Annotated in this window: 49 protein-coding genes; 23 read left to right on the plus strand and 26 right to left on the minus strand. The window is 74.0% G+C overall.

Annotated features, from left to right (window positions below):
* Positions 1 to 107 precede the first annotated feature (107 nt).
* Positions 108 to 2,168 (minus strand): phosphocholine-specific phospholipase C, encoded by a 2,061-nt coding sequence (locus ACZ60W_RS21705; protein WP_469756977.1) that lies wholly within the window; start codon positions 2,166 to 2,168, stop codon positions 108 to 110.
* 232 nt (positions 2,169 to 2,400) lie between these two features.
* Positions 2,401 to 2,817 (minus strand): organic hydroperoxide resistance protein, encoded by a 417-nt coding sequence (locus ACZ60W_RS21710; protein ID WP_469756978.1) that lies wholly within the window; start codon positions 2,815 to 2,817, stop codon positions 2,401 to 2,403.
* Between the two features lie 117 nt (positions 2,818 to 2,934).
* On the opposite strand from ACZ60W_RS21710, the gene ACZ60W_RS21715 reads away from it, so the two are divergent.
* The 4 genes from ACZ60W_RS21715 (at position 2,935) to ACZ60W_RS21730 (ending at position 9,028) form a co-directional block, all read left to right on the plus strand.
* On the plus strand, positions 2,935 to 3,417 hold the full coding sequence (locus ACZ60W_RS21715) for a MarR family winged helix-turn-helix transcriptional regulator (RefSeq protein ID WP_469756979.1): 483 nt from the start codon (positions 2,935 to 2,937) through the stop codon (positions 3,415 to 3,417).
* Between the two features lie 63 nt (positions 3,418 to 3,480).
* Complete coding sequence (locus ACZ60W_RS21720) at positions 3,481 to 3,927, plus strand: GNAT family N-acetyltransferase (protein WP_469756980.1); 447 nt, start codon at positions 3,481 to 3,483, stop codon at positions 3,925 to 3,927.
* Positions 3,924 to 5,186 carry an MFS transporter gene (locus ACZ60W_RS21725; protein ID WP_469756981.1) on the plus strand — a complete coding sequence of 421 codons (1,263 nt, stop codon included), beginning with the start codon at positions 3,924 to 3,926 and terminating at the stop codon, positions 5,184 to 5,186. Before ACZ60W_RS21720 ends, ACZ60W_RS21725 begins: the two co-directional genes overlap by 4 nt.
* A 155-nt stretch (positions 5,187 to 5,341) precedes the next feature.
* Positions 5,342 to 9,028: a S8 family serine peptidase gene (locus ACZ60W_RS21730; protein ID WP_469756982.1), complete on the plus strand. Its 3,687-nt coding sequence runs from the start codon at positions 5,342 to 5,344 to the stop codon at positions 9,026 to 9,028.
* A gap of 55 nt (positions 9,029 to 9,083) precedes the next feature.
* On the opposite strand, the gene ACZ60W_RS21735 is transcribed toward ACZ60W_RS21730, so the two are convergent.
* The 4 genes from ACZ60W_RS21735 to mreB all read right to left on the minus strand — a co-directional run bounded on the left by ACZ60W_RS21735 (position 9,084) and on the right by mreB (position 14,540).
* Positions 9,084 to 10,538 carry an acyl-CoA synthetase gene (locus ACZ60W_RS21735; protein WP_469756983.1) on the minus strand — a complete coding sequence of 485 codons (1,455 nt, stop codon included), beginning with the start codon at positions 10,536 to 10,538 and terminating at the stop codon, positions 9,084 to 9,086.
* Between the two features lie 59 nt (positions 10,539 to 10,597).
* Positions 10,598 to 11,782, minus strand: a complete 1,185-nt coding sequence (locus ACZ60W_RS21740) for a nitrate/nitrite transporter (RefSeq protein ID WP_469757051.1) — start codon at positions 11,780 to 11,782, stop codon at positions 10,598 to 10,600.
* A gap of 112 nt (positions 11,783 to 11,894) precedes the next feature.
* Positions 11,895 to 13,424, minus strand: a complete 1,530-nt coding sequence (locus ACZ60W_RS21745) for a GAF domain-containing protein (RefSeq protein WP_469756984.1) — start codon at positions 13,422 to 13,424, stop codon at positions 11,895 to 11,897.
* 54 nt (positions 13,425 to 13,478) lie between these two features.
* Positions 13,479 to 14,540 (minus strand): rod shape-determining protein MreB, encoded by a 1,062-nt coding sequence (gene mreB / locus ACZ60W_RS21750; RefSeq protein WP_469756985.1) that lies wholly within the window; start codon positions 14,538 to 14,540, stop codon positions 13,479 to 13,481.
* A gap of 298 nt (positions 14,541 to 14,838) precedes the next feature.
* On the opposite strand from mreB, the gene ACZ60W_RS21755 reads away from it, so the two are divergent.
* Positions 14,839 to 15,678, plus strand: coding sequence for an SCO2400 family protein (locus tag ACZ60W_RS21755; protein WP_469756986.1), 840 nt, complete (start codon positions 14,839 to 14,841; stop codon positions 15,676 to 15,678).
* A 15-nt stretch (positions 15,679 to 15,693) separates the two neighbouring features.
* On the opposite strand, the gene ACZ60W_RS21760 is transcribed toward ACZ60W_RS21755, so the two are convergent.
* Positions 15,694 to 16,128 (minus strand): MarR family winged helix-turn-helix transcriptional regulator, encoded by a 435-nt coding sequence (locus ACZ60W_RS21760; protein WP_469756987.1) that lies wholly within the window; start codon positions 16,126 to 16,128, stop codon positions 15,694 to 15,696.
* A gap of 118 nt (positions 16,129 to 16,246) precedes the next feature.
* On the opposite strand from ACZ60W_RS21760, the gene ACZ60W_RS21765 reads away from it, so the two are divergent.
* From ACZ60W_RS21765 to ACZ60W_RS21785, 5 genes are all read left to right on the plus strand, one after another.
* Complete coding sequence (locus ACZ60W_RS21765) at positions 16,247 to 17,266, plus strand: NADP-dependent oxidoreductase (protein WP_469756988.1); 1,020 nt, start codon at positions 16,247 to 16,249, stop codon at positions 17,264 to 17,266.
* Between the two features lie 65 nt (positions 17,267 to 17,331).
* Positions 17,332 to 17,754: an organic hydroperoxide resistance protein gene (locus ACZ60W_RS21770; RefSeq protein ID WP_469756989.1), complete on the plus strand. Its 423-nt coding sequence runs from the start codon at positions 17,332 to 17,334 to the stop codon at positions 17,752 to 17,754.
* A gap of 115 nt (positions 17,755 to 17,869) precedes the next feature.
* Positions 17,870 to 19,498, plus strand: a complete 1,629-nt coding sequence (locus tag ACZ60W_RS21775) for a serine/threonine-protein kinase (RefSeq protein WP_469756990.1) — start codon at positions 17,870 to 17,872, stop codon at positions 19,496 to 19,498.
* Between the two features lie 27 nt (positions 19,499 to 19,525).
* Positions 19,526 to 20,377 (plus strand): EI24 domain-containing protein, encoded by an 852-nt coding sequence (locus tag ACZ60W_RS21780; RefSeq protein WP_469756991.1) that lies wholly within the window; start codon positions 19,526 to 19,528, stop codon positions 20,375 to 20,377.
* Positions 20,378 to 20,388: 11 nt separating this feature from the next.
* Entirely contained in the window at positions 20,389 to 21,207 is an 819-nt protein-coding gene (locus ACZ60W_RS21785) for a pectate lyase (RefSeq protein WP_469756992.1), read from the plus strand.
* Positions 21,208 to 21,237: 30 nt separating this feature from the next.
* On the opposite strand, the gene ACZ60W_RS21790 is transcribed toward ACZ60W_RS21785, so the two are convergent.
* Positions 21,238 to 22,200 carry a LysR family transcriptional regulator gene (locus ACZ60W_RS21790; protein WP_469756993.1) on the minus strand — a complete coding sequence of 321 codons (963 nt, stop codon included), beginning with the start codon at positions 22,198 to 22,200 and terminating at the stop codon, positions 21,238 to 21,240.
* A 147-nt stretch (positions 22,201 to 22,347) separates the two neighbouring features.
* Here ACZ60W_RS21790 and ACZ60W_RS21795 point away from each other — a divergent pair, with 147 nt between their 5' ends.
* Positions 22,348 to 24,534, plus strand: a complete 2,187-nt coding sequence (locus tag ACZ60W_RS21795) for a M4 family metallopeptidase (RefSeq protein WP_469756994.1) — start codon at positions 22,348 to 22,350, stop codon at positions 24,532 to 24,534.
* Between the two features lie 117 nt (positions 24,535 to 24,651).
* Here ACZ60W_RS21795 and ACZ60W_RS21800 read toward each other — a convergent pair whose 3' ends face one another.
* Both ACZ60W_RS21800 and ACZ60W_RS21805 read right to left on the minus strand, forming a co-directional pair.
* Complete coding sequence (locus ACZ60W_RS21800) at positions 24,652 to 25,365, minus strand: carbon-nitrogen hydrolase family protein (protein ID WP_469756995.1); 714 nt, start codon at positions 25,363 to 25,365, stop codon at positions 24,652 to 24,654.
* A 32-nt stretch (positions 25,366 to 25,397) separates the two neighbouring features.
* A complete protein-coding gene (locus ACZ60W_RS21805) occupies positions 25,398 to 26,303 on the minus strand; it encodes a LysR family transcriptional regulator (protein ID WP_469756996.1) in 906 nt (301 codons plus the stop codon).
* A gap of 58 nt (positions 26,304 to 26,361) precedes the next feature.
* Here ACZ60W_RS21805 and ACZ60W_RS21810 point away from each other — a divergent pair, with 58 nt between their 5' ends.
* On the plus strand, positions 26,362 to 27,177 hold the full coding sequence (locus ACZ60W_RS21810) for an NAD(P)-dependent oxidoreductase (protein WP_469756997.1): 816 nt from the start codon (positions 26,362 to 26,364) through the stop codon (positions 27,175 to 27,177).
* Here ACZ60W_RS21810 and ACZ60W_RS21815 read toward each other — a convergent pair.
* Positions 27,174 to 27,761, minus strand: coding sequence for a TetR/AcrR family transcriptional regulator (locus ACZ60W_RS21815; RefSeq protein WP_469756998.1), 588 nt, complete (start codon positions 27,759 to 27,761; stop codon positions 27,174 to 27,176). The genes ACZ60W_RS21810 and ACZ60W_RS21815 overlap by 4 nt on opposite strands.
* A gap of 148 nt (positions 27,762 to 27,909) precedes the next feature.
* On the opposite strand from ACZ60W_RS21815, the gene ACZ60W_RS21820 reads away from it, so the two are divergent.
* Entirely contained in the window at positions 27,910 to 30,378 is a 2,469-nt protein-coding gene (locus ACZ60W_RS21820; protein WP_469756999.1) for a beta-glucosidase, read from the plus strand.
* 57 nt (positions 30,379 to 30,435) lie between these two features.
* Here ACZ60W_RS21820 and ACZ60W_RS21825 read toward each other — a convergent pair whose 3' ends face one another.
* The gene (locus ACZ60W_RS21825) at positions 30,436 to 31,323 is read right to left on the minus strand and encodes an SGNH/GDSL hydrolase family protein (protein WP_469757000.1); all 888 of its coding nucleotides are present in this window, start codon (positions 31,321 to 31,323) and stop codon (positions 30,436 to 30,438) included.
* Between the two features lie 260 nt (positions 31,324 to 31,583).
* Here ACZ60W_RS21825 and ACZ60W_RS21830 point away from each other — a divergent pair, with 260 nt between their 5' ends.
* Entirely contained in the window at positions 31,584 to 32,078 is a 495-nt protein-coding gene (locus ACZ60W_RS21830; protein WP_469757001.1) for a DUF3145 domain-containing protein, read from the plus strand.
* Positions 32,079 to 32,207: 129 nt separating this feature from the next.
* On the opposite strand, the gene fabF is transcribed toward ACZ60W_RS21830, so the two are convergent.
* From fabF to fasR, 5 genes are all read right to left on the minus strand, one after another.
* Positions 32,208 to 33,470 carry a beta-ketoacyl-ACP synthase II gene (gene fabF / locus ACZ60W_RS21835; RefSeq protein ID WP_469757002.1) on the minus strand — a complete coding sequence of 421 codons (1,263 nt, stop codon included), beginning with the start codon at positions 33,468 to 33,470 and terminating at the stop codon, positions 32,208 to 32,210.
* A gap of 79 nt (positions 33,471 to 33,549) precedes the next feature.
* Positions 33,550 to 33,798, minus strand: a complete 249-nt coding sequence (locus ACZ60W_RS21840; RefSeq protein ID WP_366302642.1) for an acyl carrier protein — start codon at positions 33,796 to 33,798, stop codon at positions 33,550 to 33,552.
* 57 nt (positions 33,799 to 33,855) lie between these two features.
* The gene (locus ACZ60W_RS21845; protein WP_469757003.1) at positions 33,856 to 34,887 is read right to left on the minus strand and encodes a beta-ketoacyl-ACP synthase 3; all 1,032 of its coding nucleotides are present in this window, start codon (positions 34,885 to 34,887) and stop codon (positions 33,856 to 33,858) included.
* Positions 34,888 to 34,905: 18 nt separating this feature from the next.
* Complete coding sequence (locus ACZ60W_RS21850; protein WP_469757004.1) at positions 34,906 to 35,823, minus strand: ACP S-malonyltransferase; 918 nt, start codon at positions 35,821 to 35,823, stop codon at positions 34,906 to 34,908.
* An 89-nt stretch (positions 35,824 to 35,912) separates the two neighbouring features.
* Entirely contained in the window at positions 35,913 to 37,094 is a 1,182-nt protein-coding gene (gene fasR / locus ACZ60W_RS21855; protein ID WP_469757005.1) for a fatty acid biosynthesis transcriptional regulator FasR, read from the minus strand.
* 94 nt (positions 37,095 to 37,188) lie between these two features.
* Here fasR and ACZ60W_RS21860 point away from each other — a divergent pair, with 94 nt between their 5' ends.
* Entirely contained in the window at positions 37,189 to 37,908 is a 720-nt protein-coding gene (locus ACZ60W_RS21860) for a pirin family protein (protein WP_469757006.1), read from the plus strand.
* A 4-nt stretch (positions 37,909 to 37,912) separates the two neighbouring features.
* Here the strand turns inward: ACZ60W_RS21860 and ACZ60W_RS21865 are convergent, their stop codons facing one another.
* On the minus strand, positions 37,913 to 39,097 hold the full coding sequence (locus tag ACZ60W_RS21865) for a L,D-transpeptidase (RefSeq protein ID WP_469757007.1): 1,185 nt from the start codon (positions 39,095 to 39,097) through the stop codon (positions 37,913 to 37,915).
* A 207-nt stretch (positions 39,098 to 39,304) separates the two neighbouring features.
* On the opposite strand from ACZ60W_RS21865, the gene ACZ60W_RS21870 reads away from it, so the two are divergent.
* From ACZ60W_RS21870 to ACZ60W_RS21890, 5 genes are all read left to right on the plus strand, one after another.
* On the plus strand, positions 39,305 to 40,495 hold the full coding sequence (locus tag ACZ60W_RS21870) for a lipid II:glycine glycyltransferase FemX (RefSeq protein WP_469757008.1): 1,191 nt from the start codon (positions 39,305 to 39,307) through the stop codon (positions 40,493 to 40,495).
* Positions 40,492 to 42,102, plus strand: coding sequence for a murein biosynthesis integral membrane protein MurJ (gene murJ, locus ACZ60W_RS21875; protein WP_469757009.1), 1,611 nt, complete (start codon positions 40,492 to 40,494; stop codon positions 42,100 to 42,102). The genes ACZ60W_RS21870 and murJ overlap by 4 nt, the downstream gene beginning before the upstream one ends.
* A 76-nt stretch (positions 42,103 to 42,178) precedes the next feature.
* Positions 42,179 to 42,862 (plus strand): response regulator, encoded by a 684-nt coding sequence (locus tag ACZ60W_RS21880; RefSeq protein ID WP_469757010.1) that lies wholly within the window; start codon positions 42,179 to 42,181, stop codon positions 42,860 to 42,862.
* A gap of 8 nt (positions 42,863 to 42,870) precedes the next feature.
* Complete coding sequence (locus ACZ60W_RS21885) at positions 42,871 to 44,409, plus strand: ATP-binding protein (protein ID WP_469757011.1); 1,539 nt, start codon at positions 42,871 to 42,873, stop codon at positions 44,407 to 44,409.
* On the plus strand, positions 44,406 to 44,990 hold the full coding sequence (locus tag ACZ60W_RS21890; RefSeq protein WP_469757012.1) for a hypothetical protein: 585 nt from the start codon (positions 44,406 to 44,408) through the stop codon (positions 44,988 to 44,990). The genes ACZ60W_RS21885 and ACZ60W_RS21890 overlap by 4 nt, the downstream gene beginning before the upstream one ends.
* Positions 44,991 to 45,025: 35 nt before the next feature.
* On the opposite strand, the gene ACZ60W_RS21895 is transcribed toward ACZ60W_RS21890, so the two are convergent.
* Positions 45,026 to 45,856, minus strand: a complete 831-nt coding sequence (locus ACZ60W_RS21895) for a serine hydrolase domain-containing protein (RefSeq protein ID WP_469757013.1) — start codon at positions 45,854 to 45,856, stop codon at positions 45,026 to 45,028.
* Between the two features lie 51 nt (positions 45,857 to 45,907).
* Here ACZ60W_RS21895 and ACZ60W_RS21900 point away from each other — a divergent pair, with 51 nt between their 5' ends.
* Positions 45,908 to 46,327 (plus strand): MerR family transcriptional regulator, encoded by a 420-nt coding sequence (locus ACZ60W_RS21900; protein ID WP_469757014.1) that lies wholly within the window; start codon positions 45,908 to 45,910, stop codon positions 46,325 to 46,327.
* Positions 46,324 to 47,346: an aldo/keto reductase gene (locus ACZ60W_RS21905; RefSeq protein WP_469757015.1), complete on the plus strand. Its 1,023-nt coding sequence runs from the start codon at positions 46,324 to 46,326 to the stop codon at positions 47,344 to 47,346. The genes ACZ60W_RS21900 and ACZ60W_RS21905 overlap by 4 nt, the downstream gene beginning before the upstream one ends.
* A gap of 58 nt (positions 47,347 to 47,404) precedes the next feature.
* On the opposite strand, the gene ACZ60W_RS21910 is transcribed toward ACZ60W_RS21905, so the two are convergent.
* The 7 genes from ACZ60W_RS21910 to ACZ60W_RS21940 form a co-directional block, all read right to left on the minus strand.
* Positions 47,405 to 48,622: an acyltransferase family protein gene (locus ACZ60W_RS21910; RefSeq protein WP_469757016.1), complete on the minus strand. Its 1,218-nt coding sequence runs from the start codon at positions 48,620 to 48,622 to the stop codon at positions 47,405 to 47,407.
* Positions 48,619 to 49,599 carry an alpha/beta hydrolase gene (locus tag ACZ60W_RS21915; protein WP_469757017.1) on the minus strand — a complete coding sequence of 327 codons (981 nt, stop codon included), beginning with the start codon at positions 49,597 to 49,599 and terminating at the stop codon, positions 48,619 to 48,621. The genes ACZ60W_RS21910 and ACZ60W_RS21915 overlap by 4 nt, the downstream gene beginning before the upstream one ends.
* A 209-nt stretch (positions 49,600 to 49,808) precedes the next feature.
* Positions 49,809 to 50,495: a response regulator gene (locus ACZ60W_RS21920; protein WP_469757018.1), complete on the minus strand. Its 687-nt coding sequence runs from the start codon at positions 50,493 to 50,495 to the stop codon at positions 49,809 to 49,811.
* On the minus strand, positions 50,492 to 51,913 hold the full coding sequence (locus ACZ60W_RS21925) for a sensor histidine kinase (protein WP_469757019.1): 1,422 nt from the start codon (positions 51,911 to 51,913) through the stop codon (positions 50,492 to 50,494). Before ACZ60W_RS21925 ends, ACZ60W_RS21920 begins: the two co-directional genes overlap by 4 nt.
* A gap of 97 nt (positions 51,914 to 52,010) precedes the next feature.
* The gene (locus tag ACZ60W_RS21930) at positions 52,011 to 53,009 is read right to left on the minus strand and encodes a DUF4429 domain-containing protein (RefSeq protein WP_469757020.1); all 999 of its coding nucleotides are present in this window, start codon (positions 53,007 to 53,009) and stop codon (positions 52,011 to 52,013) included.
* A gap of 74 nt (positions 53,010 to 53,083) precedes the next feature.
* Positions 53,084 to 54,295: an alpha/beta hydrolase gene (locus ACZ60W_RS21935; protein ID WP_469757021.1), complete on the minus strand. Its 1,212-nt coding sequence runs from the start codon at positions 54,293 to 54,295 to the stop codon at positions 53,084 to 53,086.
* 25 nt (positions 54,296 to 54,320) lie between these two features.
* Positions 54,321 to 54,980 carry a TetR/AcrR family transcriptional regulator gene (locus ACZ60W_RS21940; protein WP_469757022.1) on the minus strand — a complete coding sequence of 220 codons (660 nt, stop codon included), beginning with the start codon at positions 54,978 to 54,980 and terminating at the stop codon, positions 54,321 to 54,323.
* A gap of 116 nt (positions 54,981 to 55,096) precedes the next feature.
* Between ACZ60W_RS21940 and ACZ60W_RS21945 the strand changes: the two genes are divergently transcribed.
* The gene (locus tag ACZ60W_RS21945; protein WP_469757023.1) at positions 55,097 to 56,722 is read left to right on the plus strand and encodes an MFS transporter; all 1,626 of its coding nucleotides are present in this window, start codon (positions 55,097 to 55,099) and stop codon (positions 56,720 to 56,722) included.
* The last annotated feature ends 88 nt before the right edge of the window (positions 56,723 to 56,810 follow it).

Here is a 56,810-nt window from a genome sequence, read left to right on the forward strand (position 1 = left end):
GCACCCCCCCCCCCCCCCGCCCCTCCTCTCCCCCCCCCCTCCCCCCCCTCCCCCCTCCCCCCCCCCCCCCCCCCCCCCCCCCCCCCCCACGGCCGGCGGTGACGGGGTCAGTACGTGAGGATGCCCGGGTCGGTGACGCCCGCGGCGCCCGTCTCCACGTGTCCGGCGAGGCGCCGGAGGTAGTCGGCGGACGTGGTGGAGGTGATCGTCACGTCGTACCAGGCGCTGCTGGCGGCCAGGTCGACGGTGTGGGTGACGGTGGCGCCCCGGGGGACCGGGACGGTGACGGAGGCGCCGCCCGCGTAGGCGTGGGTGACGGTGAGGCGGGCGTCGGCCGTCCCCGCGTTGGTGAACGTGAGGTCCAGGTCGCCCGTGGTCGCGTTGTGGCGGGCGGTGACCTCGGGGACGGCGGTCTTGCCGGGGGAGCGGAAGCGGCGCAGGAAGCCGTTGGGGCCGTGCACGGTGAGGTCGGTGACCCCCTTGGAGTACTTGGTGTTCCAGGTGTCCGCGATCGACTTGCCCGCCTCGGTCGTGTACGTCCAGGGCGCGTCGGTGCGGTTGGCCGAGGTGACGTGGAACTGGGCGCCGGCCGCCGGGCCGCCGCTGAAGGCGAGCCGGAAGGTGCCGGCGACGGCGTCCGCGGTGCCGTCGACCCAGGGCGCGTACCGCAGGGGGCGGGTCGGCTTGGAGCCGCGCTCCTGGCGGGGCATGGTGCCGACGGCCGGGGCGGTGGCCAGGAAGTCGGGGTGGCGGTTGCGGTCCGGGGGGTAGTAGCCGGCGGTGGGCGGGAGCGCGGCCGGCGCGGTCTTGGTGCGGGTGAAGTCGAAGGCGGCGGTCAGGTCGCCGCAGACGGCCCGGCGCCAGGGCGAGATCTGGGGCTCGCGCACCCCGAAGCGGCTCTCGATGAAGCGGATGACCGAGGTGTGGTCGAAGGTCTCGGAGCAGGTGTATCCGCCGGTGGACCAGGGCGAGACGACGATCATCGGGACGCGGGGGCCGAGGCCGTACGGGCCCGCGACGTATCCCGTCCTGCCGGGGAAGTGGTCGAGCGCGGTGGCGACGGTGGAGAGGCCCTGGGCCGCCGAGCCGGGGACGTACGGCGGGACGACGTGGTCGAAGAAGCCGTCGTTCTCGTCGTAGGTGATGAACAGGGCGGTGCGGGCCCACACGTCCGGGTTCGAGGTGAGCGCGTCGAGGACCTGCGCGATGTACCAGGCGCCGTAGTTGGAGGGCCAGTTGGCGTGCTCGGAGAAGGCTTCGGGGGCGGCGATCCAGGAGACCGCGGGCAGCCGGCCGGCCTGGACGTCGGCGCGCAGGACGTCGAAGTACCCGTCGCCGTTCTTGGCGTTCGTGCCGGTGCGGGCCTTGTCGTACAGCGGGTTGCCGGGCTGGGCGTTGCGGTAGCTGTTGAAGTAGAGGAGCGAGTTGTCGCCGTAGTTGCCGCGGAAGGCGTCGTTGATCCAGCCCCAGGAGCCCGCGGCGTTCAGGCCGTCGCCGATGTCCTGGTAGACCTTCCAGGAGACCCCGGCCGCCTCCAGGCGCTCGGGGTAGGTGGTCCAGCCGTAGCCCGCCTCGGCGTTGTTGAGGACGGGCCCGCCGCCCGTGCCGTCGTTGCCGGTGTGCCCGCTCCACAGGTAGTAGCGGTTGGGGTCGGTGGAGCCGATGAACGAGCAGTGGTACGCGTCGCAGATGGTGAAGGCGTCGGCGAGCGCGTAGTGGAAGGGGATGTCGTCCCGGGTGAGGTACGCCATCGTGGCCTTGGTCTTGGCCGGGATCCAGTTGTCGTACCTGCCCTTGTTGAAGGCGCTCTGACCGCCCGCCCAGTCGTGGTTGAGGCCCTGGAGGTACTCCATGCCCAGCTTGTCGCTGGTGGGCCGGAAGGGGAGCGTGACCTTGCTGCCGTCCGACTGGTTCCAGACCGACTTCCCGCTGGGCAGGGTCACGGGGCGCGGGTCGCCGAAGCCCCGGACGCCCTTGAGCGCGCCGAAGTAGTGATCGAAGGAACGATTCTCCTGCATCAGGACGACGATGTGCTCGACGTCCTGGAGGGTGCCGGTGGAGCCCTGCGCCGGTATGGACGCGGCGCGGGCGATGCTCTCCGAGAGCATGCTGAACGCGGCGGCGCCGCCGGTCAGCTGGAGGAACCGGCGGCGATTGAGGTCGGCCATGGGGGAGTTGCCCTCCGGGTGTCGTGCGTACGGTGGGGGTGCGGGTACGCCGGCCGGACGGGCCGGCCGACGGGCGCCCCAAGGAGAGCGCCCACGGGCCACCGCCCGGCGGCCGTCCCATGACTTCCCGCCGTACGCCCGGCGAATCCCCCGTGCCCGGACGTGAAAACTCACAAACGAACGCCCCCGACGGGTCATTGACACGCGGGGGCGCTCAGGAACCGACAGGAACCTACTCGACGACCAGCTCGACCTCGATGTTGCCGCGGGTGGCCTTGGAGTAGGGGCAGAAGGCGTGCGTCTTCTTCAGGAGGGTGAGGCCCGCCTCGCCCTGGAGGTGGTCGGGGAACTCGGCGCGCATGACGACGGCGAGGCCGAAGCCGCCGTCGGCGGGGTCCTTGCCGATGGAGACCTCGGCGGTGACGGAGGCGTCGGAGATGTCGATCTTCTCCTGCCGGGCGACGACGCCCATGGCGCTGGCGAAGCAGGCCGCGTACCCGGCGGCGAAGAGCTGCTCGGGGTTGGTGCCGAGGCCGTTGCCGCCGAGGGCCTGGGGGTGGGCGAGGGGGAGGTCGATGTGGCCGTCGGAGCTGACGGCGCGGCCCTCGCGGCCGTTGGCGGTGGCGACTGCGGTGTAGATCGCGTCCATGGGGTTCTTCCGTCCTGTCCTGTCCGGTCCTGCGGTGGGGTGGCCCTCTATTAATAGCGCACGATTCAGTTGTGCACAACTCAATCGTGCATGAGGGGCCTCGCGTATCCTGGAGGCATGGAGACGCTCGACTCGGTCCCGGACGAGGACTTCCTCCGGCTCGACCACCAGATCTGCTTCTCGCTGCACGCGGCGACCCGCGCCTTCAACGGCGTGTACCGCGAGGCGCTCAAGGAGCTCGGGCTCACCTATCCCCAGTACCTGGCCATGCTCGTGCTCTGGGAGCACGGCGAGCTGCCCGTGAAGGGGATCGGCGAGCGGCTGCGGCTCGACTCCGGGACCCTGTCCCCCCTGCTCAAGCGGCTGGAGGCGGCGGGGTACGTCGAGCGCCGCCGCAGCCCCGAGGACGAGCGGTCCGTCACCGTGCGCCTCACCGGCGAGGGGGCCGCCCTGCGGGAGAAGGCCCTCGGCGTGCCCCGGCGCATCGCCGCCGCGACCGGCCTCGGGCTCGACGAGATCAGCGGGCTGCGGGGGCGGCTGGAGGCCCTGGCCGCCCGGCTCGACTCCGTCGACCCCGACGATCTGAGCGGTTGCGGGTAGCGCCCGATCCGCGTTCACCCAATTGTAAGGATCGACGATCAGGTTCGGTCCTATACTCCCCCCATGCCCGACATCACCATCCGGCGCGCCGACGCCGACGACTCCAAGCGGCTCACCCGGCTCGTCCGGGGCTCCCGCGCCTACCGCGGGGACTACGCCGCGATGGTCGACGGGTACCAGGTGGGCGGTGCGTACATCGAGCACCACCCCGTCCACGTCGCCGTCGACGGCGACGGCCGCGTCCTCGGGTTCTACGCCCTGCTGGTCGGCGAGGCCGAGCTCGACCTGGCCTTCGTCGCGGACGCGGCCCAGGGACTCGGGATCGGACGGCTGCTGATGGAGCACATGGCGGGGGAGGCCAGGGCCGCCGGGCTGACCGCCGTGCGGGTCGTCGCGCACCCGCCCGCGGAGGAGTTCTACCTGCGGACGGGCGCCGTCCGCACCGGGACCGTCCCGCCCGCCGGACGGATCCACTGGGAGCGCCCCGTGCTGCGGTACGACGTCGCGTGACCGCCACCGGGGAACTCAAGGACCGCGAGGACCGCCGCAGGGTCTTCGCCGACCTCACGCCGCTGCGGACCTCCGCGCACTACCGCCGCCTCTGGTTCGGCAGCACCGTCTCCTGGGTCGGGCAGGGCATGACGGCCCTCGCCGTCTCCCTCCAGGTGTACGACATCACCGGCTCGCCGTTCTCCGTCGGCCTCGTCGGGCTGTTCTCCCTCGTCCCGCTCGTCGTCTTCGGCCTGTACGGCGGCGCGATCGCGGACACCGTCGACCGTCGCAAGCTCGGCCTCGCCAGCGCCTGCGGGTCCGCCGCGCTCTCCATAGCCCTCGCCGCGGCCGCCTTCGCCGGCTTCCACCGGGTCTGGTTCCTCTACGGGATCGTCGCCCTCCAGGCCGTGTGCGCCGCGCTCAACTCGCCCGCCCGCTCGTCGATGATCCCCCGGCTCCTGCCGCCCGAGCAGCTGCGCGCCGCCAACGCGCTCAACTCGATGGTCATGACCTTCGGGACGCTCGTCGGGCCCAGCCTCGGCGGCCTGATCGTGGGCCTCGCCGGCTACCAGGCCGCGTACCTCGTGGACGCCGTCGCCTTCTCCGCCGGCCTGTACGCGATGTGGCGGCTGCCGTCGATGCTCCCGGACCGGACGGGGAGCAAGCGCGCCTCGGTCCTCGACGGGCTGCGCTTCCTCGCCACCCGCCCCAACCTGCGGATGACGTTCTTCTCCGACTTCTGCGCGATGATCCTCGCCCACCCCCGCGCCCTGTTCCCCGCCGTCGCCGTCCTTTGGTACGGCGGGGACGCGAAGACCACCGGGCTCCTCGTCGCCGCACCGGCGTTCGGCGCGCTCCTCGGCGGCGTCCTCTCCGGCTGGCAGGGCCGGATCCGCCACCACGGGCAGGCGATCCTCCTCGCGGTCGCCTGCTGGGGCACCGCGATCGCCGCCTTCGGACTGACCCGGAACCTCTGGCTCGGCCTGCTGCTGCTCGCCGTCGCGGGCTACTCCGACACCGTGTCGATGATCTTCCGCAACACGATGATGCAGGTCGCCGCACCGGACGAGATGCGCGGCCGGCTCCAGGGCGTCTTCATCGTGGTGGTCGCCGGCGGGCCCCGGCTCGGGGACTTCCTCGCGGGCTCGGTCGCGGACCTGACCTCCCCCGCGGTGGCCCTCACCGGCGGCGGAATCGCCTGCGTCCTCGCCATCGGAATCCTCGCGCTGTACGGGCGCGGATTCCGCCGCTATGACGCCCTCGACCCCACTCCGTGAGCCTTCTCCCCGAACGCCCCATCCCTTCCTGGCGGTTGGCCGCCACGGCACATAACCGCCAGGAGTGACGGGGGTCAACCCCCGCCCCAAGGGCCAAGACTCCTCGCGGCACCCGGAAAACACCCCCGACCCCGGGTCCGCGAGGAGTTCGAACGATGACGTCGAGGAACACACCCTTCGACAGAGGAAGGGCAGCGCTGATCGCCGCGGGCCTCACCCTCGCGATGCTCTCGGCCGGGCAGACCGCCGCCGCCGGGAACACCGCCTCCGCCGTGCCGGACACCTTCAGGGCGCCCGCGCAGAGCAGCACCGTCACCCTGGTGACCGGCGACCGCGTCACCGTCACCGAACTCGGCGGCGGCCGGAAGGCCGTCACCGTCGACCGGGCGAAGGGTGCCACCGGCGCCGTCCGCAGCCGGATCTCCGACGGCCGCGTCACCGTCGTCCCCGACGAGGCCCGCCCCTACCTGGCCTCCGGCGCGCTCGACCCGCGGCTCTTCGACGTGACCGGCCTCGTCGAGCAGGGCGTCTCCGGCGCACTGCCGCTGATCGTCACCTACCCGGGGGCCGCCCGGGCGCGGGCCGCCGCCCCGCGCGGCGCCGAGACCGTCCGCGCCCTGCCGAGCATCGGCGGCGCCGCCGTCACCGCCACCGACCCCGCCGTCTTCTGGCGCGGCTTCACCGCCCCGGCCGCCGCCCGGTCCGCCGCCGCCCCCGCCAAGGTCTGGCTCGACGGCCGCGTCACGGCCGCGATGGCCGAGTCCAACGCGCAGATCGGCACCCCGAAGGCATGGGAGGCCGGACTCACCGGCAAGGGCGTCAAGGTCGCCGTCCTCGACACCGGCGCCGACCTCGGCCACCCCGACCTCGAGGGCCGCATAGCCGAGTCGAAGTCCTTCATCGAGGGCCAGGAGGTCGCCGACCGCGACGGCCACGGCACCCACGTCACCTCCACCGTCGGCGGCAGCGGCGCCGGCTCCGGCGGCGCGGAGAAGGGCGTCGCCCCCGGCGCCACCCTCGCCGTCGGCAAGGTCCTCAGCGACGAGGGCTCCGGCAGCGAGTCGCAGATCATCGCCGGCATGGAGTGGGCGGCCAAGGACATCGACGCGAAGATCGTGTCGATGAGCCTCGGCTCCCGCGAGCCCAGCGACGGCACCGACCCGATGGCCCAGGCCGTGAACACCCTCTCCGCCGAGACGGGCGCCCTCTTCGTCATCGCCGCCGGCAACTCCGGCGCCCCCGGCTCCATCGGCTCGCCCGGCGCCGCCGACTCCGCACTCACCGTCGGCGCCGTCGACTCCGACGACCGGGCCGCCTACTTCACGAGCCAGGGGCCCCGCTACGGCGACCAGGCCCTCAAGCCCGACCTGTCGGCGCCCGGTGTGGACATCCTCGCCGCCCGCTCCCAGCTCGTCCCCGGCAGCGGCCTCTACACCTCGATGAGCGGTACGTCGATGGCGACCCCGCACATCGCCGGCGTCGCCGCCCTGCTCGCCGAGAAGCACCCCGACTGGACCGGCGCCCAGCTGAAGAACGCGCTGATGTCCTCGTCGAAGACGCTCGACGCCTCCGCGTACGCGCTCGGCTCCGGTCGGGTCGACGTGGCCGCCGCGATCGCCGCGAACGTCACCGCCACCGGCTCCGCCGACCTCGGCTTCACCTCTTGGCCCTACGAGGAGAGCAAGCCGGTCACCAGGACCGTCACGTACACCAACTCCTCCGACGCCCCGGTCGAACTGGGCCTCGCCGTCGAGGGCATGCCGGCCGGTGTCGCCACCCTCGCCGACACCACCCTGACCGTCCCGGCCCGCGGCACCGCGAGCACCACGGTCACCGGCGACGGCTCCAAGGCCCCCGTCGGGCAGTCCTCCGGCCGGATCACCGCCACCGCCGGCGGCGCGCCCGTCGCGCACACCGCGCTCGGCCTGGTGAAGGAGGAGGAGCGCTACACCCTCACCGTCCACGTCAAGGACCGTGACGGCGCCCCCGCCCCCGCCTCGCTCGGCGTGCAGCAGCTCACCGAGGGAGTGGACCCCTTCCCGGCCACGGTCGGCGAGTCCGGCACGCTCGCACTGCGCCTCAAGCCCGGCACGTACACCGTCGACACCTTCCTCGACGTGCGCGGCTCCCACGGCGAGGACTCCCTCGGCCTCGGCTTCCTCACCGAGCCGGAGATCACCCTCGACCGCGACCGCGAGATCACCCTCGACGGACGGCAGCTGCGCGAGATCCGCGCCGAGGTCGACAAGCGCACCGAGACCCGGCAGCTCCTGATGGAGTTCGACCGCAGGGCGAACGGCGCCTCCTACGGCGGAGCCGTCCAGGTCCCGCCGATGTACGACTCGGTCTTCGCGGCGCCCACCCGCAAGCCCGCCACGGGCACCTTCGAGTACCGGACCGTCTGGCGCCTCGGCAAGCTGATGCTGGAGGCGGGCGTCGACGGCACCCGGCTCTCCGACGCCACCCCGCAGGCCGGCGCCGGCCTCCTGGAGGGCGGCCACCGCCTCGGCCTCGTCGACGCGGGCACCGGAACCCCCGCCGAGTACGCGGGCCGGAACGTCACCGGCAAGGCCGTCCTCGTCCGGCTCGCCGACGGCGCCGACCCGGTGGCCGTCGCCCAGACCGCCCAGGACGCGGGCGCCAAGGCGCTGTTCGTCACGGACGACCGTCCGGGCCGGCTGATGAAGTGGTTCGGCACCGCCGACTACCAGGACCGGCCCCTCGCCGTCGCCACCGTCAACGCCGCCGACGCCCGTCGGCTCGCCGCCGGTGCCGCCCGCGGCAAGCGCGTCGAGCTGACCGGCACCCGCTTCACGCCGTACACCTACGACCTCTCCGAGGGCCACCCCGGCGCCATCGGCAAGGACCTGGTCTTCCGCCCCGGCAAGGACGAACTGGCCACGATCCACTCCACGTTCCGCATGCCGACCAAGCGCCCGGAGCTGGGCGGCGAGTTCCGCTACTCGATCACCGACACCTTCCCGATCGGCTTCGGCTTCAAGGAGTGGATCGCCTTCCCGACCGAGCGCACCGAGTACGTCTCCACCGGCACCGGCCAGCGGTGGCACGAGTCCGTCGACCTCGGCGAGTCCCTGGAGCAGCGCGGCGGCACCCCGTCCTACCGGGGCGGCAGCCGGGTGGACCTCGACTGGTTCGGCCCCGTCTGGCACCCCTGGCTGGGCACCGGCCTCGGCTGGGGCCAGCAGCGCACCGGCAACGACCTGCGGTTCAACACCCCCGGCTGGGGCGACTCGGGCACCGACCACACCGGCTTCGGCAACGTGTGGAGCGACGACTCGATGACCCAGTTCACCGAGGTGTACGTCGACGGCGTCCGCGTCGACCGCAAGATGAGCTCCGGCGCCTACGCCTGGGACGCCCCGGCCGAGGAGACGACCTTCAAGGTCGTCACCGACACCACGCTCGACCCGGCCCGCTGGCGGCTCGCCACCCGGGGCCACAGCGAGTGGACGTTCCGCTCGTCGGAGACCCCGCAGGACCGGATCACCTACCTGCCGATGATCAACCTCGGCTTCGACGTGGACACCGACGTCCACGGCGACGTCCGGGCCGGCGGCCGGCTTCCCGTCGGGATCTCCGCCGCGTACGTCAAGGACGCCGCCGGCACCGGCACCCTCACCACCGGCACCCTGGACGTCTCCTACGACGAGGGCGCCACCTGGAGCAAGGTCGCCCTCAAGAAGGCCGCGCGCGGGGCGAGCTGGACGGGCGAGCTGCGCGTCCCGGCCGGCGCGGACTCCGTCTCGCTGCGGGCCGGCGCCCGTGACGACCGGGGCGGCTCCGTCACCCAGGAGCTGATCCGCGCGCTCGGCGTGCGCTGACCCGACGGCACACGGCCGGGTTCCCTCCCATGGGAGGGGACCCGGCCTCCGTCGTTCACCGGGCGCCGGGCAGCGACTTCTTCAGGACCTTCCCCATGTCGTTGCGGGGGAGGGCGTCCAGGTAGCGCACCACCCGGGGCCGCTTGTGCGGGGCCAGGAGCCCCGCCACGTGATCGGCGAGCTCCGCCTCCGCCGGCGGCCGCCGCGCGTCCTCCGCCACGACCCAGGCCACGATCCGCTCGCCCAGGTCCGGGTCCGGCTCGCCCGTGACGGCGGCCTCGCGGACCCCGGGGTGGTCGAGCAGCGCGTTCTCGATCTCGCCCGCCCCGATCTTGTAGCCGCCGCTCTTGATCAGGTCGGTCGCCCTGCGGCCCACCAGCCGCACCGCGCCGTCCGCCTCCCGCACCGCCATGTCGCCGGTGCGGAACCAGTCGCCGTCGAAGGCGGCCGCCGTCGCCTCCGGCCGGCCCAGGTAGCCGGAGAAGAGGTTCGGCCCGCGCACCTGCACCTCGCCGACCGTCTCCCCGTCGTCCGCCGCCAGCACCGTGCCGTCCTCGTCGACCAGCCGCAGCCCCACCCCCGCGAGGGGGACGCCGACGGTCCCGGGACGCGGGGCGCCGCCCGGCAGCACGCTCGTGTTCATCAGCGTCTCGGTCATCCCGTACCGCTCGACGACCGTCCGGCCCGTCGCCGCCCCGATCCGCTCGTGGTCGTGCACCGGCAGCGCCGCCGAACCGGAGACGAGCAGCCGCGCCGCCGACAGCGCCGCCACGAGACCGGGGTCCCCGTCCAGCGCGTCGGCCAGCCGGTGGTACATCGTCGGCACGCCGAACAGCATCGTGCCGCCCCCGGCGCCGAGCTCCCGGGCCACGCCCTCCGCCGAGAACGCCCCCAGGTGCCGCACCTCGCCGCCCCGGCGCAGCGGCCCCAGCACCCCGAGGACCAGGCCGTGGACGTGGAACAGCGGCAGCGCGTGCACGAGGACGTCGTCCGCGGTCCACGACCAGGCGTCGGCCAGCGCGTCGAGGGAGGCGGCCAGCGCCCGGTGCGAGAGCAGCACGCCCTTCGGCGGGCCGGTGGTGCCCGAGGTGTAGACGACCAGGGCGGGCGACTCGGGGTCCTGCGGCCCCGCCGGCGGGGGAGCGCCGCCGCCGCTGAGCGACACGTCGATCCGGGGGACGCCGTCCAGCCCCGCGGGCAGCTCGGCGGCGGGGTCCGCCAGCACGGCGGAGGGCGCGCTGTCGCCGAGGATGTGCGCCAGCTCCCGCGCGCCGGTGCGCGGGTTGAGGGGCACGGCGGGGACGCCCGCCAGCAGCGCCCCGACCACCGCGACCGCGGTGTGCGCGCTCGGCTCGGCCCAGACGGCGACCCGGCCGGCCCCGGCGATCCGGGCGGCCAGGGCACCGGCCGCCCCGGCCAGCTCTCCGTAGGTCAGGGTCGTCGCGCCGAAGCGCAGCGCGGTCCGGTCGGGATCGGCTCCGGCCGCCGGGGCCGGGAAGAAGGCACTCACCGGTCGAGCTCCTCGGGTCGTCGAGGGCGAAGGTCGCCGGGAGGCATTCTGCCGGGGCGTCAGGGCCTCGTGGCGGTGACCTTCGTCGCCTCCGGCTCGGGTTCGTCGCCGCCCGGCCGGATGGTGCGCATCCGGCCGTACGCGTACACGCAGCCGGCGAGCGCCAGGTCGGAGAGGAGCATGAAGCCGATCGAGTACGAGTCCTTGGCGCTGTAGATCGCGCCCATCACCAGCGGCGGCACGAAACCGCCGAGGCCGCCCATCGCGCCGACGATGCCGGTCACGCTGCCCACCTGGGCCTGCGGGGTGACCTGGGAGACGAGGGCGAAGACCGAACCGCTCGCCGTGCCCAGGCCGGCCGCCATGACCAGCAGGGCGATCGTGCCGCCCGGGTTCAGCGGCGGGTCGAAGGCCTGGACGATCGCGAACAGGGCGGCCGTGCCGAGCGCCCCGGCCGTCACGAGCGCCGGGTGGACGCGGTCCGAGAGCCAGCCGCCGATCGGCCGGAAGATCACGGTGACCAGGGCGAACCCGGCGGCTTTGGTGCCCGCGTCCGTCGGGTCGAGCTCGTACCAGGTCTTCAGGTACGTCGGCAGGTAGACGCCGAAGGCCACGATGCCGCCGAAGCCGATCGCGTACAGCGCCGACAGCTCCCACGTCACCCGCAGCCGCGCCGCCGAGCCCAGCCGGGTCGCGAGGGAGGCGGTGGGCACCGGCCGGTCGGGCCGGTCGGAGATGAGGAAGAAGGCGAGCACCGCGTACGCCGCGAGCGCGGCCGCCACCACGACGAACGGCAGGTTCTCCCCGTGCTTGGCGATCCGGGGCGTGAAGTAGCCGGACAGCGCCACGCCGCCCATGCCCATGCCGAACACGCCGAGCGCCAGGCCCCGCTTGGCCGGCGGGAACCACGAGTTCACCAGCGGGATGCCGATCGCGAAGGTCGTGCCGCCCAGGCCCAGGAGGAAGGCGACGACGAGCAGCAGACCGTAGGTGTCCTTCACCACGATCAGCAGCAGCACCGGGACGATGGTCAGCGCCGAGACCAGCGGGAACATCCGCTTCGCCCCGTACCGGTCCGTCAGGGCGCCCGCCGGGACGCGGCCGACCGAGCCGACCAGGACCGGGACGGCGACGAGGAACGACTGCTGGAACGAGCTCAGTTCGAGCCGGTCGCCGTACCAGCTCGCGAGCGGTGCGATCAGGTTCCACGCCCAGAAGGTCAGCGTGAAGCCGATGGTGGCCATCACCAGATTGCGGTAGGCCGCCGCGGTCGGGGGCTTCGTCTCGGTGGTCACCCCACCAGTCAAGATCGGCGGGAGGGGCCCGGCGCGCCGGACTGCTCCGTACGGGTGTCCCTCAGGGCCAGGTCACCGCGGCCGGCGGCGTGCCGTCGTCCTCGACCCGGAGCCGGACGCCGTCCTCCCCGGCCGTCACCTCGACCGTCACCGCGCCCACCCCGGGCCGCCGGTGGGCCGCCGCGAGCGCCCCGCGCAGGGCGGCGAGGAGCTTTCCCGTGTCCTCCTCCTCGGCGAGCGTGTCCACGGCGCCGGAGAAGTGCACCGACGGCTGGAAACCCAGCAGGGCGGCGGCCCCGCCGGTCTCGCGCAGCACCCGTCCCCGGAAGGAGGCGGGCGCCTCCGCGGGCGGCTGCTGGAGCGCGAAGATGGTCGTGCGGACCTCCTGGATCGTCGAGTCCAGCTCGTCCACGGCCCGGCCGAGCAGCGCGTCCTCCCCGGACGAGCCGGTGCCCCTGCGCCGGGTCGACTCCAGCATCATCTCGGTGGCGAACAGCCGCTGGACGACGAGGTCGTGCAGGTCCCGCGCGATCCGGTCGCGGTCCTCGTAGACCGCCAGCCGCTCCCGGTCGTGCCGCGCGTCGGCGAGGACCAGCGCCAGCGCCGCCTGGGAGGCGAACTGCGAGGCCAGGAGCCGCTCCACCGCCGAGTACGGCTCGTCGCCGCGCCGCCGGGGCAGGGCGAGCGTGCCGATGAGCTTCCCGCCGCTCTGCAGCGGCAGCATCATCGACGGGCCGAAACGGGAGCGGACGGCGGTCGTCATCCGAGGGTCGTTCGCCGAGTCCTCCACGAAGACCGGTTCCCCGCCCAGGAGCTGGACGAGGACGGCGGAACCGGGCGCGATGGTGGTGCCGACCAGGTCGCCGGGATCGCCGCCGGTCGAGGCGGCGACGATCTCCATCCCGCCCTCGGCGGTCGGCTGGAGGACCACGCCGGCCGCGGCGCCGGCGAGGATGCGGGCCTGCTCGGCGACGGCCATCAGGGCGTCCTCGGCGGACTCGCCGGTGAGCAGGGCCGTGGTGACGGCCGCCGCCCCCTCGATCCAGCGCTCCCGCTGCCGGGCCGTCTCGTACAGCCGGGCGTTGCCGATGGCGATGCCCGCCTGGGAGGCGAGGACCCGCAGCAGGGCCAGGTCCTCCTCGGTGAAGCCGCCCCCGCGCTTCTCCGTGAGGTACAGGTTCCCGAAGACCTGGGTGTGGACCCGGATCGGGACGCCCAGGAAGGAGTGCATCACCGGATGGCCCTCGGGCACGCCGGTGGAGCGCGGATCGGCCGTCAGGTCGTCGAGCAGCAGCGGCTGCGGGTCTTGGACGAGGACGCCGACGAGTCCCGCGCGGCCGTCGGGGAGGCGGCCGATGCGCCGCCGCTCCTCGTCGGTCATGCCGGAGGTGAAGAGCTCGGTGAGCCGGTGGCGCTCGGGGTCGACGACCCCGAGCGCCCCGTAGCGGGCCCCGGTCAGCTCGGTGGCGGAGTCCACGATGTGCTGGAGGGTGGTGCGGAGTTCGAGATCCGTGCCGACGCTCAGGACCGCTTCGAGCAGCATGGGCAGGCGGGGGATGTCCTCGTCCGTGTCCTCATCCATGATCGTCATGGTCTCATTGTCGTACGAATCAGGTGGTTTGGCCGGATTGCGTACGCCCCGGGGTCACTCGTCCTCGTCGAACGGGCTCCGCACCGCGAGCGGGTCGAGCACCATCGGCTGGACCTTGCCCTCCAGCATCGCGCCGAGCCCCAGGACCGCGCAGACGTCCGGGCGTTCGGCGATGTGCACCGGCATCCCGGTCGCCTCCCGCAGCATCTGGTCCAGGCCGGGCAGCAGCGCGCTGCCGCCGACCATCATGATCCCGCGGTCCGCGAGGTCGGCCACCAGATCCGGCGGGCAGTCCCGCAGCACCTTCCCGATGCCGTCCAGGACCGCCGTCAGCGGGGTGTGGATCGCCTCCCGCACCGCGGCCGTGTCCACCGTCACCGAACGGGCCAGGCCCGTCGCGACGTCCCGGCCGTGGATCTCGGTCCAGGCCGGCCCCTGCGGGGTCAGGCCGTTCCCGCTCAGGGCCAGTTGCAGCGGCCGGACCGACTGGCTCGGCAGCATCAGCTCGTGGTGGTGGCGCAGGTGCTGGATGACGGCGTGGTCGATGGCGTCGCCGCCGACCGGCATCCGCTCGGCCGTCACGATCGCGCCCAGCGACAACACCGCGACCTGCGTGGTCGCCGCCCCGCACACCATGATCATGGTCGCGGTCGGCTGCTCGACCGGCAGACCGCAGCCCACCGCCGCCGCGATCAGGGTGTCCACCAGCTCGACCCGGCGCGCCCCGAGACCGACGAGGGTCTCCACGGCGGCACGCTGCGCCAGCGGGTCGCTGTCGTGCGGCGTGCACGCGGCCGCGCGCAGCCGGGGCTTGCGCCGCAGCTGACGGCGCAGCTTCTCGCCGAGCAGATGGCGCAGCATGCGCTGGGCCATCTCGATGTCGACGACGGTGCCGCCCGACACGGGGCGGACGACCCGGATGTAGTCCGGGGTGCGGCCGGTCATCTTCTCCGCCAGCGCGCCGACGGCGATCAGCGCTCCGGTACGGGTGTTGACGGCGGCGACGCTCGGCTCGTCGACGACGAGTCCGGCGCCCTTGACGTAGACCCGGGTGCGGGCGGCACCCAGGTCGACGGCGACATGGCAACGGCGCAGCTGTTCAAGGCTGACGGTCACGGCGGATCCTCCGGAGTGCGGTGCTGGCACGGGCGAGGCGGCTCGCGAAGCGCGGTCCTGTTGGCATCGTCCGGCCGTCCGGGGCCCGGCGCGCGCTGGGCTGCGCCGCCCGGGGCCCCGCGCCGGGGGCCGCGAACGGGGTCCGGCGGGGGCCGGACGCGGCCGCGCGCGACCCGGAGGCGATCCTTCCCGAAGCGGGAGAATCGCGACGCACCGCCGACGACCTGCGGTTTCCTCACAGGATCCTCACGTTCGCGCCTACCTGTGGCCGCACCCGGCCGCATAGCCTGCGGGCCCCATGGATTACTGCCACGCGTGCCGGCGGCATCTCAACGGGGCCCTCGCCTGTGCCGGGTGCGGGACTCCCGTCGAGGAACTGCGGTACGAGACCCCCCACATACCCGTCCGCCCGCCGGCCGAGCCCGACCACGTCTACGAACTGGACGTCGTGGAGCCGCCCCGCCCGGCCGACGGAGGGCGCCGTGCCGCCCGCGTCGCCGCCCGCGGCCGTGCGGCGGAGCGGGGCCGTGGCGCCGCACGCCGAGGCAGACGCGCCCGCTCGCGCCGGGGCCGTACGGTCCTGGCCGGGACGGTGGGCCTGGTCCTCGCGGCCGGCACGCTCGGCCTGGCCCGGCTCGCTCTGGAGGACCCGCCGCCGAGCGGCGCGGCCACGGCCGTCGAGGAGCTCGACGTCACCGCGAGCCCGCTCGTGCCCGCTCCCGTCGAGACCACCGGCTTCCCCGACGGCGAGGGGCCCTCGCCGTCGGCCGACGGTCCCGGCAAGCCGACCTCGCGCCCCCGCCAGGTGAGCGCGGGCTCCACGACGGGTCCGCGCGGGGGAGCGGGGGCGGCGTCCGGCGCCGGCTCCTCCCCGGGCACGGGGGCCGGTGCCGGCTCCGGGCAGGGGCCCGCCACGGGCCAGGGCGGCGGTGAGGACCCGGGGCAGCAGCCGTCGCCCGGGGACCCGTCCACCGGGACCGCCACGCCCACCACGACGGTGTCCCCGGGCGGTCCGGCGCCGACCGGCTCGGGCACGCCCGGCGATCCCGTGCCCTCCACCACCGCCCCCACGCCGGGTCAGCCCCCGACGCCCAGTCCGTCGCCGACCTGCACGCGCTTCCTCTGGTGGTGTGTCTGAGGCGGGTGGCGCGGCTCAGACCACGTCCGCGCCGAGCATCCGGCGCAGCAGGTCCCGCAGGAGGGTCCGCTCGGCCTCGGTGAGCTCGCCGAGCGGCTCGCGGGCGAAGTCCAGCGACTCGCGCAGCCGGCGGGCGGTGTCCCGGCCCTCGTCGGTGGGGACGGCGAGCTTGACCCGCCGGTCGTCGGGGTCGGGACGCCGCTCGACCATGCCGCGGGCCTCCAGGCGGTCGACGATCCCCGTGATGTTGGACGGCTCGCACTTGAGCTTCTGGGCGATGCGGCGCATCGGCAGCGGGTCGAGCGAGAGCAGGCCGAGGACCCGGGCCTGGGCGCCGGTCAGCGCGTGCTGCGCGGCCGCCTGCTCGTACTCCTCGTAGTAGCGCGCCACGACCGTGCCGATCAGCTCGACGACTTCGAGGGTCACGGGGTCCGTCTGTCTGGTGGCCATGAGGCACATCCTACCCGTTTACTTGACAACATGAAATATTCAGGAGCATGGTTGTTTCAGTAAGTGAACCTTTCCTGAACTGAAGCTCTTCCGAGCTTTCCCCCTGGAGGCCGTGCTCATGTCCGTACTTCCCGCGTCCAGCCGTGAGTGGCACCTCGTCGCCCGTCCGCACGGCTGGCCCGTCCCCGCGGACTTCGCCCTGCGCGAGACCCCGGTCACCGAGCCCGCCGAGGGCCACATCCTCGTGCGCAACCTGCACTTCTCCGTCGACCCGTACATGCGCGGCCGGATGAACGACGTGAAGTCCTACGTCGCGCCCTTCGCGCTGGACCACCCGATGGACGGCGGCGCGGTCGGCGAGGTCATCGCCTCCGGCGCCGAGGGCTTCGCCGTCGGCGACCACGTCCTGCACCGTCTCGGCTGGCGCGAGTACGCCGAGGTCCCGGCCCAGCAGGCCACCAAGGTCGACCCGGCGCTCGCCCCCCTCTCGTCCTACCTCGGCGTGCTCGGCATGACCGGCCTCACGGCCTACGCCGGCCTCTTCGAGGTCGCCTCCTTCAAGGAGGGCGACGCCGTCTTCGTCTCCGGTGCCGCCGGCGCCGTCGGCAGCCAGGTCGGCCAGATGGCGCGGCTTAAGGGGGCCTCCCGCGTCATCGGCTCCGCCGGCTCCGACGAGAAGGTCCGGTTCCTCGTCGAGGAGCTCGGCTTCGACGCCGCCTTCAACTACAAGAACGGCCCCGTCAGGGACCAGCTCCGCGAGGCCGCGCCCGACGGCATCGACGTCTACTTCGACAACGTCGGCGGCGACCACCTCGAAGCCGCGATCTCCTCGCTCAACCCGCACGGCCGCGCCACCATCTGCGGCATGATCGCGCAGTACAACGACACCGAGCCGGTCCCCGGCCCGCGCAACATGGCGATGATCATCGGCAAGCGGCTGCGCCTCCAGGGCGTCCTCGTCGGCGACCACTACGGCCTGCAGAACCAGTTCGTCAAGGAGGTCGGCGGCTGGCTCGCCTCCGGCGAGCTGAAGCACCGCGAGACCTTCGTCGAGGGCATCGAGAACGGCGTGGACGCCTTCCTCGGACTGCTCCGCGGGGACAACACCGGAAAGATGATCGTCTCGGTGACCCGTTAGTCTTCCCTCAGCCGTCGCGATCGTGGGCGCGAGTCGCGGCGAACAGCAGAAGGAAGTACCCCCGCATGTCCATCCAGCACTCCGACGTCCTCTACACCGCCGTCGCCACCGCCGAGAACGGCCGTGACGGCCGCGTCGCCACCGACGACGGGCAGCTCGACGTCGTCGTCAACCCGCCCAAGGCCATGGGCGGCTCCGGCGCCGGCACCAACCCCGAGCAGCTCTTCGCGGCCGGCTACAGCGCCTGCTTCCAGGGCGCGCTGGGCGTCGTCGCCCGCAACGAGAACGCGGACGTCTCCGGCGCGACGGTCACCGCCGAGGTCGGCATCGGCAAGAACGACGACGGCTTCGGCATCATCGTCAAGATCTCGGCGACCATCCCCCACGTGGACGCCGAGACCGCCAAGAGCCTGATCGAGAAGGCCCACCAGGTCTGCCCGTACTCCAAGGCGACCCGCGGCAACATCACGGTCGAGCTCGCCGTCTGATTCCCGGACGCGCGGACCGAGGCGAGGGCCGCACCCCGACCGACCGGGGTGCGGCCCTCGCCGCGTCCGAAGCGACTGCGGCATCATGTCCGTGTCCAGCGGACGGGGGAGTCGGGTGTCGTCGCACAACGGGCCGGAGCAGGCCGGCCACGGGCTCATCGGCGGGCGGTACCGCCTGGGGGAGCGGCTCGGGCAGGGCGGCATGGGCGTCGTCCGCAGGGCCACCGACGAACTCCTCGGCCGCCCGGTCGCCGTCAAGACCCTCGCCCTCGACGACGGCGCCGACCCGGCGGGCGCCCTGCGCGAGGCACGGGTCGTCGCCCGGATCCGCCACCCCCACGTGATCGTCGTCCACGACGTCGTCGAGCACGACGGACGGCCCGCCCTGGTGATGGAGCTGGTCGAGGGCGGCTCGCTCGCCGACCGGCTCTCCGCCGGCCGCCTGCTGTCCCCGCGGGAGACCGCGCGCCTCGGCCTCGACCTGCTCGACGCCCTCGGCGCCGCCCACGCCCTCGACGTGCTGCACCGCGACGTCAAACCGGCCAACGTCCTCCTGGAGAAGGGCAGCGGCCGGGCGGTGCTCACCGACTTCGGCATCGCCAGCCTCCCCGGCGCCACCACCCTCAGCGGAACCGGCGTCTTCGTCGGCACCCCCGAGTACACGGCCCCCGAGCGGATGCGGGGCGACGACGCCGGCCCCGCGTCCGACCTCTGGTCGCTCGGCGCGCTGCTGTGCGCGGCGGCGACCGGCACGTCGCCGTTCCGGCGCGACTCCATCGGCGCCGTCCTGCACGCCGTCGTCTACGACGAGATCCGGCCGTCCGAACGGATGGGCCCCCTCGTCCCCGTCGTCCGCGGCCTCCTCGAACGCGATCCGGACCGGCGCCTCGGCGCCGCCGCCGCCCGCCGGATGCTGGCCGCCTGCCTGGCCGCGGAGGAACCCGCGGAGGACGGCCCGGCGACGGACGGCCCGCCGGAGGACACCCCGCCGGCCGCCCCCTCCCGCGCCGGGGACGGCCACCCGTCGACGGCCCGGGACGCCCGCCCGGCGCCCACCCCGCGGCAGCCCACCGGGCCCGGGGTCCACGACCAGGACTCGGCGCGGGAGCGGGACCCCGCCGGCGCCGGGCGGCGGGGCGGACTCGCGCTGCCCCTCGTGGCGGCGGCCGTCGCCGCCTCCGTCGCCGCGGTGACCGTCGCGGTGCTCGTCGCCGGCGACCGGACGGCGACGGGCACCGGGGCGCCGGGGAACTCCCCGACCGGATTCGTGGCCGCGCCCGGCCCCGCACCGGCCGGGTACACCACCGTCGCCGACGAGCGCGGCTTCACCCTGGCCGTCCCCGCCGGGGCCCGGCGCTCGACCGACGGGGACCGGGTGTTCTACACGACGGGGGACGGCGCCGTCTGGGTCGGGATCCGCATCAGGGCGATCCCGTCCGGCGGCGCGATCGGCGCGATGCGCGACGCCGACGCGAACGGTCCGGGCACCAACCGGGGGTACCGCGACGCCACGGTCGAGGAGACGCGCCACAAGGGACTGCCCGCCGCCCGCTGGGAGTTCACCTGGGACGGCTTCACGGCCGCCGAGGGCCCCCGCCACACCGTCGACCTCTGCTGGGAGCAGGCCGGGACGCTGTACGACGTGTGGGCCTCGGCGCCGGTGGACCGGTCCGGGGAGGCCCGCGGATACGTCGACACGGCGCTCGCCTCCTTCCGTACATCCGGCCGGACGCCGGGCAACTGACCGGTCCGCCCCCGATAAAATGGACCCATGCGCGATCTCGGGGTGGGTTTCCGGTACCTGGTCGAAGGCCAGAAGTGGGTGGGCCGGCACGGCCGGTGGTTCGGCTTCGGGCTGCTGCCCGGACTCGTCACCCTCGTCCTCTACGCGGGCGCCCTCGTCGGCCTCGGCTACGGCGCCGACGACCTGGCCGCCTGGGCGACGCCGTTCGCCGACGACTGGACCTCGCCCTGGCTCGGCCTCTTCCGGGGCACCCTGACCGCGCTCGTCTTCGCCTTCGGGTGCTTCCTCGCGGTCATCACCTTCACCGCCGTCACCCTGCTCGTCGGCCAGCCCTTCTACGAGTCCCTCTCCGAGGAGGTCGACCGCAGCGAGGGCGGCGAGGTGCCCGAGTCCGGGCTGCCGCTCTGGCGCGAGCTGTGGATCTCGGCCCGGGACAGCCTGCGGGTCGTGCTGCGGGTCGCCTTCTACGGCGTCCTGCTCTTCGCCTGCGGTTTCCTCCCGGTCGTCGGACAGACCGTGGTGCCCGCGCTCGGCTTCTGCGTCTCCGGCTTCTTCCTCGCCGAGGAGCTGACGGCCGTCGCGCTCCAGCGCCGGGGCGTCGAGCTCAAGGAGCGGCTGCGGCTGCTGCGCGGCCGCCGGCTCGCCGCCCTCGGCTTCGGCGTCCCGCTGACGCTCTCCTTCCTGGTGCCGTTCGTCGCCGTCTTCCTGATGCCCGGAGCGGTCGCCGGAGCCACCCTGATGGTCCGTGACCTGCGCGGCGAGGGCGACGGGGACCGGGACGGCGACGACGGCCGCGTCCGCCTCCGGAAGAACGATCAAGAACGCGGCAACCTTCCTCCGACCGGTGGCGACCAGGAGGTGCACCACCTCCCCCACTGAAGAAGGAACACATGACGTCACACCAGCGGAAGACCGGCCGCCGCCGCGCGCTCATCGGCGGCCTGAGCGCCCTCGCGGTGACCGGTTCGGCCGTCGTCGCCGGCTCCCTGCTCGCCCCCGCGGGCGCGGCGAGCGCCGTCGCCGCCTGGCCCCGGGCCACGGCCGACACCCCGGTCGCGACGACGATCGAGGTCTCCGGCACCTACGACGGCAAGCTCAAGCGGTACCACGGCACCGGCGCGCTCGGCTCCGACGGCCAGAGCGAGAACCAGAAGCCGGTCTTCGTCCTCAAGGACGGCGCCGTGCTCAAGAACGTGATCATCGGGACCCCGGCCGCCGACGGCGTCCACTGCCTCGGGAGCTGCACCCTCCAGAACGTCTGGTGGGAGAACGTCGGCGAGGACGCCGCCACCTTCAAGGGCACGTCGGCGTCGGCGGTCTACTCCGTGTACGGCGGCGGCGCGAGGAACGCCTCCGACAAGGTCTTCCAGTTCAACGGCGCGGGCAAGCTCGTCGTGACCCGGTTCCAGGTCTCCGACTTCGGCAAGCTGGTCCGCTCCTGCGGCAACTGCAGGAAGCAGTACCCGCGGACGATCCTCGTCACCGACGTGGACGTCACCGCGCCCGGCAAGTCCCTCGTCGGCGTCAACGCCAACTACGGCGACACGGCGACCCTGCGGAACGTCCGCGTCCACGGCGACGCCAAGAAGAAGATCAAGCCGTGCACCCGCTTCACCGGCAACAGCACCGGCAAGGAGCCCAAGGAGACCGGCACCGGCCCCGACGGCACCACCTGCCGCTACACGGCCGGGGACCTGTCCTACGACTGATCCCCGGCGCGCGCCCGGCTCCCGGCGGGTTCAGCCGTCGAGGGCCGGGTGCAGCTCCGGGCGCGCGTCCCACCAGGCCCGGTGGAAGGCGTTGTTGTCCACGTTCGCCAGATAGGCCCGGGCCGCCGCCCGGTACAGCAGCTCCGCCTGCGGGGCGGTGACCGCGGCCCGGTTCCAGGCCAGCCTGATCCGCCCCGTCACCGGGTCGCCCTCCAGGGGGCGCAGCACCGTGCCCTCGGCCGCCGGTGCGGTCGGCTGGCTCATGGAGATCGCCCGGCCCGAGGCGATCATCCCGTAGTGCATCTGCCGGTCGGCCACCCGGTGCCGCAGCACGGGGGCGAAACCCGCCTTCGTGCAGGCGGCGACCAGTGCCTCGGGGCCGCCGTCGTCGTCCTCGACGAGGGTCATCCACGACTCCCCGGCCAGTTCGGCCAGGGCGATCCGCTCCTTCCCGGCCAGCGGATGCGCCGCCGACAGCCGTACGCAGAAAGGCTCCTTGGGGATCAGGGTGCGGGCCACGGTGCCCTCCGGGAGCGTCACCTCGTGGTCGTTGACCTCCCCGTACAGGACGGCGTCGTACCGGCCCGCCCCGAGCTGCCGGGTCAGGGTCGTCGCCGACTGCTCGACGGTCACCGCGATGTCCTGCCCCGCCATGACCTGTTCCAGCTCGCCGAGCAGCCGGTCCACGAGGACCAGCAGGATGCAGCCGAGGCGCAGCGGGGTGTGCGGGGCGGCGGCCCGCGCGCCGGCGGCCAGCGCGTCCATCTCGCCGAGGACGAGACGGGCCTTGGAGAGGACGAACTCGCCCAGCGGAGTGGGCTCCACACCGTTCCGGCCGCGGAGGAAGAGCTCCCCGCCGGCGACCCGCTCGATGCGGCGCAGCTGGGCCGAGAGGGCCGGCTGCGAGACCCCGAGCCGCCCGGCCGCGCGCCCCAGACTGCCTGCTTCCGCTATCCGGCAGACGGCCTCTAGATGCCTCAACTCCAGCTGCATTTCAGCAGCGTACGCAGCACCGCGCGGGCGCACCATAACCCGCGTCTTATGCCGCGTGAGATGTCCCGAACTGGCCATGTCCACGCCCATACTCGGCGCGACGATCCGTCTCCCCCACGACGATCCCCACCCCGATCGGAGCAGACGTTGCACCCCACCAGACTCACGGCGACCGTGGCCGCCCTGGCACTGTCGGCGAGCCTCGCGACCGCCCTCGCCGGCACCGCCACCGCGGTCCCGCAGGCGCAGCCGGTCCCCCCGGGCCACGGCAAGTCCCTCGCGCTGGCGGCCGCCGACGGCGCCGCCGAGAGCGGTCTCGACGAGCTGCGGCACGGCGCCGACGAGGAGCTCGTCCGGACCTCGGTCACCCCGTGGACGAACGGTCTGTACTACGCGGCGTACGAGCGCACCTACCGCGGCCTCCCGGTCGTCGGCGGCGACGCGGTCGTCGTCTCCGACAGCTCCGGCAAGGTCCGCGAGGTCACGGGCGCCCCCGCCCCCGCCATCAGGCTCTCCACCCAGGCCAAGGTGACCGCCGACGCGGCCCTCGCCACCGCCCGCCGGCAGCTGGCGTCGGTGGAGAGCGCGAGCGCCCCCGAGCTGACCGTGCTCCTCAAGGGCGGCAAGGCCGTCCTCGCCTGGCACACCCTGGTCATCGGCCGGACCGCCCAGAACGCCCCCAGCTCCCTCGACACCTACGTCGACGCGCGCAGCGGGTCCGTGACGCAGTCCACCGACAAGATCCTGCACGCCGACGGCCGCGGCTACCACAACGGCAACGTCACCATCGACACCGCCGCCTCCTCCATGACCGACACCAGCCGCGGCGGCTTCAAGTGCGGCGGGCAGAACGGCAGCGCCTACACCGGCTCCTCGCCGTGGGGCAACAGCGGCGCCAACGACCTGGTGACCGCCTGCGTCGACATCATGTACGCGGCGCAGAAGGAACACTCCATGCTCAAGGAGTGGTTCGGCTACAACGGCCAGAACGGTCAGGGCGGCATGGTCCCGGCCCGCGCCGGGCTCTCCGAGGTCAACGCCTACTACGACGGCACGAAGACGACGTACGGGCGGGCCCAGACCGGCTCCAACCAGCTCACCGGCATCGACGTCGTGGCGCACGAGTACGGCCACGAGATCTTCGACCGGACCCCGGGCTCCGCCGGCTCGTCCAACGAGAACGGCGGCATGAACGAGTCCACCGGCGACATCTTCGGCGCGCTCACCGAGCACTACGCCAACAACCCGAACGACACCCCGGACTACACGGTCGGCGAGAAGGTCAACTTCTTCGGCGACGGCAAGCCGATCCGGAACATGTACAACCCCTCGCTCGTCGGCAACGACCCCAACTGCTACACGCAGCTGACGTCCAACACCGAGGTGCACGCGGCGGCCGGCCCGCAGAACCACTGGTTCTACCTGCTCGCCGAGGGCTCCAACCCGGGCGGCGGCAAGCCCAACAGCCCCATATGTTCCGGCGGTCCGTCCTCGGTGACCGGCATCGGCATCCAGAAGGCCGGCAAGGTCTTCATGGGCGCCCTGCTGATGAAGACCTCCTCCTGGAACCACCTCGCCGCCCGCAAGGCGACGCTGACCAGCGCCAAGAACACCTACGGCAGCGTCGAGTGCAACGCGGTGAAGGCGGCCTGGAACGCGATCGGCGTCCCGGCCCAGTCCGGTGAGACCGACTGCGGCGGTACCACCACGCCCGACTTCTCCCTCGCCCTGAACCCGTCCTCGGGCTCGGTGCAGGCCGGCGCCTCCGTCACCTCCACGGTGAACACCTCCACCACCGGCGGCAGCGCGCAGACCGTCCAGCTCTCCGCGAGCGGCGCCCCCTCCGGCGTCACGGTCTCCTTCAGCCCCGCCTCGGTGACCTCGGGCTCCTCGTCCACCATGACCGTCCAGGTCGCGGCGGGCACCGCCAACGGCACGTACCCGATCACCGTCACCGGTACGGGCTCCGCCACGCACACGGTCACCTACCAGCTGTCGGTCGGCACCACGACGCCGCCCACCGGCTGCAGCGGCGCCCAGAACACCTACCAGGGCACCCTGACCTCCGGCCAGGCCCAGGCCCAGCCGGACGGTTCGTACTACTACTCCGCCACCGCCGGCACCCACAAGGGCTGCCTGCGCGGCCCGGCCGGAGCCGACTTCGACCTGTACCTGCAGAAGTGGAACGGGTCGACCTGGGCGGACGTGGCGGTCGGCGGCACCGCGACGGCCGACGAGAACACCAGCTACTACGGCACCGCGGGCTACTACCGGTACGTGGTCCACGCGTACAGCGGCTCCGGCGCGTACACGCTGGGTGTGAGCGCCCCGTAACGGGGGCGGGGCGCCGTCGCGGACCGGGGGTTCCGTGACGGCACTTCCCCGAGCCGGGCGGCCGTATGTCCCACGGCCGCCCGGCTTCCCCGCGTCCGCGCCCCGGGGCCGGAGCGGTCAGGGGAGCTCGGCGAGCACGAAGCCCGGCCCGGCCTCGCCCGCGTCGGCGATCCGCTCGCCGTCCGGACCCCAGGCCCCGGCCCGGCCGACGCCCACCCCGTCCTCGTTGGCGCCGAGGACGTTGGCGAGGACCACGTACAGGCCGAAGTCCCGGGCCCGCGCCGGGTAGACCTTCTCGAACGAGTCGTTGTCGGCGGAGAGCACCGAGCTGGCCAGGTAGACCGTGCAGCCGTCGGCCGCCGCCCGTTCGGCCAGGTCGGGGAAGCGGTTGTCGTAGCAGGTGGCCGTCGCGAACCGGACCCCGTCGAGCGCGAACCGCCCGTCGGAGGTGCCCGGCGCGAAGACCTCGGCCTCGATGCCGTAGAGGTGGCGCTTGTCGTAGCGGGCGAGCAGCGAACCGTCCGGGCCGACGACCAGCGTGGTCACCGCGGGCCGCCCGTCGGCCGTCCGCACCGGGCCGTTGACGACGGCCGCCGCCGCGGCCTCGCGGCACGCCTCCCGGACCGGCTCCAGGCGGGGGTCGTCCTCGGTGAGCACCAGACCGGGGTCGTCGCGGATCAGCGACGGCTCGTACCCGCTCAGACAGAGCTCGGCGAAGACGACCACCCGGGCCCCTTCGGCCGCGGCGGCCCGGACGAGCCCGGCGACGGTGCGGACGTTGGCGTCGATGTCCCCGGCGACCGGGGCGAACTGGGTGGCTGCGAGGATCATGGCGGCCATCATCCCGTCTCTCTATGTAAGGGTCAAGAGAGGTCTGGGGGTATTAGCTCGGCCGCTGTCGAGCGGAGCAGCCCCAGGAAGGCCGTCGCCGCCGCCGTCGGGGTGGCCGGCGTCGCCGCGCAGACCCGGCGGTACGGCACGTCGTCAGGGTGGAGCGTGACCAGCGCGACGTCCGGGCGCACCGAGGCCGCCGCGAGCGCGGGCACGAGCGTGACGCCCAGCCCCGCCGCGACCGCCCCCAGCTTGGCGATCCAGTCATGGGCGAGCAGCCCCGTCCGGGGCCGGAAGCCGGCGGCGACGGCCGGCCGGAACAGGGTGTCCTCCAGGCGCTCGCTGCCCGTGATCCACTCCTCGTCCGCCAGCTCCGCGAGCCGCACCGCCCGCCGCCCCGCGCACGGGTGCCCCCGCTCCAGGGCCACCAGCACCGGCTCGTCCAGCAGGTGGTGCAGCGTCACCCCGGGCGGCGGGGGAGTGGCCGCCGGACCGACCACCGCGAGGTCCTCCTCCCCGGCGGCCACCAGCCCGAGGTGCTTCGCCGACGGCCCCTCGACCCGGCTGACCACGACCCCCGGATGGCGCTCCCGGAAGGCGGCCTGCGCGCGCGGCACCAGGGAGGCGGTGGCGCTGGAGACGGCCCCGAGCCGCAGCAGCCCACCGTCGAGCGTGCGCAGCGAGGCCAGTTCGACCCGGGCCGCGGAGAGCCGGTCCCGCACCGCCTCGGCGTGCGGGAGCAGCACCCGGCCCGCCTCGCTGAGCCGCACCCCGCGGGGTGTCCGCTCGAACAGCTCCGAGCCCATCTCCTCCTCCAGGGAACGCACTTGGCGCGAGACGGCGGACTGGGTGTAGCCGAGGACGTGCGCCGCGGCGGTGAAGGAGCCCGTGCGGGCGACGGCGAGGAACGCCTCGTACAGAGCATGCGAGACCGGCATGGCGGCCATGCTAGACATTCGCTTGTCGCATGACGGGGGCGGACCTAGCGTCGACGCCATGGACACCACGCCCCAGAAGACCGCCTTCCTCGGCCTCGGCTCCATGGGCCTCCCCATGGCCCGCCGACTCCTCGACGGCGGGCACCCGTTGACCGTCTGGAACCGCACGGCCGCCAAGGCGGACGCCCTCGTCGAGGCCGGCGCCGTCCGGGCCGCCACCCCCGCCGAGGCCGTCCGGGACGCCGACGTCGTCGTCACGATGCTCGCGGACCCCGCCGCCGCCCTCGCCGTCGCGGACGGCATCCTGCCCGCACTGCGCCCGGGCACCCACTGGATCGACACCTCCACGGTCGGCCCGGACACCGTCGCCGCCCTGACCGCCCGGCTCCCCGCCGGGGTCACGCTGATCGACGCGCCCGTCATGGGCAGCGTCGACCGGGCGGCCTCGGGCGACCTGCTCGTCCTGGCGGGCGGCGACACCGCGCCGGTCGCCGGCGTCCTCGCCCGGTTCGGCACCGTCACCCCCTGCGGGGCGCCCGGCGCGGGCGCCGCGGTCAAGCTCGTCCTCATCAACGCCGCCATCGGTGGGGTGGCGCTCGTCGCCGAGGCCCTCGCGCTCGCCGACGCCCTGGGCGTGGCCCGGGAGCCCGCGCTCCGGCTGCTCGGCGCGGGCCCGCTGGCCGGAGCCGTCGGCCGGGCGACCGCCGCCGGCTCGCACTTCCCGCTCGCCCTCGCCGCGAAGGACGTCGCGCTGGCGACGGCGGCGGCGAGGCTGCCCGTCCTGGAGGCCGTCCACGCCTCCCTGACCGCGGACCCGGCCCTGCTCGGCGAGGACCTGGCGGCCCTCGCCCGCCGGCCGGAAGGGACGGCCTAGGTGTCCGGTCCGCCCGCCTCCGCCTCGCCGTGCAGCAGGCGGAGGAAGTCGCGGAAGGCGCCCGGCATGTCCACCGCCGCCGGGTCCAGGAGCCACTGGTACTGGAGGCCGTCCATCACCGCCGTGAGCAGGGGCGCCGCCTGCTCCGGAGTGAGCCCGCCGGGCAGCCGTCCGCCGTACTCCAGCCGCAGCACGTCCGCCATGTTCTCCCGGACCTGCGCGTACCGCTCGGTGAAGAACGCCCGCGCCGGATGCCCGTCGGTGACGCTCTCGCCGAGCAGCGCGGAGAAGGTCTGCACGATCCCCGGCCGCATCGCGTTGTACTCGACGAGGGACTCCAGCAGGTCCAGCCGCCAGCCCTCGCGGTCCCGGCCGCCGCTCGTGTCCCAGCGGTCGCGCTCCTCCAGGACGGCGACGAGCAGCGCCTCCTTGGTGGGGAAGTAGTGCAGCAGCCCCTGCTGGGTCAGCCCGACGCGCTCGGCGACCGAGCCGAGGGTGGCCCCCCGGTAGCCGCGCTCGGCGATCACCTCGAGGGCGGCGCGCAGGATCTCCGCGCGCCGCTCCTCGCTCCTGGCCCGCACCATCGCCGCGGCCCCCTTTCCGACGTCCTTGCGACAGGACCGTACCCCCTCCGAAAATAACAGACTCGTAACGTAACCTACCGATCTACAGGTAGGGAGGTGCACGATGGGCGCATCGGGGTCATCGGTACGTCAACGAGGAGGTGCGGCCATGGCGGAGAACAGCGCGGAGACCGCGAGGAACGCGGCCGTCGAGACGGCGCTCGGCAAGCTCGACCTGGACACCAAGACCCGGCTGCTCGGCGGCCAGGACATGTGGTCCCTGCCCGCCGTGCCGGAGATCGGCCTGAAGTCCCTGGTCATGTCCGACGGACCCGTCGGCGTCCGCGGCGTCCGCTGGACCGCCGACGACCCGTCCGTCGCCCTGCCCTCCCCGACCGCACTCGCCGCCTCCTGGGATCCCGCGCTCGCCCGCCGGGCCGGCCGCCTCCTGGCCCAGGAGGCCCGCCGCAAGGGCGTCCACGTCCTCCTCGCGCCCACCGTCAACCTGCACCGCACCCCTCTCGGGGGCCGCCACTTCGAGGCCTACAGCGAGGACCCCCTGCTCACCGGCGCCGTCGGCACCGGCTACGTCCAGGGCGTCCAGGACGGCGGCGTCGGCACCACCGTCAAGCACTTCGTCGCCAACGACGCCGAGACCGACCGCTTCACCGTCGACAACGAGGTCGCCCCGCGCCCGCTCCGCGAGCTCTACCTCGCCCCCTTCGAGGCCATCGTCGAGAACGCCCGCCCCTGGGGCATCATGACCGCCTACAACCAGGTCAACGGCGTGACCATGACCGAGCACCACCAGCTCGTCAACGAGGTCCTGCGCGGCGAGTGGGGCTTCGACGGCGCCAACGTCTCGGACTGGGTGGCCGCCCGCTCCACCGTCGGCGACATCCGGGGCGGCCTCGACGTCGCCATGCCCGGCCCCGTGACCGTGTACGGCGAGGCCCTCGCCGCCGCCGTCCGCGCCGGCGAGGTCGAGGAGTCCCTCGTCGACGACGCCGTGCGCAACGTGCTGCGGCTCGCCGCCCGCGTCGGCGCCCTCGAAGGTGCCCCGCCGGTCGTCACCGAGCACCCCGCCGCCCTCGACGGCGACGCCCTCGCCCGGGAGATCGCCCGCCGCGGCTTCGTCCTCGTCCGCAACGAGCGCGGCACCCTGCCCCTGGCGCCGGGCGGCACCGTCGCCCTCTCCGGCGCGGCCGCCCGCGACGCCCGCGTGCTCGGCGGCGGCTCCGCCCAGGTCTTCCCCGACCACGTCGTGTCCCCGCTCGACGGCCTCACCGAGGCCCTCGCGGCCCGCCCCGACGGATCCGCCCTCACCTACACCGTCGGTGCCGACCCCAGCGACGAACTCGCCCCCGCCGACCGGGGCTTCACCCTCCGCGCCCGCTGCCGCGACGCCGAGGGCCGGCTCCTCGGCGAGGGCTCGCTGCCCAACGGCCAGGTCCAGTGGATCGGTGACGACCTGCCGGCCGGCGTCACCCACGAGGCCCTCGCCTCCATCGAGGTCGTCGGCACCTACACCCCGCGCGAGACCGGCGAGCACTCCTTCGGCACCCGCGGCCTCGGTGCCTTCGTCCTCTCCGTCGGCGGCCGGACCGTCTTCGAGGGCGTCCAGGCGATGGGATCCGAGGCCGACCCCTTCGAGGCGTTCTTCGGCTCCCCGGTCGAGCGCGCCAAGGTCGCCCTGACGGCCGGCGAGACCGTCGAGGTCTCCCTGCTGCACACCCTCGACCCGGAGTTCGAGGCCCCCCTGCCCGCCGTCATGTTCTCCTTCGTCCACCTCGGTCCGCGCCGTGACCCCGACGAACTGATCGCCGAAGCGGTCGAGGCCGCCCGCGCCGCGGACACCGCCGTCGTGGTCGTCGCCACCACCGAACGCGTCGAGTCCGAGGGCTTCGACCGCAAGGACCTCGCCCTCCCGGGCCGTCAGGACGACCTCGTCCGGGCCGTCGCCGCCGTCAACCCGAACACGGTCGTCGTCGTCAACGCCGGCTCCCCGGTCGAACTGCCCTGGCGCGAGGACGTCGCCGCGATCCTGCTCGGCTGGTTCCCCGGCCAGGAGGGCGGCGCCGCCCTCGCCGACGTCCTCACCGGCGCCGAGGAGCCCGGCGGCCGCCTCCCCACCACCTGGCCCGTCGCCCTCGCCGACGTCCCGGTCACCGAGGTCACCCCCACCGACGGCGTACTCGTCTACGGCGAGGGCGTCTTCATCGGCTACCGCGCCTGGGACCGGGCCGGCGCCGTCCCCGCGTACCCCTTCGGCCACGGCCTCGGCTACACCACCTGGTCCTACGACACCCTGGCCGCCGCCGCCCCCGCCGACGGCGCGGGCGGCACGGTCACCGTCCGGCTCACCAACACCGGCGGGCGCACCGGCCGCGAGGTCGTGCAGATCTACCTGGCCCCCACGGCCGACCCGGTCGAGCGCCCGGCCCGCTGGCTGGCCGGCTTCGCGAGCGTCGAGGCCGCCCCCGGCGAGACCGTCACGGCCGAGATCGCGCTGCCCCGCCGCGCCTTCGAGATCTGGGACGAGGCCGAGCACGGCTGGACCGCCGTCCCCGGCGCCTACGAGGTCGTCGCCGCTCACTCCCTCGGCGACGCCCGGCTGACCACGACCCTGGAGATCTGACCCCCGCGGTCCCGGGACCGGCCCCGGGGCGGCACCTGACAGCCGCCCCGGGGCCCACTACTCCGCGGTGATCCGCCGGTACGCCAGCTCCGCGAGCCGCGCCTGCCCGTCCCGGCTCGGGTGGAACCAGTCCCAGGGGCTCAGCTGCCCCCCGCCGAAGCGGAAGCCGAACACCGCCCCGCCGTCGTACCGGCAGCGGGCGTCCCCGGCGCACACCTCCTCCAGGACCCGGTTGTACGCCACCACCCGCTCCCGCACCCCGGCCCGCCGCCGCTCCGCCGCGGGACCGAGGTCCTCCGCGTCCGCCAGCATCGATCCGCAGATCCCCAGCTTCCACACCTGCAGGCCCAGCGGGCTGAGCCGCCCTGTCGACCACAGGCGCTTCAGGTCCGGCACGCTCGACACGTACACCTGCGCCTTCGGCGCGCCCGCCCGCAGCCGGGCCAGCGCCGCCTCGAAGGAGGCGCGGAAGTCGGCGACCGGGGTCATCAGGGCGGGGGTCGGCCGGCAGGCGTCGTTGGCGCCCATCATCACCGTCACCAGCTCGGGCCTCCGGGCCGCCGCCCCCGCCATCTGCTCGGGCAGCTCCGCCATCCGGGCGCCCGTCCGCGCGAGGTTCCAGCTGTGGGTGGACACCTTCGCCGGGCCCAGCAGCCGCAGCGCCAGACTGTTCACGGCCGCGTCCGTCCCGGTCGCCCAGGACACCTCGGGGCAGTCCGACAGCACCGCGCAGGCGTCGAAGGCGCGGGTCACGGAGTCCCCGACGGCGGCGACCGAGGCGGGGGAGACGTCCCACGACGGCTCCGGCTTCGGCGTCGCCGCGGACGCGCGCGCCGGAGCCGCCGCCTCCGGGGCCCCGGCCGTGCAGCCGGCGAGCGCCCCCGCGCACAGCAGCGCCGCCGCCCCGGCGGCGACGGCGGTACGGAATCGGCGTCGGCCGCTCATCCCCGGCCCCCTCCCTCGGCGTCCTGGCGAGTGAAAGCTTGGTGTTCACGCACCCCCGGACCGACCGTACGTCACACCGACGACGGTGCGGCACGGTAGCTTTTCCCCCGTCGAACCAGAGGCGCCTTTGCCGACCGGCTCCGGTAAATTACATCACGTCACATCCTGTCTCCTTTTTGGCGGTTTGTGACCTTTTGCTCCTGATGCTGTTTACTGAGGCCGCTGGGAAAGGCGAACCTCGTCCCACACTGGAGGTCCCGGTGACGACACGTGGAGTCCTGTACGTTCACTCCGCGCCGCGCGCGCTCTGCCCGCACGTCGAATGGGCGGTGGCGGGCGTCCTCGGTGTGCGGGTCCAGCTCGACTGGATCCGCCAGCCGGCGTCCCCCGGCACCTGGAGAGCCGAGTTCTCCTGGCAGGGCCAGACCGGCACCGCCTCCAAGCTCGCCTCCGCGCTGCGCGGCTGGCAGATGCTCCGCTTCGAGGTCACCGCGGAACCCTGTCCCACCGCCGAGGGCGAGCGCTACAGCGCCACCCCCGACCTGGGCATCTTCCACGCCGTCACCGGCATGCACGGGGACATCCTGGTCCCCGAGGACCGCCTGCGGGCCGCGCTCGCGCGCTCCGCCCAGGGCGAGACCCAGCTGGAGGCCGAGATCGCCAAACTCCTCGGCAAGCCCTGGGACGACGAACTGGAGCCCTTCCGCTACGCCGGCGAGGGCGCCCCCGTCCGCTGGCTCCACCAGGTCGTCTGACGCGTTCTCACCACCCACGCGGGGCCCGCGCCGCTCGCCCGCGCCCCGGCGCGCCGCGCCCGGACCACCTCCGGCCGGACACGACGAAGGCCCACCCCGGTGCGGGGTGGGCCTCGTGTCGAGCGGGGATCAGACCGTGCGGAACGCCAGGACCACGTTGTGGCCGCCGAAGCCGAACGAGTTGTTGATCGCGGCGATCGTGCCGTGGGGGAGCTCGCGGGGCTCGCCGCGGACGATGTCGGCCTCGACCTCGGGGTCGAGCTCGTCGACGTTGATCGTCGGCGGGGCGAGGCGGTGGTGGATCGCCAGGACCGTCGCGACGGTCTCGATGCCGCCGGCGCCGCCCAGGAGGTGACCGGTCATCGACTTGGTCGCGGAGATCGCGACGTGGTCGAGGTCGTCGCCCAGGACCTTGCGCAGCGCCTTGATCTCGGCGACGTCGCCCTGCGGCGTCGACGTGGCGTGGGCGTTGAGGTGGACGACCTCGGACGGCTTGAGGTCCGTGGAGTCGAGCAGGTTCTGCATCGCGGCGGCGATGCCCCGGCCGGTCGGCTCGGGCTGCGCGATGTGGTGGCTGTCGGCCGACAGTCCCTGGCCGAGGACCTCGCAGTAGATGCGCGCGCCGCGCGCCTTCGCGTGCTCCTCGGACTCCAGGATCACGACGCCCGCGCCCTCGCCGAGGACGAAGCCGTCACGGCCTGTGTCGTAGGGACGCGAGGCCTTCGTCGGCTCGTCGTTGTTCTTGGACATCGCCATCATGTTGGCGAAGGCGGCGATCGGCAGCGGGTGGATCGCGGCCTCGGTACCGCCGGCGATGACCACGTCGGCACGGCCGGTGCGGATCATCTCGACGGCGTAGCCGATCGCCTCGGCACCCGACGCGCACGCGGAGACGGGGGTGTGGACGCCCGCCCGGGCGTTCACCTCCAGGCCCACGTTGGCGGAGGGGCTGTTCGGCATGAGCATGGGCACGGTGTGCGGGGAGACGCGGCGGACGCCCTTCTCCTTCAGCACGTCGTACTGGTCGAGCAGCGTGGTGACACCGCCGATGCCGGAGGCGATGACGGAGCCGAGCCGCTCGGGCACGACCTTCTCGTCCTCACCGGCCGGGGCGGTGTAGCCCGCGTCGGCCCACGCCTCGCGGGCCGCGATCAGCGCGAACTGCGCCGAGCGGTCCAGCTTGCGGGCGAGCGGGCGGGGGAGCACGTCGCCGGGGTCGACGGCGGCCGTCGCGGCGATCTGGACGGGCAGTTCGGCGAAGCGCTCGCCCTCCAGGGGCTTGACGCCGGAACGTCCCGCGAGCAGGCCTTCCCAGGTCGACGCGGAGTCGCCACCCAGCGGTGTGGTTGCGCCGATACCGGTAACGACCACGGTGCGATTGGTCGAGTTCACAGGAATTCGTTCTCCATGTGTGTGATGGTCGGAATACGGCGCCACCGCCGGGTGGCGGACCGAGTCAGCGAGGGCCGAATCAGGCCTGGTGCTTCAGGATGTAGTCGGCAGCGTCACCGACGGTCTTGAGGTTCTTGACGTCCTCGTCCGGGATCTTGACGTCGAAGCGCTCTTCGGCGGCGACGACGACCTCGACCATGGACAGCGAGTCGACGTCCAGGTCGTCGGTGAAGGACTTGTCCAGCTGGACGTCCTCGGTGGGGATGCCGGCGATCTCGTTGACGATGTCGGCGAGACCCTCGACGACCTGCTCCTGCGTGAAGGCCATGGTGGCGCTCCTTCTGTGATTGCTTAGATAGACGGCTTCCGGAAGGATCCGGTGTGCCTAGGGGAGGGTAACGACCGTCGCGGCGTAGACGAGACCCGCCCCGAAGCCGATGACGAGCGCGGTGTCGCCGCTCTTCGCCTTCCCGGTCGCCAGGAGCCGCTCCATGGCGAGCGGGATCGAGGCGGCCGAGGTGTTGCCGGTGGTTTCCACGTCGCGGGCGACCGTGACGTGCTCCGGCAGCTTCAGAGTCTTCACCATCGAGTCGATGATCCGCATGTTCGCCTGGTGCGGGATGAAGACGTCAAGGTCGTCCGCCGAGATTCCGGCGGCGTCCAGCGCCTGCTGGGCGACCTTCGCCATCTCGAAGACGGCCCAGCGGAAGACCGCCTGGCCCTCCTGCGTGATGGCGGGGAACTTGATTTCGCCGTCCTCGTTGAGGGGCAGCTTGGAGACGTCGCCGACGTGGAACTCGTTCCACGGCACGGTCTGCTTGATCGTCTCCGACTTGTCGCCCTCGGAGCCCCAGACGGTCGGGCCGATGTGCGGCTCGTCCGAGGGGCCGACGATCACGGCACCGGCGCCGTCGCCGAACAGGAAGGCCGTCGCGCGGTCCTCCAGGTCCGTCAGGTCGCTGAGCCGCTCCACGCCGATGACGAGGACGTACTCGGCGGAACCCTCGACGATCATGCCCTTGGCGAGCGTCAGGCCGTAGCCGAAGCCCGCGCAGCCGGCGGAGATGTCGAAGGCGGCCGGCTTCCCGGCGCCGACCTTGTCGGCGATCTCGGTGGCGACGGCGGGAGTCTGCTTGAAGTGCGAGACCGTCGAGACGATCACGGCACCGATCTGCTCGGCGGTGATGCCGGCATCCGCGATGGCCTTGCCCGAGGCCTCCACCGACATGGCGGTGACGGTCTCCTCCGGCGAGGCCCAGTGGCGGGTGGAGATGCCGGAGCGCGAGCGGATCCACTCGTCGGACGAGTCGATCTTCTCGAGGATCACCTCGTTCGGCACGACCCGGGTGGGGCGGTAACCGCCGACACCGAGGATCCGTGCGTACGGGGCGCCCTTGCTGGGCTTGATCTTCGACATGCTTCTCGACACTCCTTGTCAGACGTCCGCGTGCTCAGCGATGAGCGTACGGGCCGCGTCGAGGTCGTCGGGAGTCTTGAGGGCGACCGTGGCCACCCCCGGCAGGGCGCGCTTGGCGATGCCGGTCAGGGTGCCGCCGGGGCACACCTCGATCAGCGCCGTGGCGCCGAGCGCCTGGAAGGTCTCCATGCACAGGTCCCAGCGGACCGGGTTCGCGACCTGGCCGACCAGGCGGGCCACGACCTCGGCGCCGTCGGCGACGACCTGCCCGTCCTTGTTGGAGACGTAGCGGGCGGTCGGGGCGGCCGGGGACAGCAGGGCGGCCGCCTCCTCCAGCTTCGCCACGGCCGGGGCCATGTGGTGGGTGTGGAAGGCGCCGGCGACCTTGAGCGCGACGACCCGGCGCACGCCCTCGGGCTTGTCCGCCTCCAGGGCGGCCAGCTGCTCGAGGGTGCCGGCGGCCACGATCTGGCCGGCGCCGTTGACGTTGGCCGCGGTCAGCCCGAGCTTCTCCAGGTGCGGGACGGTCACCTCGGGGTCGCCGCCGAGCAGCGCGGACATGCCGGTCGCGGTGATCGCGGCGGCCTCGGCCATCGCGAGTCCGCGGGTCCGCACGAGGCGCAGCGCGGCGGTGTCGTCGAGGACGCCCGCGAAGGCGGCCGCGGTGAACTCGCCGACGCTGTGGCCGGCGACGACGCCGGCCGTCACGTCGCCGAGCGCGCTCGCGGAGAGCAGTCCGGCGGCGACGAGGAGCGGCTGGGCCACGGCGGTGTCACGGATCTCGTCCGCGTCCGCCTTCGTGCCGTAGTGGGCGAGGTCGAGCCCGATGGCGTCCGACCAGGCCGCGATGCGGTCGGCGGCGCCGGGGAGTTCGAGCCAGGGAGTCAGGAAGCCGGGCGTCTGAGCGCCTTGGCCGGGAGCGACGAGTACGAGCACCCTCACACTCTCTCTTGGGGACGGCTCCCGGCGCCCGTGGGGACAAGGACGAAGAACCGTCGGGGGAATTGTTGGTGTTCGACAAAAGTCTAGGACTGCGGATCACCGTCGGCCAAGCGCCCCAGGATGAGGGCGATCCGCAGGGTGAAGGCCGAGCGGACGTCGGAGGGTGACCAGCCGGTGACGTCGGTCACACGTCGAAGCCGGTAGCGCACGGTGTTCGGGTGGACGAAGAGCATCCTCGCCGCGCCTTCCAGGCTGCTCGCCTGTTCCAGATAGACACTGAGAGTTTCCAGAAGCGCCGAGCCCGCTTCCTCCAGCGGTCTGTAGATCTCCTCCACCAGCTGTTCGCGTGCCGAAGGGTCGGAGGCGATGGCGCGCTCCGGCAGGAGATCGTCCGCGAGCACCGGGCGCGGCGCGTCCTGCCACGCCGAGCACGCCTTGAGCCCGGCCGCCGCGGCCTGCGCGGAGCGGGTCGCCGCCAGCAGGTCGGGGACGACGGGGCCGGCCACGACGGGACCCGCCGCGTAGGGCCCGATCAGCGCCTTCGCCACGGCCAGCGGATTGTCGTTGCCGCCCGCGATGACGACGAGCCGGTTGCCGAGGACGCCGGTGAGGACCTGGAGCTTGGCGTGCCGGGCGGCCCGGCGGATCGCCTCCACCGTCAGTTCGCTGTCGCCGTCGGGGGCGGTGCCGAGGACCACGCAGACGTGGTCGGGCGAGTTCCAGCCGAGCGCGGCGGCCCGGGAGACGGCCCCCTCGTCGGCCTCGCCGGAGAGCACCGCGTTCACGACGAGCGACTCCAGCCGCGCGTCCCAGGCGCCGCGGGCCTCGGCGGCCTGCGCGTACACCTGGGCCGTGGCGAAGGCGATCTCCCGGGCGTAGACGAGCAGCGCCTCGCGGAGCACGGACTCGTCGCCGGGGGCGGCGACCTCCTCGATCGCGGACTCCATGACCTCGATCGTGGTGCGGACCATCTCGACGGTCTGGCGCAGGGTGATGGCCCTGGTCAGCTCGCGGGGCGCGGTGCCGAAGACGTCCGTCGAGATCGCCTGGGGGGTCTCGGGGTGCCGGAACCACTCCGTGAACGCGGCGATGCCGGCCTGGGCGACCAAGCCGATCCACGACCGGTTCTCGGGCGGCATCGCGCGGTACCACGGCAGCGTCTCGTCCATGCGGGCGATGGCGCCGGCGGCGAGCCGCCCGGAGGACTGTTCGAGGCGCTTCAGGGTCGCGGAGTGCGGATGAGCGGCGTTCACGGGTTCTGGCACGGGGACAAGACTGCCTTATCGGGACGCCCGCATGCGGGGTCGGGGCGGTTTGGCCTCCGGATCGCCCGTCGGTCCCCCGGATACGGTAGGGCCCGTGATACGCATCCAGCGCGCGGCGGAGCGGTACCCCGGCGGCGACCCGGCGGCCGGCGTCGAGACCCGGCACGCCCTGTCCTTCGGGCCGCACTACGACCCCGACAACCTCCGCTTCGGCGCCCTCCTCGCCTGCAACGAGGAGCGGCTCGCGCCCGGCGCGGGCTTCGACGAGCACCCGCACAGCGACACCGAGATCGTCACCTGGGTCGTCGAGGGCGCACTCACCCACCGCGACTCCGCCGGCCACGGGACGGTCGTCCGCCCCGGCGACCTCCAGCACCTGCGGTCCGCCGGCGGCGTCCGGCACGTCGAGCGCAACGACGCCGGCGTCCCCCTGGTCTTCGTCCAGATGTGGCTGGCCCCGTCGGCGCCCGGCGGGGAGCCCTCGTACGCGGTGGTGCGCGGGCTCGGGGAGGTGTACGACCTGCCGGCCGCGGACGCCCGGCTGCACGTCCGCCGTCTCGGACCGGGCGACGCGTCCGCCGTGCCGGACGCCGATCTCGTCTACGTCCACGTGGTCCGGGGCAGCGTCCGCCTCGGCGACGGCGACCTCGCCGAGGTCCTACGCCCCGGCGACGCGGCCCGCCTCACCGACGCCGGCGCCCTCGGCCTCGCGGCGGCGGCTCAGGACACGGCCGCGGCGACCGGCCCGGAGGACACGGTCGCCGCGGAGGTGCTGCTCTGGGAGATGAGGGACCGGCGCAGGACGCGGGGCTGAGGCGTCAGCGCAGGGCGCTCTTCTCCTGCCACTGCGCCCAGCTCAGGTTCCAGGCCCCGTAGCCGTTGCCCTCGGCGACGACGCCCTTGGTCTCGGCGCCCTTGATCTCGAAGGGGTCGCCGACGTTCACCGAGGCGTAGAAGGAGGCCGCGTTCTCGTCGCTCATGCCGATGCAGCCGGAGCTCTTGTTGGCCTTGCCGAAGTAGGGCCCGTTCCACGGGGCCGCGTGCGCGTACATGCCCGACCAGGTCAGCCGCATCGAGTAGTCGACCATCTTGTCGTAGGCGTCGCCGAGGCCCACCGTCTCCGAGTTCATGTTGATGGTCCCCTCCTTCGCCATCAGCACGGCCGTGCCCCGCCAGGACCGCTTGTCGCCGCCGGGCGTGCCGCCGGAGACCGGGATCGTCCGCACGGCGCGGCCGTCGCGGACCACGGTCAGCCGGTGGGCGTCCAGATCGACCTTCACGATCTGCGAGGAGCCGACGGTGAAGCCGGTGCGGTAGTCGCGGACGAACCAACCGCCACCCGAGTCCGTGCCGTTCAGGTCCGCCGCGAGGGAGACCTTCGTGCCCGGCTTCCAGTAGTCCTTCGGCCGCCAGTCGGCCCGGTCACGGCCCGAGTAGTCCTTCACCCAGCCCCAGGAACCCTCGGTCCCGTTCGACGTCGTGACCTTCAACTGCCGCTCCACGTCCGCCTTCCGCGTCACCGGCAGGTCGAAGACGATCGACAGCGGATGCCCGATGCCCACGGTCGTGTTCTTGCCGGGCGCCAGCGTCACCTTGTTGACCTTCTCCGGCTTCGGCGTGGTGAACGACGACCGGGTCGTCGACTCCTTGCCGTCGCCCGAACGGGAGGTCACCTCCACCGCGTACGAGGTCCCCGGCGCCGCCTTGCGGTCCGACACCCAGCTCGTGCCGCCCGCCCCCGTACGCCCCGTCAGCGTCCCGCCGTCCCCGTCGACGACCTTCACCGCGGCGATCGTCCCGCCCGTGGCGGTCACCTTCACCGGAGTGCCGGCCACCGGATCGGCCACCGTCACCTTCGCCGGTGCCGCCGCGGCGGGAGCCCCCGCCCCGGAACCGCCGCCGTCCGCCGCCTGCGCCGTACAGGCGGTCAGGGAGGCGACGAGCGCGGCGGCCGCGAGGACGGGACGGGAAGCGTGCGGACGGCGTGTGCGTATCGGCAGCACGGAAGACCTCCGTGGAGAGGGAAGAAAGGCGGGATGTCCGGACTCTAGAACGGCACGCCCGGCCGCGGGGCGCCCGCGGCCCCATGTGACAGGGGCTGGGTCACAACCGTCACCGTCCGGTCACATACGACGCGCACACCCGTCGAACGGGGCTGTGAACCTGCTGTGCGCCCCACGACCGAGGGGCGGAACAAGGAGGCTCCCGTTGTGTCAGCGCTGCTCGTGACGGCCGCACCCACCGACCGCCGCGCCCCCGCGGGCCCGGTCAGGCTCGGCCCCGTGACCCCCGAGGCGTACCGCGCGTTCCTCGCCTCCCGGCCCGCCACCGAGGACGGGCCCAGCTTCCTCCAACTCCCCTCCTGGGCCCAGGTGAAGGACGGCTGGTGCCACCAGCTCGTCGGCTGGGGACCCGAGTCCGGCGGACTCACCGGCGTCGCCCTCGTCCTGCTCCGGCCCTTCCCCGGCACCCGCAAGTACTTCGCCTACCTCCCCGAAGGGCCCGTCGCCGACTGGGCCGACCCCGACCTCGACGGCTGGCTCGGACCGCTCCTCGGCCACCTGCGCGCCTCCGGCGCCTTCGCCGTGCGCATCGGCCCCGGACCCGCCTACCGCCGCTGGAACGCCGCCACCGTCAAGGCCGCCACCGGCCCCGGCCGCCGCCTCGCCGACGTCCTCGCCGACCGGGTCGACCCGCTCGGCACCGCCGTCGCCGAACGCCTCCGCGCCCGCGGCTGGCGCAAGTGCGGCGGCGACTCCGAGGACGGCGCCGACGCCCAGCCCCGCCACGTCTTCCAGGTCCCGCTCGCCGGCCGCTCCGCCGACGACCTCTGGTCCGGCCTCAACCAGGAATGGCGCCGCAACGTCCGCAAGGCCCGCAAGTCCGGCGTCGAGATCACCCTCGGATCCGCCGCCGACCTCCCCGAGTTCTACCGGCTGCTCCGCATCACCGAGGAACGCGACGGCTTCCGCCTCGGCCGCTCCCTCGCCTACTACGAGCGCCAGTACGCCGTCCTCAACGCCGAACAGCCCGGCCGCATGAAGCTCTACCTCGCCCGCCACGAGGGCGAGATCCTCGCCGCCCACACCATGCTCACCGTCGGCGGCCGCGTCTGGTACCAGACCGGCGCCTCCGCCGACCACCGCCGCGAGGTCCGCCCCTCCAACGCCCTCCAGTGGCGCATGATGCTCGACGCCCACGCCGTCGGCGCCGCCGTCTACGACCTGCGCGGGGTACCCTCCACCCTCGATCCGGACGACCGCGCCCACGGGCTGCTGCGCTGGAAGCTCGGCACGGGCGGACAGGTCGTCGAGACGCTGGGGGAGTGGGAGATTCCGATGCAGGGCACGACCAACCAGGCGCTCCACCGCGCCTTCCAGGCCTACATGGCCCGTCGATGACGGCGACCCTCACCGCCGCACCGGCGGAGCGGAAGTCCTCCCCGCTGCGCAGCGGCGCCCTCATGGCCGCCGGCTCGCTCGTCTCCCGCGCCACCGGATTCGTCCGCGCCTCCGTCGTCGCCGCCGCCCTCGGCGCGGGGTACGTCGCCGACGGCTACGCGGTCGGCAACTCCGTCCCCACCATCGTCTACATGCTGCTCCTCGGCGGCGCGCTCAACGCCGTCTTCGTCCCCGAACTGGTCAAGGCCGCCAAGGAACACGAGGACGGCGGCGTCGCCTACACCGACCGCCTCCTCACCCTCTGCGCGCTCGCCCTCACCGCCCTGACCGTCGGCGCGGTGCTCGCCGCCCCCCTGATCGTCGACCTCTACACCGACTACACGGGCGCCCAGCGCGCGATGACCCTCGCCTTCACCCGCGCCTGCCTGCCGCAGATCCTCTTCCTCGGCCTCTTCACCCTGCTCGGCCAGGTCCTCAACGCCCGCGGCCGGTTCGGCGCCATGATGTGGACCCCCGTCCTCAACAACGTCGTGGTCGTCGCCGTCTTCGCCCTCTTCCTCGTCGTCAGCGACGGCGGCACCCTCACCCCCGGCGAGACCGCGCTCCTCGGCTGGGGGACCACCGCCGGCATCGCCCTGCAGGCCCTCGCCCTCGTCCCCTCGCTGCGCGCCGCCGGATTCCGCTGGCGCCCCCGCCTCGACTGGCGCGGCAGCGGCCTCTCCGCGCCCCTGCGCGCCGCCGGCTGGCTCGTGCTCCTCGTCCTCACCAACCAGGCCGCCTACTGGGTGACCACGCTGCTCGCCACCTCCACCGGACTCGGCACCGACGGCGGCGCGGGCCTCGCCGCGTACAACAACGCCTACCTGCTGTGGACCGTCCCGCACGGCATCATCACCGTCTCCCTCGTCACCGCGCTGCTGCCCCGGATGAGCGGCGCCGCCGCCGACGGCGACCTCGCGGGCGTCCGCCGCGACATCTCCTACGCCCTGCGGACCAGCGCGGCGGCCATCGTGCCCGCCGCCTGCGCCCTCCTCGCCCTCGCCGTCCCGCTGATGACCGTCGTCTTCCGGTACGGGGCGACCGGCGCCGACGACATCCGCGCCATGGCCTGGATCCTCATGGCCTTCGCCCCCGGCCTCGTCGCGCTCTCCGGCCAGTACGTCTGCACCCGCGCCTTCTACGCCCTGCGCGACACCCGCACCCCGTTCCTCCTCAACCTCGTCATCGTCGCCCTCAACGCCGGGCTCTCCCTCACCGCCTACCGCCTCCTCCCGCCCGAGTGGGCCGTCGCCGGCATGGCCGCCGCGTACTCCCTCGCCCTCTGGGCCGGCTGGGCCGTCACGGCCTGGGTCCTGCGGCGGCGGCTCCGCGACACCCCCTCCGGAGGCTCCGCCTCCGCGCTGGCCCGGCTGCTCGTCGCCGCCGTGCCGGCCACCGGGTACGCGCTCTTCGTCGTCGGCCTCGCCGACGTCGCCGGTCCCGTCGTCTCCGGCCTCGCGGGTGCGGGCACGCTCCTCGCCACCTTCGCCCTCCTCGCCCGCCCCCTGCGCCTCACCGAACTCCACACCCTCCTCACCACCACGACCGCCCGCCTCCGCCGCCCCTGACGGCTCGGCCCCCTCCGTGTGGGCCCCCAGCCCCCCGACCCCCCGACCACTCGAACAAGCTTGGGATACTTCACGGATGCCCCGCGTGCTGCTGATAGAAGACGACCCCTCCGTCCGCGAGGGCGTCGAGCTCGGCCTGCGCCGCCGAGGCCACGAGGTCCGTACCGCGCCGACCGGCGAGGCGGGTCTCGCGGCGCTGGGGGAGTTCCGGCCGGACCTGCTGCTGCTGGACCTGATGCTGCCGGGGATGAACGGGGTACAGGTCTGCCGCCGCGTCAGGGAGAGCAGCCAGCTGCCGATCATCATGCTGACCGCGCGCGGCGACGACTTCGACGTGGTCGTCGGGCTGGAGGCGGGCGCGGACGACTACATCGTGAAGCCCGCCCGGACGGAGGTCATCGAGGCGAGGATCCGGGCGGTGCTGCGCCGGATCGAGGAGCCGGGGACGGGGCGGCCGGCCGTGGAGTTCCACGGGGAGCTGGCGATCGACCGGTCCGGCCTCACGGTGGCGAAGGCGGGCGAGCGGATCGCCCTGGCGCCGTCCGAGATGAAGCTGCTGCTGCATCTGACGGCCGCGCCGGAGCAGGTGTTCAGCCGGCAGCAGCTGCTGGAGCACGTGTGGGAGCACAGCTACCACGGGGACGCCCGGCTGGTCGACGCGTGCGTCCGCCGGCTGCGGAACAAGATCGAGGACACCCCGGGCGAGCCCCGCTACATCCAGACGCTGCGCGGGTTCGGCTACCGCTTCGGCCCGCTGTGAAGGTCTGTGTGGGCCCGGAGCCCGACGCGCCGGACGCCCGGTGGGCTCCGGGCGGGGAGACCGGAGCGACGGAGAGGCCCGCGGGCCGCCGCCGCAAGGCCCGCGCGCCCCGGCTGCGCCCGCACCCCTTCGGCCTGCGGACCCGGCTGGTCCTGGCGTTCCTGCTGGTCGCCGCCGTCGGCTGCGGGACGACGGCCGCGCTGACGTACCGGGCGGCCCGGAACGCGATCCTGGAGCAGACGCAGGACACAGCCGTCTCCGCGTTCCGCGAGCAGGTCGACGCGCTGAACATCACCCTGCCCGTCGAGGGCTCCGCGCTGCGGGACTCGCTCCTGCACATCGCCCGGCAGGGCAAGCCGCGCCCGTGGCGGGTGTACGCCGAGTACGGCTCGATCCGGGTCTCGTCCGCCGACCGGCCCACCTCCTCCGTGATCACCCCGGAGCTGAGGGCGCGGGCGACGGCCCGGGTGGAGACGCCGCACGGCAGCTTCCAGCGGGTGGTGAAGGGCGGCACGCCGTATCTGACGATCGCCGTCCCGGCGGTCTTCCGGACGCACGCGACGGCGGGAACCGCCCAGCCGACCGGCCTCGTCTTCTACGCGGTGATGGAGCTGGACGAGGAGGAGGCCAACATCGAGGCCATGGTCGCGGCCGCCCGCGACGGCGCCCTCCCGGCGCTCGCCGTGGCCCTCGTCCCGGCACTGATCGCGGCGCGCGGCGTGCTGCGCCCGGTGCGGGAGCTGCGGCACGCGGCGCACAGCATGGGGCGCGGCCGGCTGGACACCCGTATCCACGCCAAGGGCAGCGACGAACTCTCGGACCTGGCGCGCACGTTCAACGAGTCCGCCGCGGCGCTGGAGCGTTCCGTCACCGAGCTGAGGGAGGCCGAGGCGCGGGCCCGCCGCTTCGCCTCGGACGTCTCGCACGAACTGCGGACCCCGCTCGCCGGGATGCTCGCGGTCACCGAGGTCCTCGACGAGGACGCCGACTCCCTGGACAGCGACACGGCCCGGGCGGTCCGTCTGATCAGCGCCGAGACCGGCAAGCTGGCGGTGCTGGTCGAGGACCTGATGGAGATCTCCCGCTTCGACGCGCGGGCCGCCGAGCTCCACACGGACGAGGTCGACGCCGCCGACTGCGTGCGCAAGACCCTCCAGAACCGGCACTGGACCGATCCGGCGCAGGTCGTCCCGCACCTGGAGGAGGGGATCAGGGCCCGGCTGGACCCGCGCCGCTTCGACGTGGTCGTCGCCAACCTCGTCGGCAACGCGCTGCGGCACGGGGCCGCGCCGGTCACGGTCAGGCTGTACGCCGAGGGGGACGTGCTCGTGACGGAGGTCGCCGACCGGGGGCCGGGCATCCGCCCGGACGTCCTGCCGCACGTCTTCGACCGCTTCTACAAGGCCGACGAGGCCCGTACCCGCTCGGCCGGCAGCGGTCTCGGCCTCGCGATCACCCTGGAGAACGTGCGTCTGCACGGGGGCACCGTCGAGGCCGCCGCCCACCCCGGGGGAGGCGCGGTCTTCACCGTGCGGATGCCGCGGTGAACCGCCGGACGACGGCCGCCGCGGCGGTGCTCGGGCTGCTGGCGCTCACGGCCTGCGGCATCCAGAAGAGCGATGTCGTCGAGGCCGGCGGGGCGGCCACCGTCGCGGTCGCCCCCGCTCCCGGCCTGGGCCGGGTGGTGCTCTACTTCCTGGGGCCGGACGGCCGGATCCTGCCCTCGGTCCGCGACCTGAGCAGCCCGTTCTCCCCCGGCTGGTCGCCGCCGGACCAGAGCGGCGGCGCCACGGGCACGGAGACCGGACGGCGCGAGCCGATCGTGACCGACAAGGTGCTCGCCATGCTCCTGAACGGTCCCAGCGGTGCCGAGACGGCGGCGGGGCTGACCACGGGGCTGCCCCGCTTCGGGGCCGGCCTGCACAGCGAGGTGGACAAGGCCGCCGGGGTCACCGACGGGCGCCGTCTCCTGCGGCTGACCTCGCCGTTCGCCGTCGGGGAGCTGTCGGACGAGGCCGTGCAGCAGCTGGTGTGCACGAGCGTGTTCGCCGAGGACCCGGCCGGCATGCTGGAGGTGGCCCTGACCGGCCCGGACGGCACCCTGCCCGCCGCCCGCTGCGAGGTCTGACCGGAGCCGTCCGGTACGGAGCCGTCCGGCGTCCGTCAGCCCGCGCGCAGCTCCGCCAGGACGGCGTCCGTGAAAGGCGGCCACGCCTCGACGGCCCAGGGCCCGAAGGGCCGGTCGGTGAGGGCGACGCACGCGGCGCGCGCGTCGGGGTCGATCCAGAGGAAGGTGCCGGACTGCCCGAAGTGGCCGAAGGTGCGCGGCGAGGACGTGGCGCCCGTCCAGTGCGGCGTCTTGGAGTCGCGGATCTCGAAGCCGAGGCCCCAGTCGTTGGGCCGCTGGTGGCCGTAGCCGGGGAGGATGCCGGTGAGACCGGGGTACGTGACGGTCATGGCGTCCAGGACGGTCCGCGCGTCGAGCAGCCGCGGCGCCTGCACCTCGGCGGCGAAGCGCACCAGGTCGTCGACGGTCGACACGCCGTCCTTGGCGGGCGAGCCCTCCAGGGTCGTCGACGTCATGCCGAGGGGCTCCAGGACGGCCTGGTGCAGGTAGTCGGAGAAGGGGATGTCGGTGGCCTTGGCGACGTGGTCGCCGAGGGCCTCGAAGCCGGTGTTGGAGTAGATGCGCCTCGCTCCGGGCGCCGCCATGACGCGGTTCTCGTCGAAGGCGAGCCCGGAGGTGTGGGCGAGCAGGTGGCGCACGGTCGCGCCCTCGGGGCCGGCCGGCTCGTCGAGGTCGATCGCCCCCTCCTCGTACGCGACGAGGACCGCGTACGCCGCGAGCGGCTTGGTGACGGAGGCGAGCGGGAAGCGCCGCCCGGTGGGGCCGTGCGTCCCGGCCAGGGTGCCGTCCGCGCGGACGACGGCGGCCGCCGCGGTGGGGACGGGCCAGTTCTCGATCGACGCCAGGCTCGGCACGCTGCTCTGCATGGGGCCGAGCCTACTTGCTTCGAGTGCACTCCAACGTTTTAGCGTGGGGGCATGAGCGCGATCGCGAGCACGGCCACGCGTCCCGACGGCACCCGGGCGCACTACACCATCAGCGAGGTCGCCGCCCTGACCGGGCTGTCGGCGCACACCCTGCGCTGGTACGAGCGGATCGGTCTGATGCCGCACGTCGACCGTTCGCACACGGGCCAGCGGCGCTTCACCGAGCGCGACCTCGGATGGCTGGCCTTCGTCGGCAAGCTGCGGCTGACCGGCATGCCGGTCGCCGACATGGTCCGGTACGCCGAACTCGTCCGCGAGGGCGACCACACCCGGGACGCGCGGCGCGAGCTGCTGGAGACCACCCGGCGCGACGTCCTCGCCCGGATCACCGAGCTCCAGGACACGCTCGCCGTGCTCGACGTCAAGATCGGCCACTACGGCAGTACTGCATGCGGAGGCACCACGTCATGACCAGCGTGAACAGGATCGACACCGTACGTCTCGGCCAGGACGGGCCCGAGATCGGCGTCCAGGGCTTCGGAGCCATGGGCATCAGCGAGTTCTACGGCGACACCGACGAGGCCGCGGCCCGCGACACGCTCGAAGCGGCGCTGGAGGCCGGCGTCACCCTGATCGACACCGCCGACATCTACGGCAGCGGCGCCAACGAGGAGTTCCTCGCGCCCTTCCTCGCCGCCCACCGCGACGAGGTCACCCTCGCCACGAAGTTCGCCATAGAGCGGCGCGCCGACGACCCGGCCTACCGGGCCGTCCGCAACGACCCCGCCTACATCCGCAAGGCCGCCGAGGACAGCCTCCGCCGGCTCGGGATCGAGACCATCGACCTCTACTACATGCACCGCCGTGACCCGGAGATCCCCCTCGCCGAGTCCGTCGGCGCGATGGCCGAACTCGTCCGGGAGGGCAAGGTCCGCCGGCTCGGCCTGAGCGAGGTCACCGGACCCGAGCTGCGCGAGGCCCACGCGGTGCACCCGATCGCCGCCCTCCAGTCGGAGTGGTCGCTCTTCTCCCGGGACGTGGAGCGCAGCGCCGTCGGCGCCGCCGCCGAGCTGGGCGTGACCTTCGTGCCGTACTCGCCGCTCGGCCGCGGGTTCCTCACCGGCGCCTTCGCGGACGCCGCCAAGGAGCTGTCGGGCGGCGACTTCCGCCGCCACCAGCCCCGGTTCACCGGCGAGAACGCCGAGCGGAACGCCGCGCTCCTCGACCCGGTCCGCAAGATCGCCGCCGCGCACGGGGCGACGCCCGCGCAGATCGCGCTCGCCTGGGTCCAGCAGCGGGCCGCCGTCCACGGCCTCACCGTCGTCCCCATCCCCGGCACCCGCAAGCGCTCCCGGCTCCTGGAGAACGCCGCGGCCACCCGCATCACCCTCACCGACGCCGAACTGGCCGAACTGGAGCCGATCGCCGGCCTGGTCGCGGGCGACCGCTACCCGGACATGCGCTCCACCTCGGTCGAGCGGGAGGTCTGAGCCGCCCCGGCGGCCCCGCCGGACCCCGGGCGGGCGGCGGCTCCGGGCCGCCGCCCGCTCACGCCAGCCCCAGGGCGAAGACCGCGAAGCCCGCCGCGAGCAGCCCCGCCGCGGTGCGGCGGGCCGGGCCGGTCCTCGCCCACGGGGACTCGAAGCCCCGCGCGAACCGGCCGATCAGGACGAGGAGGCCGGCGAAGACCGGCATCCACGCCAGCCGGGCGAGGATCCAGCCGGCCGAGTCCGGCGCGCCGACGAGGCCCGGGACCTGGCCGAGGTACGAGGCGGGGACCGCGGCCGTGAGCATCGCCGTCTGGTGCCAGCACAGGATCGTCATCGCCGACAGGTTGACGATCACGACGGGCGCCCAGAGCGCGGGGCGCCGCAGGAGCCGGCCGAGCCGGTCGCGGAGCAGGACCGCCGCGCCGCTCTGTACGGCGGCGAGGGCCAGGACCAGCAGCGACGGCGGGTGCGAGTTGGTGCGGGCCTCGCCCGGCACGCCGACCATCGACGACGGGTAGCCGAAGAGGAGCAGCAGGGCGGCGAAGAGCGCGGCCCCGCCGAGCAGCAGCCACCGGGCGTGGCGCCGGGTGACCCGGCCCTCGCCCCACGCCACGCCGAGCTGGTAGGCGAAGAGCCAGCCGGGCAGGATGTTCAGCAGGCTCAGCCAGGACGGCACGGCCTCGGCGTACGGCCCGTAGCGCAGGAAGTCCACGACGGCGACCGTGCCGAGCAGCGGTGCCGCGGCCCACACCCCGAGGCGCCGGGCGGCCCGGACGCAGTACGGGGTGAGGGCGGTGACCACCGTGTACACCCCGACGAACCACAGGGGCTGGACCACCAGCGTCGAGGCCGTCCGCAGGGTGTCCACGGGCACCCCGGCGCCGAAGTGCAGCAACGGCAGCAGCGCCGCCCACACGGCGGTGACGCCGAGCACCGGGCGGCCGAGCCGGGCGAGCCGCCCCTTGAGCCACGCGCCCGTGGAGCCCTCGTGGCGCCGGTAGGACAGGACCGAGGCGTACCCGCCGACGAGGAAGAAGATCCCCAGCATCTGGAGGACCCAGCTGACCGGGGCGAGGCCGGCGAAGGCGCCGAGCGGGCTCGCGTTGTGGAGGGCCCCGTCGGCGGAGAGGGTGAAGCCGCCGAGCAGCCAGTGCCCGGTCGGCACGGCGAGCAGCGCGAGGGCGCGGAGCCCGTCGATCGCCCGGTCGCGGTGGGCGGGGGTGCCGGACTCGATCGTCGCGGCGGCCTTGCGGGCCTGGGTGGCGAGGCCGCTCATCGGACGTCCCCCTCGGCGATCGCGGCGAAGGCGCGCAGGGAGCCGGTGCCGGGCGCGAAGTAGCCGCCGTGGCCGACGGCGTCGTCGGCCGGGATCCGGCGGGCCCCGAAGGCCGGGTCGGTCGGGTCGGTGCCGTGCCCGAGCCCGGCGACCTCGACGTGGGGGACCCGGTCGATCCAGTCGGTGGGGTCCTTCGCCGCCCAGACGCGGGCGGAGGTGCCGAGCCCGGCGACGTTCCCGGCGCGCATCCCGGGGGAGCCGAACACCACGAGGTCCCGGGCCTTCAGGCCGTGCGCCGCGAGACCGCAGACCACGGAGCCGTAGCTGTGGCAGAACACCGAGGGCTCCGCGGCGCCGACCGCCGCCAGACCGTCCACGAACCGGGTCAGCCGCTCCGCGCCCGCCTCGGCGAGCCGGCCCGTGGCCGCGTCGAGGCCGACGCCCACCGGGGTGGTGTACCCGACCCAGGCGACGACCGCGGTACGGCCGCCGGTCTCCCGGCGCAGCGCGGTCGCCATGTCGGCGAGCGGCCGCAGGTGGCCGGCGTCCACGTCGGACCCGGGCACGAGGACCGCCACGTGCGCGGCCGCCGCCAGGTCCCCGTACACCAGGGCCACCTGGCCCCGGCCGCGCGGATCGCGGGCGAGCACCCGCGCCCCGTCCCCCTCCCCTCGGCCGTGCGGCCCGTTGGCCGCGTACCGCAGCTCCAGCGGAGCCCCGTCCAGGTTCCCGACGACCGTCGGATGGGCGCGGGCCAGCTCCCGCTGTCGTACGGGGCTCAGGCCCGCGAAGTACCGCGCCACCTCGGCCGGGCTCATCCGCTCCGGGTCCGGCAGCCCCGCGGCCCGCCACGCCCCCGTCCCGGCCGGCGCCCCCGTCACCGCCTCCTGGGTGTCGCCGGACGCCCAGCCGGCCGTCCCCACGATCGCGGTGGCCACCAGGGCCACGGTCGTCAGGGTCCTCGCAAAGCGGCCCATGGGTCGCCCTCCCTCTCCGGTTCTCGCTCGTTCGTCGGCGAGAGGAAGGTAGGAAGACGACGGGTGACGGCACGTCACACCGGGGGGCCAACTCCCGGCTGATACCGGGGTAGGGGGTGGACGAGGGACCCGCCCCCGCGGCGGGGTGGGGGTGTCCCCCCCCCCGGGTCCCCCCGGGGTCACCCCGGAGCGGCGCCCGCCGCCCCGGCTCAGCGGCCGGCGTCCCCCGGCGTGACCAGGCCCGACTCGTAGGCGAAGACCACGGCCTGCGCCCGGTCGCGCAGGTCCAGCTTGGCGAGGACCCGCCCGATGTGTGTCTTCACCGTCTGCTCGGCGAGGACCAGGTGGTCGGCGATCTCCTGGTTGGACAGGCCCCGGGCGATCAGCTCCAGGACCTCCGTCTCGCGCGGGGTGAGCCCGTTCAGCCGCAGCGCGGTGGTGTCCCGGCGCGGGGCGGGCCGGGACGCGGCGAAGTCGGCGATGAGGCGCCGGGTCACGGACGGCGCGAGGAGCGCCTCGCCGGCCGCCACCACCCGGACCGCCGCGATGAGGTCCGCGGGCGGCGCGTCCTTCAGGAGGAAGCCCGACGCGCCGGCGCGCAGCGCCTCGTACACGTAGTCGTCCACGTCGAAGGTCGTCAGCATCAGCACCCTGGGCCGGTGCACGACCCCGGCCGGCGGGTGCAGGATCTCCCGGGCCGCCGCGAGCCCGTCCATCTCCGGCATCCGCACGTCCATCAGGACCACGTCCGGGTGGGCCGAGCGCGCCACCTCCACGCCCCGGAGCCCGTCGGGGGCCTCGCCGACGACGTCGATGTCGGGCTGGGCGGCGAGCAGCGCGGCGAAACCCGCCCGCACCATGGCCTGGTCGTCGACGATGATCACGCGGATGGTCACTCGGGGTCCTCGCTGGTCGTGGCGGGCACCGGCCCGCCGGGGTCCGTGCCCGCGGCGGCGGACGGGGCCGGGTCCGGGGCCAGGGGCAGCCGTGCGGCCACCCGGAAGCCGCCGTCCGGCAGCGGCCCGGTGTCGAGCGTGCCGCCGGTCAACCGTACGCGCTCCCGCATGCCGACGAGCCCGTGCCCGGTGCCGGCCGCGCCGGGCTCCACCGCGGAACGCGCCTGAGCGGCGGGCCCGTTGACGACGAGGACCGTCAGCCGGCCGTCGTCCGCGCGGACCGACACCCGGGTCGGCGCCCCCGGCGCGTGCCGGACCACGTTCGCGAGCGCCTCCTGCACGATCCGGTACGCCGACAGTCCGACCGCCTGCGGCACCTCCCCGAGGTCGGCGGCGAGCCGCAGCTCGGCCGGCACCCCGGCCCGCACCGTCGCCTCGACCAGCTGCTGGAGCCGGTCGAGCCCCGGCTGCGGAGCCCGTTCGCCCTCGCCGCCGTCGCTGCGCAGCACCGCCAGCAGCCGCCGCATCTCGGACAGCGACTCGCGCGCGCTCGCCGCGATCGAGGTGAACTCCTCGCGGGCCGCGTCCGGGAGCCCCGGCACCCGGTACGGGGCCGACTCGGCCTGCACGGTGATCACCGACATGTGGTGGGCCACCACGTCGTGCAGTTCGCGCGCGATCCTGGCCCGCTCCTCCAGGAGCGTGCGGCGGGCCCGTTCGGCCTCGCTGATCGTCTCCTGCTCCGCGAGCCGCCGCTGGACGTCGCCCCGGGCACGGACCGCCGAGGCGAGCAGCAGCAGGACCCCGCTCAGCACCAGCAGCAGGGTGTGGACGCTCGTGTACCCCGCGGGCCGGAACGCCTCCAGGACGTACCCGGCGACCCCGGTGGCCAGCCACACGCCGAACAGCGCCCGGCGGGACTCGCGCAGACCGAGCGCGACCATCAGCGCGCAGTAGCCGATCAGGAGCGGCGGGGGCCAGGGCCAGTACTCCGCGCGCGTGCCGTCCGCGCCGAGCAGCACCAGCGCGCCCAGCACGTCGGCGGTGAAGACGATCCACCACGCCTGGAGCGGCCGGGCCACCGTGAGCAGCAGCGGCAGCGTCTGCGCGGTGCCGACGGCCCCGGCCAGGGCGCCGTTGACGCCGTAGTCCCCGATGAGCAGGACGACCGTGGAGGGCAGCAGCGCCCCGACGAAGGCCAGGGCGACCGCGTACGGCAGCAGCCGCACCCACCGCGAGGACGCGTCGGCGAGGAGCGGGGCCCCGGGCGCGGACGGGGTGGTCAGCGCCGCCCCGAGCCCCTGGAACACCTCGCTCGTCCGGGCGGCGAGCCGCCGGACGGCCGGTCCGCGGGCGCCGGGCCGCTCGGGGGAGCGGGGGAGGGGAGGGGGCGGCTCGGGCCGCTGTTCGGTAGCCATGACCCGCCCAGGGTAGGCAGCGACCCCGGTCCCCGACGTCATACCGGGGACCGGGGTGCGGCCTGATACCGGGGTATGACGCCGGGGCCGGGAGGGCTCAGAGCTCCGCGAGGAGCTCCGCCTTCTTCGCCGAGAACTCCGCGTCCGTCACGAGCCCCGCCTGGTGCAGCTCGCCCAGGTGCCGGATCCGCTCGGCGACCGCGCCGGGGTCGCGGTTCGTCAGGTCCCGCAGTCCGGCCGGCGCCGCGGCCGGGACCGGCACGCGCTCGGAACCGCGGTCCCGGATCGCGGCGAGGACCGCCGCCGCGAACGGCAGGGACACGTGCACCGGGCCGTAGCCCAGTGCGAGGACGACGGACGCCGGGTCCTGGTCGGGCTGCGCGGAGCGCGGGCCGCCGTCGCGGGGCACCAGCCGCAGGTACCCGTCGAGGCCCTCCGGCGAGCGCCACTCGACGCCGCAGAGGTCCCGGACGGAGAACGTCTGGTCGCCCGCCTTCCACTTCTCGGTGGAGGCGCCCGTCCAGGACCAGCGGAACGACACCTCCGACGTCCCGTCGAAGCTCGCCTTCCCGTCGTACGTCTTGAAGGACTGCGGCCCCTGCGGCGGCGCCACCAGGAAGCGGTCGACGGGCGCCGGAGCCGTCAGGAGCCGGTCCGCGGACGCCGGGGCCCCCGCGGCCCCGGCGTCCGTCCCGTCGCTCCGGCTCCCGCCCTCCGGACGGACCGCGCCGTCCGGCACCCGGACGCCCTCCGCCCCGTCCGACGGCAGGCGGGCCCGCAGTTCGTCCCGGTACAGCCCGGCGAGCGCCTCGCGGTCCGCCGGCAGCACCAGCCGGTACGGATCGCTCGCTTCCTTGAGCTGCCCGGCGGCCGCCTCCATCAGCGGATCGGCGCCCGGCCGCGGCACGGCGTGCAGCACGACGGTGCCCCGCTTGCCGGGCGTGAGCGTCACGGACGCCAACGCCTCGTGCGGTACTCGTCTTTCGCGCAGCGCCTGGAAGAGCCTCGGCGTGCGGATCCCCCGTTCGAAACGGATGAGGAGGGCGTCGCTCTCGAGCTCCCAGGTGGCATGAATTCCGGCCAGCACATCACCCATACGCCTCATCGTATGCGGCGCGTGCCGCTGCGTCGCCCCTGCGAAAGGTCCGGAAATCGAGGGATCTACGCGCGTCAGGAGGCTTCCGCGCCGGATATTCCGTCGTGACAGGCGCTGTCGGCACGGGCGCAGACCAGCCTCGGGAAGGCCCCGACCCCTATCGCCGCGAAGTTCCCGAGGCTCTCCGTGCCCGGCTCGAAATAGCCGCTGTGCCCGAGCGCCCCGTCCGCGGAGAGCAGTCGCGCGCCGAACTCCGGCGCCACCGGGTCGGCGCCGTGCCCGACCCCGCCCACCTCCAGGTGCGGCACGTCCGCGATCCAGTCGTCGGTGTCCCGCATCGCCCACACGCGCGCGTGGGTGGAGAGTTCGGTCGCGTGGTCCACCCGCATGCCGGGGCTCCCCGCCACCGCCAGGTCCGTCACCCGGGCGGGCAGCCGCGGCGCCGCGACCCCGCACAGCACGGAGCCGTAGCTGTGGCAGAACAGCGCCACGCGCGCGTCGCCCGGCAGCGCCGCGGTCAGCTCCAGGAGCCGGACCGCGCCCTGCTCCGCCAGCCTGCCGATCGCCGCGTCCACGCCGACCCCGACGGGCGCGGTGTAGTCGGCCCAGGCGATGACCGCGACCCGCGTGCGGGGCGAGGCCCGGCGCTCGGCGGCGAACAGGGCCTCGGCCATGCCGGCGGGAGCCCCGTACCGGCCGTGGGTCTTCTGGAAGGTGAGGAGGTTGGTGTCGACGCCGGGCACGATCACCGAGACGTTCCCGGCCCGCTCCAGGTCCCCGAGGACCTCGGCCGTCCGTCCCGTGCCCGTCGGGTCGAAGGCCAGGATCTGGCGGCCCGGCCGCATCAGCGAGGCGAAGCGGTCGAGGCGGCGGCGCGCCTCGTGCCGGCCCTCGGCGGACAGCCGGGCGTCGCCGACCCGGCCCCGCTCGGCGGCGAGCGCCCGGCCGAGGGTGATCCGGTTGGCGCGGTAGCGCAGACCGACCGGGGCGCCGTTGAGGTTGCCGACGACCAGCGGGTGCCGCTCCGCGAGCCGGGTCCCGCGCGCGGTGCCGAGCCCGGCGAAGAACGCGGCGACCGTGCGGGCCGGCGCGGTCGCGGGGTCGGGCAGCGGACGGTGGTCGATCCGGTCGCGCGCCCAGGCGGCGAGCGCCGCCCCGCGGGACGGCCCCGGGACGGGCCGGTGCCGGATCGTGGTCCACCCCGTGGTCGCGAGCAGCACGAACACCACCGCGAGCGCGAGCAGGGCGCGCGTGACGGTGAGGGTGGGGGAGGCGTCGGAGGTCACGGGGCGCCACCCTACGGGGCGCGGGTCAGCGGGCGGAGCCGAGCCCCTCGTCGTCCCGGTCCCGCCAGCGCGGGGCGAGCGCGGGGCCGAGGTGGTCGAGGTACTCCTCGGTGAGGGCGCGGATGGTGTCCAGGCTCTGGTCCGACCCCCGGCCCCAGATCTGCCCGGTGACCCGCATCACGCCGCTGAACGCCGCCACCGCGATCCGGGGGCGCGGGTCCTCGTCGACGTCGACGCCCTCGCGGGCCGCGATGATGCCGGCGAGGGCCTCCTCCACCTCCGTGGAGCGGCGCAGATGGACGGCGAGCAGCGCGGGCGTGGACTCGATCAGGCGGAAGGTCCGCAGGTACAGCTCGACCGGGACGACCTCGGTGATCGCGTCGCCGATGGTGTCCCAGGCGGCGAGGACGGCGTTGCGGAGCGCGTCGAGCGGGCCCTCCTGCGGCGGCCGCTCCCCGAGGGTGCGGACGAAGCGCTCCTCCACCATCTGCTGGAGGGCGAAGGCGACCTCCTCCTTGGAGGAGAAGTAGCGGAAGAAGGTGCGCTGGGAGACCTCGACGGCCTCGACGATCTCGTCGACGGTGGTGGCCTCGTACCCCTGGGTGGTGAACAGCTCCAGGGCCACCCGGGTCAGCGCGTCGCGCGTGCGCTGCTTCTTCCGCTCGCGCAGGCCGGGCACGGTCACGTCAGGTCCTCGTTTCCGCCGAACAGTCCGGCTCAGGGTACCTGTGAGCTACGTGACAGTTACCGACGCGTGAACCGCTTTGTCAATTGTCAGCGACTGTCACTAACCTCCTCCGTATGACTAGTCAGACCACCGTGGAAAAGACCCCGCAGGGTCGGGGGGACGTCCGGGAACCCGACCAGGGCCCGGCGAAGGGACTGCGCGGCCACCCGTGGCTGACCCTGTTCGGCGTCGCCGTGGGCGTCATGATGGTGGCCCTCGACGGCACCATCGTCGCCATCGCCAACCCCGCCATCAAGACCGACCTCGGCGCCTCGCTCGCCCAGGTCCAGTGGATCACCAACGGCTACCTGCTCGCGCTCGCCGTCGCCCTGATCACCGCCGGCAAGCTCGGCGACCGCTTCGGCCACCGCCAGACCTTCCTCATCGGCATCGCCGGCTTCGCCGCCGCCTCCGGCGCGATCGGCCTGTCCGACTCCATCGGCGCCGTCATCGCCTTCCGCGTCCTCCAGGGCCTCTTCGGCGCCCTGCTGATGCCGGCCGCCCTCGGCCTGCTCCGCGCCACCTTCCCGGCCGAGAAGCTGAACATGGCCATCGGCATCTGGGGCATGGTCATCGGCGCCTCCACGGCCGGCGGCCCGATCGTCGGCGGCCTGCTCGTCGAGCACGTCAGCTGGCAGTCCGTCTTCTTCGTCAACGTGCCGGTGGGCGTCGTCGCCCTCGTCCTCGGCCTGCTCATCCTGAAGGACCACCGCGCCGAGAACGCGCCGCGCTCCTTCGACGTCCTCGGCATCCTGCTGCTCTCCGGCGCCATGGCCTCCCTCGTCTGGAGCCTCATCAAGGCCGGCGAGTCCTGGGGCTGGACCAGCGGGAAGACCTGGGGCTGCCTGATCGGCGCGCTGCTGCTGTTCGCGGTCTTCGCCTTCTGGGAGACCAAGGTCAAGGAGCCGCTCGTCCCGCTCGGCATGTTCCGCTCCGTGCCGCTCTCGGCCGGCGTGGTCCTGATGGTCCTGATGGCCTTCGCCTTCATGGGCGGCCTGTTCTTCGTGACGTTCTACCTCCAGGGCGTCAAGGGACTCAGCCCCGTCGACAGCGGTCTGCACCTGCTGCCGCTGACCGCGATGATGATCGTCTCCTCGCCGCTGGCCGGCGCGCTCATCACCAAGTTCGGCCCCCGCGTCCCGCTGGTCGGCGGCATGGTCTGCACGGCGATCGCGATGTTCGGCATGATCACGCTCTCGGCCGGCACCGGCACCTTCGTCATGTCCCTCTGGTTCGCCCTCCTCGGCCTGGGCCTCGCGCCCGTCATGGTCGGCGCCACCGAGGTCATCGTCGGCAACGCGCCGCTGGAGCTCTCCGGCGTCGCGGGCGGTCTGCAGCAGGCCGCGATGCAGGTCGGCGGCGCGCTCGGCACGGCCGTGCTCGGCGCCGTCATGTCCTCCAAGGTCTCCGGCGTGTTCGCGGAGAACTGGAAGGAGGCCGGCATCCCGGTCCCGGCCGACCCGCGGCTGGAGCAGGCGGCCGAGTTCGGCATGGCCCCGCCGGAGATGGCGAAGGCGCCGGGGATGACCCCCGACCTCTTCGACAAGATCTCCGGGGTCATCCACGACACCTTCCTCGACGGCATGGGCCTGGCCTTCACCGTCGCAGGCGTCGTCGCCGTCGTCGCGGCCCTCGTCGCCACGCTCACCAAGCGCGGCGAGAACGCGGACGCGGGCGGCGGCATGGGCGGTCACATCTGACGCCCGTCAGGGTTCCCGTAGGGGGCCGTCACCCGTTCGCGTGAACGGGCGGCGGCCCCCTTCCGCTGCCGGGGGAGCTCCGTCATGA

This window comes from Streptomyces sp. NPDC104202 (assembly GCF_055584185.1).

Excerpts from the sequence above, each read along its gene's own strand:
- ACZ60W_RS21705 (WP_469756977.1), bottom strand. The coding sequence starts at position 2,168 with ATGGCCGACCTCAATCGCCGCCGGTTCCTCCAGCTGACCGGCGGCGCC.
- ACZ60W_RS21710 (WP_469756978.1), bottom strand. The coding sequence starts at position 2,817 with ATGGACGCGATCTACACCGCAGTCGCCACCGCCAACGGCCGCGAGGGC.
- ACZ60W_RS21715 (WP_469756979.1), top strand. The coding sequence starts at position 2,935 with ATGGAGACGCTCGACTCGGTCCCGGACGAGGACTTCCTCCGGCTCGAC.
- ACZ60W_RS21720 (WP_469756980.1), top strand. The coding sequence starts at position 3,481 with ATGCCCGACATCACCATCCGGCGCGCCGACGCCGACGACTCCAAGCGG.
- ACZ60W_RS21730 (WP_469756982.1), top strand. The coding sequence starts at position 5,342 with ATGACGTCGAGGAACACACCCTTCGACAGAGGAAGGGCAGCGCTGATC.
- ACZ60W_RS21740 (WP_469757051.1), bottom strand. The coding sequence starts at position 11,782 with ATGGCCACCATCGGCTTCACGCTGACCTTCTGGGCGTGGAACCTGATC.
- ACZ60W_RS21745 (WP_469756984.1), bottom strand. The coding sequence starts at position 13,424 with ATGACGATCATGGATGAGGACACGGACGAGGACATCCCCCGCCTGCCC.
- ACZ60W_RS21755 (WP_469756986.1), top strand. The coding sequence starts at position 14,839 with ATGGATTACTGCCACGCGTGCCGGCGGCATCTCAACGGGGCCCTCGCC.
- ACZ60W_RS21760 (WP_469756987.1), bottom strand. The coding sequence starts at position 16,128 with ATGGCCACCAGACAGACGGACCCCGTGACCCTCGAAGTCGTCGAGCTG.
- ACZ60W_RS21765 (WP_469756988.1), top strand. The coding sequence starts at position 16,247 with ATGTCCGTACTTCCCGCGTCCAGCCGTGAGTGGCACCTCGTCGCCCGT.
- ACZ60W_RS21770 (WP_469756989.1), top strand. The coding sequence starts at position 17,332 with ATGTCCATCCAGCACTCCGACGTCCTCTACACCGCCGTCGCCACCGCC.
- ACZ60W_RS21780 (WP_469756991.1), top strand. The coding sequence starts at position 19,526 with ATGCGCGATCTCGGGGTGGGTTTCCGGTACCTGGTCGAAGGCCAGAAG.
- ACZ60W_RS21785 (WP_469756992.1), top strand. The coding sequence starts at position 20,389 with ATGACGTCACACCAGCGGAAGACCGGCCGCCGCCGCGCGCTCATCGGC.
- ACZ60W_RS21790 (WP_469756993.1), bottom strand. The coding sequence starts at position 22,200 with ATGCAGCTGGAGTTGAGGCATCTAGAGGCCGTCTGCCGGATAGCGGAA.
- ACZ60W_RS21800 (WP_469756995.1), bottom strand. The coding sequence starts at position 25,365 with ATGATCCTCGCAGCCACCCAGTTCGCCCCGGTCGCCGGGGACATCGAC.
- ACZ60W_RS21805 (WP_469756996.1), bottom strand. The coding sequence starts at position 26,303 with ATGCCGGTCTCGCATGCTCTGTACGAGGCGTTCCTCGCCGTCGCCCGC.
- ACZ60W_RS21810 (WP_469756997.1), top strand. The coding sequence starts at position 26,362 with ATGGACACCACGCCCCAGAAGACCGCCTTCCTCGGCCTCGGCTCCATG.
- ACZ60W_RS21815 (WP_469756998.1), bottom strand. The coding sequence starts at position 27,761 with ATGGTGCGGGCCAGGAGCGAGGAGCGGCGCGCGGAGATCCTGCGCGCC.
- ACZ60W_RS21820 (WP_469756999.1), top strand. The coding sequence starts at position 27,910 with ATGGCGGAGAACAGCGCGGAGACCGCGAGGAACGCGGCCGTCGAGACG.
- ACZ60W_RS21825 (WP_469757000.1), bottom strand. The coding sequence starts at position 31,323 with ATGAGCGGCCGACGCCGATTCCGTACCGCCGTCGCCGCCGGGGCGGCG.
- ACZ60W_RS21840 (WP_366302642.1), bottom strand. The coding sequence starts at position 33,798 with ATGGCCTTCACGCAGGAGCAGGTCGTCGAGGGTCTCGCCGACATCGTC.
- ACZ60W_RS21845 (WP_469757003.1), bottom strand. The coding sequence starts at position 34,887 with ATGTCGAAGATCAAGCCCAGCAAGGGCGCCCCGTACGCACGGATCCTC.
- murJ (WP_469757009.1), top strand. The coding sequence starts at position 40,492 with ATGACGGCGACCCTCACCGCCGCACCGGCGGAGCGGAAGTCCTCCCCG.
- ACZ60W_RS21880 (WP_469757010.1), top strand. The coding sequence starts at position 42,179 with ATGCCCCGCGTGCTGCTGATAGAAGACGACCCCTCCGTCCGCGAGGGC.
- ACZ60W_RS21895 (WP_469757013.1), bottom strand. The coding sequence starts at position 45,856 with ATGCAGAGCAGCGTGCCGAGCCTGGCGTCGATCGAGAACTGGCCCGTC.
- ACZ60W_RS21900 (WP_469757014.1), top strand. The coding sequence starts at position 45,908 with ATGAGCGCGATCGCGAGCACGGCCACGCGTCCCGACGGCACCCGGGCG.
- ACZ60W_RS21905 (WP_469757015.1), top strand. The coding sequence starts at position 46,324 with ATGACCAGCGTGAACAGGATCGACACCGTACGTCTCGGCCAGGACGGG.
- ACZ60W_RS21910 (WP_469757016.1), bottom strand. The coding sequence starts at position 48,622 with ATGAGCGGCCTCGCCACCCAGGCCCGCAAGGCCGCCGCGACGATCGAG.
- ACZ60W_RS21915 (WP_469757017.1), bottom strand. The coding sequence starts at position 49,599 with ATGGGCCGCTTTGCGAGGACCCTGACGACCGTGGCCCTGGTGGCCACC.
- ACZ60W_RS21925 (WP_469757019.1), bottom strand. The coding sequence starts at position 51,913 with ATGGCTACCGAACAGCGGCCCGAGCCGCCCCCTCCCCTCCCCCGCTCC.
- ACZ60W_RS21930 (WP_469757020.1), bottom strand. The coding sequence starts at position 53,009 with ATGGGTGATGTGCTGGCCGGAATTCATGCCACCTGGGAGCTCGAGAGC.
- ACZ60W_RS21945 (WP_469757023.1), top strand. The coding sequence starts at position 55,097 with ATGACTAGTCAGACCACCGTGGAAAAGACCCCGCAGGGTCGGGGGGAC.